At 29.9% G+C, this 47,848-nt stretch carries 48 protein-coding genes and 1 tRNA gene (1 of these 49 running past the window's edge); 30 read left to right on the top strand and 19 right to left on the bottom strand.

Annotated elements, in window-relative coordinates; genetic code table 11:
- Positions 1-267: 267 nt before the first annotated feature.
- Together AABJ49_RS10800 and AABJ49_RS10795 are read right to left on the bottom strand one after the other, a co-directional pair.
- On the bottom strand, positions 268-645 hold the full coding sequence (locus tag AABJ49_RS10800) for a YchJ family metal-binding protein (RefSeq protein ID WP_338378288.1): 378 nt from the start codon (positions 643-645) through the stop codon (positions 268-270).
- The gene (locus AABJ49_RS10795) at positions 646-1,200 is read right to left on the bottom strand and encodes a hypothetical protein (RefSeq protein WP_338378287.1); all 555 of its coding nucleotides are present in this window, start codon (positions 1,198-1,200) and stop codon (positions 646-648) included.
- 87 nt (positions 1,201-1,287) lie between these two features.
- Here AABJ49_RS10795 and AABJ49_RS10790 point away from each other — a divergent pair, with 87 nt between their 5' ends.
- The 5 genes from AABJ49_RS10790 to AABJ49_RS10770 all read left to right on the top strand — a co-directional run bounded on the left by AABJ49_RS10790 (position 1,288) and on the right by AABJ49_RS10770 (position 5,650).
- The gene (locus tag AABJ49_RS10790; protein ID WP_338378286.1) at positions 1,288-1,920 is read left to right on the top strand and encodes a Crp/Fnr family transcriptional regulator; all 633 of its coding nucleotides are present in this window, start codon (positions 1,288-1,290) and stop codon (positions 1,918-1,920) included.
- A complete protein-coding gene (locus AABJ49_RS10785; protein ID WP_338378285.1) occupies positions 1,917-2,711 on the top strand; it encodes a sulfite exporter TauE/SafE family protein in 795 nt (264 codons plus the stop codon). Before AABJ49_RS10790 ends, AABJ49_RS10785 begins: the two co-directional genes overlap by 4 nt.
- A 58-nt stretch (positions 2,712-2,769) precedes the next feature.
- Complete coding sequence (locus AABJ49_RS10780; RefSeq protein ID WP_338378284.1) at positions 2,770-4,182, top strand: MBL fold metallo-hydrolase; 1,413 nt, start codon at positions 2,770-2,772, stop codon at positions 4,180-4,182.
- An 88-nt stretch (positions 4,183-4,270) separates the two neighbouring features.
- On the top strand, positions 4,271-5,395 hold the full coding sequence (locus AABJ49_RS10775) for a TlpA disulfide reductase family protein (RefSeq protein WP_338378283.1): 1,125 nt from the start codon (positions 4,271-4,273) through the stop codon (positions 5,393-5,395).
- Between the two features lie 174 nt (positions 5,396-5,569).
- Positions 5,570-5,650, top strand: a tRNA-Tyr gene (locus tag AABJ49_RS10770).
- A 56-nt stretch (positions 5,651-5,706) separates the two neighbouring features.
- On the opposite strand, the gene AABJ49_RS10765 is transcribed toward AABJ49_RS10770, so the two are convergent.
- Both AABJ49_RS10765 and AABJ49_RS10760 read right to left on the bottom strand, forming a co-directional pair.
- The gene (locus AABJ49_RS10765) at positions 5,707-6,399 is read right to left on the bottom strand and encodes an SIMPL domain-containing protein (RefSeq protein WP_338378282.1); all 693 of its coding nucleotides are present in this window, start codon (positions 6,397-6,399) and stop codon (positions 5,707-5,709) included.
- 45 nt (positions 6,400-6,444) lie between these two features.
- Complete coding sequence (locus tag AABJ49_RS10760; protein ID WP_338378281.1) at positions 6,445-7,086, bottom strand: rhomboid family intramembrane serine protease; 642 nt, start codon at positions 7,084-7,086, stop codon at positions 6,445-6,447.
- A gap of 82 nt (positions 7,087-7,168) precedes the next feature.
- Here AABJ49_RS10760 and AABJ49_RS10755 point away from each other — a divergent pair, with 82 nt between their 5' ends.
- Positions 7,169-8,038, top strand: coding sequence for a lysophospholipid acyltransferase family protein (locus AABJ49_RS10755; protein WP_338378280.1), 870 nt, complete (start codon positions 7,169-7,171; stop codon positions 8,036-8,038).
- A 3-nt stretch (positions 8,039-8,041) separates the two neighbouring features.
- On the top strand, positions 8,042-8,470 hold the full coding sequence (locus AABJ49_RS10750; RefSeq protein ID WP_338378279.1) for a hypothetical protein: 429 nt from the start codon (positions 8,042-8,044) through the stop codon (positions 8,468-8,470).
- On the opposite strand, the gene AABJ49_RS10745 is transcribed toward AABJ49_RS10750, so the two are convergent.
- The 3 genes from AABJ49_RS10745 to AABJ49_RS10735 all read right to left on the bottom strand — a co-directional run bounded on the left by AABJ49_RS10745 (position 8,467) and on the right by AABJ49_RS10735 (position 13,244).
- Positions 8,467-9,954 (bottom strand): aminotransferase class V-fold PLP-dependent enzyme, encoded by a 1,488-nt coding sequence (locus tag AABJ49_RS10745; RefSeq protein ID WP_338378278.1) that lies wholly within the window; start codon positions 9,952-9,954, stop codon positions 8,467-8,469. The genes AABJ49_RS10750 and AABJ49_RS10745 overlap by 4 nt on opposite strands.
- A 107-nt stretch (positions 9,955-10,061) precedes the next feature.
- The gene (locus tag AABJ49_RS10740) at positions 10,062-11,102 is read right to left on the bottom strand and encodes a cysteine synthase family protein (protein WP_338378277.1); all 1,041 of its coding nucleotides are present in this window, start codon (positions 11,100-11,102) and stop codon (positions 10,062-10,064) included.
- Between the two features lie 81 nt (positions 11,103-11,183).
- Positions 11,184-13,244, bottom strand: a complete 2,061-nt coding sequence (locus AABJ49_RS10735) for a S9 family peptidase (protein WP_338378276.1) — start codon at positions 13,242-13,244, stop codon at positions 11,184-11,186.
- Between the two features lie 144 nt (positions 13,245-13,388).
- Here AABJ49_RS10735 and AABJ49_RS10730 point away from each other — a divergent pair, with 144 nt between their 5' ends.
- Entirely contained in the window at positions 13,389-13,712 is a 324-nt protein-coding gene (locus AABJ49_RS10730) for a YbaB/EbfC family nucleoid-associated protein (protein ID WP_338378275.1), read from the top strand.
- 64 nt (positions 13,713-13,776) lie between these two features.
- Here AABJ49_RS10730 and AABJ49_RS10725 read toward each other — a convergent pair whose 3' ends face one another.
- The gene (locus AABJ49_RS10725; RefSeq protein WP_338378274.1) at positions 13,777-14,802 is read right to left on the bottom strand and encodes a GntG family PLP-dependent aldolase; all 1,026 of its coding nucleotides are present in this window, start codon (positions 14,800-14,802) and stop codon (positions 13,777-13,779) included.
- Between the two features lie 47 nt (positions 14,803-14,849).
- Between AABJ49_RS10725 and prfB the strand changes: the two genes are divergently transcribed.
- A protein-coding gene (gene prfB / locus AABJ49_RS10720) for a peptide chain release factor 2 (protein ID WP_338378273.1) occupies positions 14,850-15,948 on the top strand; the annotation gives its coding sequence in 2 pieces (ribosomal slippage) (positions 14,850-14,912 and positions 14,914-15,948; 1,098 coding nt in all).
- 131 nt (positions 15,949-16,079) lie between these two features.
- A complete protein-coding gene (locus AABJ49_RS10715) occupies positions 16,080-17,003 on the top strand; it encodes an AraC family transcriptional regulator (RefSeq protein ID WP_338378272.1) in 924 nt (307 codons plus the stop codon).
- On the opposite strand, the gene AABJ49_RS10710 is transcribed toward AABJ49_RS10715, so the two are convergent.
- Together AABJ49_RS10710 and AABJ49_RS10705 are read right to left on the bottom strand one after the other, a co-directional pair.
- Positions 17,000-17,374: a DUF779 domain-containing protein gene (locus tag AABJ49_RS10710; RefSeq protein WP_338378271.1), complete on the bottom strand. Its 375-nt coding sequence runs from the start codon at positions 17,372-17,374 to the stop codon at positions 17,000-17,002. The two genes, AABJ49_RS10715 and AABJ49_RS10710, sit on opposite strands and share 4 nt — an antisense overlap.
- Positions 17,375-17,440: 66 nt before the next feature.
- Positions 17,441-18,946: an aldehyde dehydrogenase family protein gene (locus AABJ49_RS10705; RefSeq protein WP_338378270.1), complete on the bottom strand. Its 1,506-nt coding sequence runs from the start codon at positions 18,944-18,946 to the stop codon at positions 17,441-17,443.
- A gap of 216 nt (positions 18,947-19,162) precedes the next feature.
- On the opposite strand from AABJ49_RS10705, the gene AABJ49_RS10700 reads away from it, so the two are divergent.
- From AABJ49_RS10700 to AABJ49_RS10680, 5 genes are all read left to right on the top strand, one after another.
- On the top strand, positions 19,163-20,806 hold the full coding sequence (locus AABJ49_RS10700) for a carboxyl transferase domain-containing protein (RefSeq protein WP_338378269.1): 1,644 nt from the start codon (positions 19,163-19,165) through the stop codon (positions 20,804-20,806).
- Positions 20,807-20,808: 2 nt separating this feature from the next.
- Positions 20,809-21,252 (top strand): lipocalin family protein, encoded by a 444-nt coding sequence (locus tag AABJ49_RS10695; protein WP_338378268.1) that lies wholly within the window; start codon positions 20,809-20,811, stop codon positions 21,250-21,252.
- Positions 21,253-21,293: 41 nt separating this feature from the next.
- Complete coding sequence (locus AABJ49_RS10690; RefSeq protein ID WP_338378267.1) at positions 21,294-22,934, top strand: pseudouridine synthase; 1,641 nt, start codon at positions 21,294-21,296, stop codon at positions 22,932-22,934.
- Between the two features lie 132 nt (positions 22,935-23,066).
- Positions 23,067-24,683 carry a M1 family metallopeptidase gene (locus tag AABJ49_RS10685; RefSeq protein WP_338378266.1) on the top strand — a complete coding sequence of 539 codons (1,617 nt, stop codon included), beginning with the start codon at positions 23,067-23,069 and terminating at the stop codon, positions 24,681-24,683.
- Between the two features lie 55 nt (positions 24,684-24,738).
- Positions 24,739-25,254: a TrmH family RNA methyltransferase gene (locus AABJ49_RS10680; RefSeq protein WP_338378265.1), complete on the top strand. Its 516-nt coding sequence runs from the start codon at positions 24,739-24,741 to the stop codon at positions 25,252-25,254.
- Positions 25,255-25,293: 39 nt separating this feature from the next.
- Here the strand turns inward: AABJ49_RS10680 and AABJ49_RS10675 are convergent, their stop codons facing one another.
- Entirely contained in the window at positions 25,294-26,337 is a 1,044-nt protein-coding gene (locus AABJ49_RS10675; RefSeq protein WP_338378264.1) for an AMP-binding protein, read from the bottom strand.
- Positions 26,338-26,349: 12 nt separating this feature from the next.
- Positions 26,350-27,285 carry a CPBP family intramembrane glutamic endopeptidase gene (locus AABJ49_RS10670; RefSeq protein WP_338378263.1) on the bottom strand — a complete coding sequence of 312 codons (936 nt, stop codon included), beginning with the start codon at positions 27,283-27,285 and terminating at the stop codon, positions 26,350-26,352.
- A gap of 68 nt (positions 27,286-27,353) precedes the next feature.
- Between AABJ49_RS10670 and arsC the strand changes: the two genes are divergently transcribed.
- Complete coding sequence (arsC, locus tag AABJ49_RS10665; RefSeq protein ID WP_338378262.1) at positions 27,354-27,695, top strand: arsenate reductase (glutaredoxin); 342 nt, start codon at positions 27,354-27,356, stop codon at positions 27,693-27,695.
- Between the two features lie 83 nt (positions 27,696-27,778).
- On the top strand, positions 27,779-30,223 hold the full coding sequence (locus tag AABJ49_RS10660) for a TonB-dependent receptor (RefSeq protein ID WP_338378261.1): 2,445 nt from the start codon (positions 27,779-27,781) through the stop codon (positions 30,221-30,223).
- 60 nt (positions 30,224-30,283) lie between these two features.
- On the opposite strand, the gene AABJ49_RS10655 is transcribed toward AABJ49_RS10660, so the two are convergent.
- Positions 30,284-30,457 (bottom strand): hypothetical protein, encoded by a 174-nt coding sequence (locus AABJ49_RS10655; protein ID WP_338378260.1) that lies wholly within the window; start codon positions 30,455-30,457, stop codon positions 30,284-30,286.
- Positions 30,458-30,630: 173 nt separating this feature from the next.
- Between AABJ49_RS10655 and fumC the strand changes: the two genes are divergently transcribed.
- From fumC to AABJ49_RS10630, 5 genes are all read left to right on the top strand, one after another.
- Positions 30,631-32,028, top strand: coding sequence for a class II fumarate hydratase (gene fumC, locus AABJ49_RS10650; protein ID WP_338378259.1), 1,398 nt, complete (start codon positions 30,631-30,633; stop codon positions 32,026-32,028).
- A gap of 155 nt (positions 32,029-32,183) precedes the next feature.
- Positions 32,184-33,422, top strand: a complete 1,239-nt coding sequence (gene pepT / locus AABJ49_RS10645; protein WP_338378258.1) for a peptidase T — start codon at positions 32,184-32,186, stop codon at positions 33,420-33,422.
- A gap of 47 nt (positions 33,423-33,469) precedes the next feature.
- Positions 33,470-34,126, top strand: a complete 657-nt coding sequence (locus AABJ49_RS10640) for a hypothetical protein (protein ID WP_338378257.1) — start codon at positions 33,470-33,472, stop codon at positions 34,124-34,126.
- Between the two features lies 1 nt (position 34,127).
- Entirely contained in the window at positions 34,128-34,337 is a 210-nt protein-coding gene (locus tag AABJ49_RS10635) for a VF530 family protein (RefSeq protein WP_338378256.1), read from the top strand.
- Complete coding sequence (locus AABJ49_RS10630) at positions 34,334-35,284, top strand: DUF1801 domain-containing protein (RefSeq protein ID WP_338378255.1); 951 nt, start codon at positions 34,334-34,336, stop codon at positions 35,282-35,284. The genes AABJ49_RS10635 and AABJ49_RS10630 overlap by 4 nt, the downstream gene beginning before the upstream one ends.
- Before the next feature lie 2 nt (positions 35,285-35,286).
- Here the strand turns inward: AABJ49_RS10630 and yajC are convergent, their stop codons facing one another.
- From yajC to AABJ49_RS10610, 4 genes are all read right to left on the bottom strand, one after another.
- Positions 35,287-35,559 (bottom strand): preprotein translocase subunit YajC, encoded by a 273-nt coding sequence (gene yajC, locus AABJ49_RS10625; protein ID WP_338378254.1) that lies wholly within the window; start codon positions 35,557-35,559, stop codon positions 35,287-35,289.
- 9 nt (positions 35,560-35,568) lie between these two features.
- On the bottom strand, positions 35,569-36,039 hold the full coding sequence (locus AABJ49_RS10620; protein WP_338378253.1) for a DUF1573 domain-containing protein: 471 nt from the start codon (positions 36,037-36,039) through the stop codon (positions 35,569-35,571).
- Between the two features lie 20 nt (positions 36,040-36,059).
- On the bottom strand, positions 36,060-37,001 hold the full coding sequence (gene nusB / locus AABJ49_RS10615; protein WP_338378252.1) for a transcription antitermination factor NusB: 942 nt from the start codon (positions 36,999-37,001) through the stop codon (positions 36,060-36,062).
- Between the two features lie 76 nt (positions 37,002-37,077).
- A complete protein-coding gene (locus tag AABJ49_RS10610) occupies positions 37,078-38,181 on the bottom strand; it encodes a Glu/Leu/Phe/Val dehydrogenase dimerization domain-containing protein (RefSeq protein WP_338378251.1) in 1,104 nt (367 codons plus the stop codon).
- A gap of 191 nt (positions 38,182-38,372) precedes the next feature.
- On the opposite strand from AABJ49_RS10610, the gene AABJ49_RS10605 reads away from it, so the two are divergent.
- Positions 38,373-40,124, top strand: a complete 1,752-nt coding sequence (locus tag AABJ49_RS10605; protein WP_338378250.1) for an ABC transporter ATP-binding protein — start codon at positions 38,373-38,375, stop codon at positions 40,122-40,124.
- A 72-nt stretch (positions 40,125-40,196) separates the two neighbouring features.
- Positions 40,197-40,574 carry a PUR family DNA/RNA-binding protein gene (locus tag AABJ49_RS10600; protein WP_338378249.1) on the top strand — a complete coding sequence of 126 codons (378 nt, stop codon included), beginning with the start codon at positions 40,197-40,199 and terminating at the stop codon, positions 40,572-40,574.
- Between the two features lie 55 nt (positions 40,575-40,629).
- Here the strand turns inward: AABJ49_RS10600 and AABJ49_RS10595 are convergent, their stop codons facing one another.
- Positions 40,630-42,246 (bottom strand): S41 family peptidase, encoded by a 1,617-nt coding sequence (locus AABJ49_RS10595; protein WP_338378248.1) that lies wholly within the window; start codon positions 42,244-42,246, stop codon positions 40,630-40,632.
- 93 nt (positions 42,247-42,339) lie between these two features.
- On the opposite strand from AABJ49_RS10595, the gene AABJ49_RS10590 reads away from it, so the two are divergent.
- The 6 genes from AABJ49_RS10590 to msrB are packed head-to-tail and all read left to right on the top strand — an operon-like array spanning position 42,340 to position 47,470.
- Positions 42,340-43,905, top strand: a complete 1,566-nt coding sequence (locus AABJ49_RS10590; protein WP_338378247.1) for a YdiU family protein — start codon at positions 42,340-42,342, stop codon at positions 43,903-43,905.
- Positions 43,906-43,956: 51 nt separating this feature from the next.
- Positions 43,957-44,238 carry a DUF427 domain-containing protein gene (locus AABJ49_RS10585; protein ID WP_338378246.1) on the top strand — a complete coding sequence of 94 codons (282 nt, stop codon included), beginning with the start codon at positions 43,957-43,959 and terminating at the stop codon, positions 44,236-44,238.
- Positions 44,239-44,242: 4 nt separating this feature from the next.
- A complete protein-coding gene (egtB, locus tag AABJ49_RS10580) occupies positions 44,243-45,400 on the top strand; it encodes an ergothioneine biosynthesis protein EgtB (RefSeq protein WP_338378245.1) in 1,158 nt (385 codons plus the stop codon).
- 7 nt (positions 45,401-45,407) lie between these two features.
- Positions 45,408-46,334 carry an L-histidine N(alpha)-methyltransferase gene (locus tag AABJ49_RS10575; RefSeq protein ID WP_338378244.1) on the top strand — a complete coding sequence of 309 codons (927 nt, stop codon included), beginning with the start codon at positions 45,408-45,410 and terminating at the stop codon, positions 46,332-46,334.
- 4 nt (positions 46,335-46,338) lie between these two features.
- Positions 46,339-47,022 carry an aspartate/glutamate racemase family protein gene (locus tag AABJ49_RS10570; protein ID WP_338378243.1) on the top strand — a complete coding sequence of 228 codons (684 nt, stop codon included), beginning with the start codon at positions 46,339-46,341 and terminating at the stop codon, positions 47,020-47,022.
- 4 nt (positions 47,023-47,026) lie between these two features.
- On the top strand, positions 47,027-47,470 hold the full coding sequence (gene msrB / locus AABJ49_RS10565; protein ID WP_338378242.1) for a peptide-methionine (R)-S-oxide reductase MsrB: 444 nt from the start codon (positions 47,027-47,029) through the stop codon (positions 47,468-47,470).
- A gap of 65 nt (positions 47,471-47,535) precedes the next feature.
- Here msrB and AABJ49_RS10560 read toward each other — a convergent pair whose 3' ends face one another.
- Positions 47,536-47,848, bottom strand: partial view of a hypothetical protein gene (locus AABJ49_RS10560; protein ID WP_338378241.1) — the 3' portion only. It continues 41 nt past the right edge of the window; only the last 313 of its 354 coding nucleotides appear in the window; its start codon lies beyond the right edge, outside the window — the gene reads right to left on this strand; its stop codon occupies positions 47,536-47,538.

Here is a 47,848-nt window from a genome sequence, read left to right as displayed (position 1 = left end):
ATCTGTGAATCTTTGGCTAAGTTTTAGCACAAAGTTCCGCATAGTTTAACACAGCATTACACAATTTTTTTTTTAAAGAACACAGGTGCATAATATCCTTAGGATTAAAAATTATTCTTATATAACTATAATAGGATTTATTTATCTATATAGTTAAGGACGGGTCAGGTCACTTTATTAGATATAGTTAAGGTATAGATAAAGTATAGATAGTGTATGGATAGTGTATGGATAAAGCATGGATAGTGTATTAAAAGTGAAAGAATCTTAGAACTCAAAAACACCATCAAAGTAATACCACTTAGCACCAACTTTTTTAAAAGTTGACTTTTCATGATGAACTTTAGGAGATAAACTTTCATCCAAATAATAAGCTTTGAATTCAACAGTATCATGAGCGGCTATAATAACCTCCAGTTTTATCCAACTGTTTTGTTTGGACCATTGTAAAATCTCAGATTTAGCATAGAATTTTCTCTCAGAGACATAAGTAGTCTCCATCAAATAATCGGCATCATGAAGGACATAAGCAGTATATCTGGAACGCATTAATTGTTCAGGAGTTGTTGGATATGAAACTCTTTTTAAGAAAGGCTCGCAACATTTTTCAAACGGTTCATTGGAATGGCAATGACAGTGTTTCATTTATTTTAAATAATTTTGTTTAATGGTTATAAAAGTAGTATTTGTATATATCAACTCGTGAATTACTTCTTTTTTTAATTTATTTAAATCATCATATACCAAGTAATTGCACCATTTATCTTCAAGTAATACTTCTTTACAAACTTTAATTCGTTTAGCGGTTTCAGAAGCATTTCTACAAACAGATTTTCCATCATATTTGGGATTGTCTTTATGTAAAAAATCAACGGTTTTAGTTGCAAAGTCAACTTGAATATAAAACAGATTCTCTTGTTCGTTATTGGGATAAAAATCACTCCAATTGGCATAACCGATTTTGGAGCTATTGTTTTTTGAACTTGTAGTTTTCATTGTACTTGAATCTAGCTTCCAACGGCAATTAGCAGCTCTACCCCAATGATTAGAAACTCTATACAAACCTTCTTCTACAAAATAATATTGGCTACCAGATTTGCTCGAATAATTAGGTATTAAATTATTTATGGTTTCCAATTCCACTTCTTTAAACACGCAAAAAGTATGTTTATGAAAATTATTTTTATGGTATAGCTTCATTTTCAAGGCAAGAATTTTATTTGTAACAAAAGTAACTTTTCAAATATAAAGATATGATGTATCTTTACAAAAATTAGACTTTTTACTATGAAACAAGAACTATTTGATTCTTACAACTATATTTTTGAAGAAGAACTCTTGGAAGAAATTTCAAGAATTGGTATCCATAAGCAGTTTAAAGCCAATGATTATCTAATTGAAATTGGAGATTACATCAAATCTATGCCGTTGCTTCTAAAGGGAGCTATTAAAATTCTTAGAGAGGATGAAGATGGCGATGAATTTCTATTGTATTTTTTAGAAAAAGGAGATACTTGTGCCATGACCTTAACTTGTTGCATGGGAGAATCTAAAAGTAAAATTAGAGCTGTGGCAGAAACTGATGGATCTTTAATTATGATTCCCGTTGAAAAAATGGAATACTGGTTAACTAAATATAAATCTTGGCGCAATTTTGTTTTTGATAGTTATTCTGTTCGTTTAAACGAAATGCTTGAAGCTATTGATACACTAGCGTTTATGAATTTAGATGAACGTTTGTATAAGTATTTAACAGACAAAGCAAAGGTATTAGGCAAAACAGAAATTCAAACAACGCATCAAGAAATTGCTTATGAAATGCATACTTCTAGAGTTGTAATTTCTAGATTATTGAAAGCTTTAGAATTGCGTGGTAAAATTAAACTAAATAGAAATAACATAGAAATTTTAGAATTTTGAGTGAAATATTTGGATACATTGGTGCGTTATTAATAGGTTTAATTCTTGGTTTAACCGGTGGTGGTGGATCTATTTTGACGGTACCCATTTTAGTATATGTATTGTTAATAAATCCCGTTATTGCAACAGCCTATTCTTTGTTTATTGTGGGTACTACTTCAGCTTTTGGAGCTACACAAAATTATTTAAAAGGTCGAGTTGATATCAAGATTGGAATTATGTTTGCTATTCCATCTTTTATTGCGGTGTTTTTAACACGTCGCTATTTGTTGCCCCTTATTCCTGATGAAATCATAGAAATAGACGGAAGTGTTTTAACAAAAGATGGTTTTTTAATGTTGCTTTTTGCTCTGGTGATGTTATTTGCTGCCTATTCAATGTTGAAAAAACCTAAACTAAATTTAAAAGAAATTACGCAAAAGAAATTCGTTAGTAAACTTGTTTTTCAAAACACTTTGATTGGTGTTGTAATAGGTCTAATTGGTGCTGGTGGTGGTTTTTTAATTATTCCTTCATTAGTTTTATTTGCCAAGTTGCCTATGAAAAAAGCAGTGGGTACTTCATTATTCATCATTACAATGAATTCCCTAATCGGTTTTTTAGGAGATATTCACAATCCTGAATTAGACTGGAACTTTCTATTGGCTTTCACGTCATTTTCTGTAATAGGTATCTTCATAGGAATTTATCTTAACAAATTCATAAATGAAAAGCAATTGAAAAAAGGTTTTGGTTACTTTGTACTAGCAATGTCGCTATTTATATTATTGAAAGAATTTTATTTTGTGTAACAAAACTTACACGCAAAACTTTTAAAAATTATTATTTTTACAAAAAACATATTATACAATGAAAATAGAACAAATTTATACTGGTTGCATCGCTCAGGCAGCCTATTACATAGAAAACAATGGTGAAGTTGCTATTTTTGATCCATTAAGAGAAGTGCAACCTTATATTGATAGAGCTAAAAAAGATAATGCCAAAATAAAGTACATCTTTGAAACACATTTTCATGCTGATTTCGTTTCTGGACATATTGATTTAGCGAATAAAACAGGGGCACAAATTGTATTTGGACCAACAGCAAAATGTGGTTATGACTGCTACACTGCAACAGATAATGAAGAATTTAAAGTTGGAAATTATACTGTAAAGGTAATTCACACACCTGGTCATACCATGGAGAGTACTTGCTTTTTGGTTTCTGATGAAAACGGAAAAGAACATGGAATAATTACAGGTGATACTTTATTCATAGGTGATGTAGGTCGTCCTGATTTAGCACAAAAAGTTGCAGCGGAATTAACTCAAGACAAATTAGCCGGATTACTGTATGATTCTTTACGCAATAAAATCATGCCTCTATCTGATGATTTAATAGTATATCCAAGTCATGGTGCAGGAAGTGCTTGTGGAAAAAACATGAGTAAAGAAACTACAGATACTTTGGGTAACCAAAAGAAGACAAATTACGCATTACGTGCCGATATGACTAAAGAAGAATTTAAATCTGAATTATTAGATGGACTAGCTCCTCCTCCAGCCTACTTTCCTCAGAACGTAATGATGAATATTAATGGTTATGAGAGTTTAGACAATATCATGACAAAAGCACATAAGCCTTTAACTCCAAAAGAGTTTGAAGCTATTGCCAATCAAACAGATGCTTTGGTACTTGATGTAAGGCATGAAAATGATTTTGTAAAAGAACATGTACCAAGTTCAATATTCATAGGACTTCATGGTGGATTTGCTCCTTGGGTAGGTGCTTTGATTGGTGATGTGAAGCAGCCCATTTTATTAATAACTCCAGAAGGCAAAGAAGAAGAAGCAATAACAAGACTTTCTCGAGTAGGTTTTGATAATACATTAGGTTATTTAAAAGGAGGTATTGAAGCTTGGAAAGCTGCAGGTTTTGAAACTGATAGTATAAATTCGGTATCACCAGAAGAATTTGAAAAAAACTATAAAGAAAACATAATTGTAGATTCGAGAAAACCTTCAGAATATAATGCTGAACATGTTGAAAATGCTTTAAATATTCCATTAGACTTTGTTAATGAGCAATTAGCCGAAGTGCCAAAAGAAGAATCTTTTTATATTCATTGTGCTGGTGGTTATCGTTCCGTAATTATGGCATCGATATTAAAATCTAGAGGGTATCACAATATGATTAATGTTGAAAAAGGAATGTCAGGTATCAGAGATACAAATGTTCCGTTAACAGATTTTGTTTGCCCTACTACTTTAAAAAAATAAATCCATGGTCTCTCTTATTTTATGATAAGATTATTAATTATATATATAATTTTAAATACATTTGCCAAAAATTAATTAAATATAAAAAATGAAAAAAATTGCAATCTTATTAGTTGCTGCACTTTCAGTAATTGCTTGTAAAAAAGAAGGATATGAAATTTCAGGTGTAGCAAAAGGTGTAGAAAATGGTAAACAAGTTTTTTTAGAAATTCAAAATGAAAAAGGACCTGTTACGCTTGACACAGCGGTTGTTGAAAGTGAAAAATTTAAATTCGATGGTAAACTAACTGAAGGAATTGAATTAGCTTTTGTTAGAATTGAATCATTAAATAATAGTATGCCAATAATTTTAGAAAACGGTGATATTAATTTAGAAATAAATAAAGATACCATTCAAAAATCTATCATTGGTGGTACTCCAAATAATGAAAAATTTTATGAATACAATAAGTCTTCGCAAGAGATAATTAATAGAATGCTTAAATTTCAAGAAGAAAATCAAGCAAAATTAGTTGCATCACAACAAAAGAATGACACTATAGTATACAAACAATTAATGGATCAGTATGGTAAGTTTCAAGATGAAATGAATTTACATTCAAAAGATTTTGTTACTAAAAACCCAAAAGCATTTATTTCTGTTTTGTTACTAGAAAACTTCTTATTAAGAAATTATTTGACTCCTGTAGAAATCAAAGAAATGTATGACAAACTGGATGTATCAATAAGAGAAACTAAAAGTGGAAAAAACATTAAAACGATGTTAGAGGCAATGTCTTCTGTTGAAATTGGAAGTGTTGCACCAGATTTCTCTGCTCCTTCACCAGATGGAAAGGTGATTTCGTTGAAAGAATCAATGGGTAAAGTTACTTTAATTGATTTTTGGGCATCATGGTGTGGTCCTTGTCGTCAAGAAAACCCAAATGTTGTAGCAATGTATAAGGAATTACATGATAAAGGTCTAAATATCATTGGTGTTTCTTTAGATAAAGAAGGAGACATGCAAAAATGGAAAGATGCTATTGCAAAAGATGGTTTAACTTGGAATCAAATTTCAAACTTAAAACACTGGAAAGAACCAATAGCTGAACAATATAATGTAAAGTCAATTCCTGCAACTTTCTTATTAGATGCTTCAGGGAAAATTGTAGCCAAAGATTTAAGAGGTGAAGAATTAAAAGCAAAAGTTAAAGAACTTTTAGGCGTTCAATAGTTCATTTCTTTCCCCGATAACATAAAAAATCCCATTACAAATAAGTAATGGGATTTTTTATTTATTTCATTTTCAAATGCTTATAAAATAAGTGTAAAGTTGTTGTAAAAAATGTTTGTTTACATCAAAAACTATCCTATATTTGCAGCCGTTAAAGCACTAAAGCTTGGGATTGGGGAGATACTCAAGCGGCCAACGAGGACGGACTGTAAATCCGTTGGGAAACCTTCGCAGGTTCGAATCCTGCTCTCCCCACAAAAAAAGCAACTCAATTGAGTTGCTTTTATATTTTATATCTTTTTTATAAATTTTTATTCCAGTTCAAAAGTAACAGAAACTGATGCGTTTATTTCAATTTCTCCAATCGCTAAAGTTTCTCTAGAAAACGAATCGCTTTCCATTGCCATAGCTTTCATTACACCTCTATAAACCGGTTGAGGATAGTTTGTTTGAGAATTATCATTAATCAACAATACTTTACCTAATTTTTGACCGTTTAAAACTGAAACATAATCTTCCGCTTTTGATTTGGCATCTAATAAAGCATTTTTACGAGCTTGTTTTTCTAGTTCTTTTATTTTTGATGATTTAAATTCAACACCCTGAATTCCATTAATACCTGTTTCAACCAACTCCATCATTAAATCGTCATATTTCGATAAATCCTTTAAATAAATAGAGATTGTTTGATTGGCTACATAATTTTTCTTCTTTGTATTGTAATCATAGTTTTGATATAAATTCATACGTTGGGTTTGAAAATCTTTGGAATCAATTCCTCTACTTTTTATCAGTTTTAAAACTTTATCTGCTATAATATCATTTGCTTTTTTAGCTTCTACTGCTTCTTTTGATGTATTTTCAATGGAAACTGATATCACTGCTTCATCAGGAACGACTTTTATCTTTCCTTCTCCTGAAACTGAAATTTGAGGAACTTGTTTTACTTCTTGCGCAAAAATTGTGCTTGTTGCCATAACTAAGAGTACTATAATTTTTTTCATAATAATTGTTTTTCTATTGAAATTCAAATTGCATGCCAAATTATCTTATAACTTATTTGTTTTATGCAAATAGAACAAAATTATAATCGGAATAGCTAATAAAACAACCATTTGAGTATTATCATAAATCATATGAGGCTCTTTGGCCAAAGTAATAATATAACCTCCAATTGCCCCTCCAAAATGAGCTGTGTGACCTATATTATCTCTCTTAGCTTTCATTCCATAAATTGAATACAGTAAATAACCAATTCCGAAAACATATCCTGGAATACCTATTGGAATAAAAAACAGATACAAATCCATTTCAGGATAAAGTAAAATTGCACTATAAATAATTCCTGTAACTGCTCCAGAAGCTCCAACAGCTCTATAATGGTATTCATCTTTATGAAAATAATACGTCAATAAACTTCCACAGACTAAACTTCCAAAATAGATGTACAAAAACCATAAATCTGTAAATTGATTTAGTAAAATTGGAGCAAAAAAATACAAAGTCAACATATTAAAAGCTAAATGAGCCATGTCAACATGCAAAAAACCAGAAGTTAACATTCTAATTTGTTCACCAGCTCTAATACTCCCAATATGGAACTCGTATTTTCTAAAAAATAATTGATCATTAAACCCTTTGTAGCTTATAATTACATTTATAGCGATAATTGAAATAAGTAATATATCCATTAATTTCGTTTTTTGTAAATGTAAAAAAATTGAAGTAATGCTATACTATAATTTATAAGTATATTTGTAAAAATTTTTAATAATGCAGTTTTTAATTTTTATCATTTTATACCCAATTTTGTGGTTGATTTCAATCTTACCTTTTAGGTTACTGTACCTATTATCAGACTTTGTTTATTTTATAGTTTATAGAATTATTAAATATAGAAAGCGAATTGTAAGAGAGAATTTAGCAATGGCTTTGCCTCATTTAACCAAGGCTGAACGAGATGTAATTGAAAAAAAGTTCTACAAACACATGTGTGATTTGTTTTTAGAAATGATAAAAACATTAACCATATCTAAAAAAGAAATGGAAAAAAGATATAAGTTCACAAACATTGAAGTCTATCATGATTTAGAAAAAAGAGGTAAGAGTATAGCTTTACTTTGTGCGCATTACGCTAGTTATGAATGGTTAGTTTCTATGAATCGCTACATTACATTCAAAGGCTATGGGATCTATAAAAAGATAGCCAATAAATATTTTGATAAATTAGTACATGACATTCGTTCTAAATTCAAGGCTACTTTGATTTCAACAAAAGAAACTGCCGATACAATTGCTGAAAATTATGAAAAAGGAATTTTAAGCTTATATGGTTTTGCTAGTGACCAATCTCCAAAAGTAGACAAAGCGTTACTTTGGCATTCTTTCATGGGAATTGTTACTCCAGTTCATACTGGAGCTGAATTTTTAGCTAAAAGATATGACATGAATTTGATTTTCTTAAGAGCTAAAAAGGTCAAAAGAGGTTACTATGAAGCAACTTTTGAATTAATGGCAGAAAACCCAAGCGAAACCAAACGTTTTGAAATAACAAAAGATTACATTGAACGTGTTGAAGCACAAATTTATGAAGCTCCAGAGTTTTATTTATGGACACACAAACGTTGGAAACATAGAAAGTAAATTATGAAAAAAATTGTTTTATTAGCTGTAGTATTAATCTTTTATTCATGTACTACATATACAATTCCAGTGGAAAGTTTTAAAGCTCAATTTTCAAAATTTGATACTATTCAAAAAAGAGAAAGAGTTATAAGCAACCCTTTAACGTATGGAAATTTAAAATATATGACTAATAATATTTTAATGATAAATGTTATTGATAAAAACAACAATCCTTTAACGATAAGAAATTCTCCTTCATTAGAAATGAGAATCACGAAAAAAAATGGAAAAAAAAATGTTTTTTATTTTGATACTGTTACGCTAGAAAATGATACTTTGAAAGGAAGCCAATCTAGATTTTTGCCTAATCTCAAAAAAGAAATTCCTTTTGATCATATTTTTAAAATTGAAATACAGGAAGGTGGTAAAAAGTATAGTTATGAAAATTAAAACTTAAACAATTCTTCCACTAAATCATAATCATTAGCAACATTTCCTTTATAATCAAACTCATTGGTTTTTGAATTATATTGATAATCCTTTGACCATTCCTGGTGATTTTGAGCTAATTCTTTAATACTATCACAAACAAATTGAATTTCTTCTGTAGTAGTTGTTGGATGAATTGACATTCTAATCCATCCTGGTTTTTGAATTAAATCACCCGAAGTTATTTGGCAAACCAAATTATGAGAAGTTTCTTGGTCTACGTGGAGTAAATAATGACCATAAGTTCCTGCACAACTACATCCACCACGTGATTGAATTCCGAATCTGTCATTTAATAATTTTACACCTAAATTAAAGTGCAAATCATCAATGTAAAACGAAATTACCCCTAAACGTTCTTTTTGATTTTTAGCTAAAATATTGATGTTTTCAACATTTCCTAAGGTTTCAAAAATATAGTCAACAATTTCGTGTTCTCTTTCTAAAATATTTTGAACACCCATTTGCTCTTTCAACTGAATGGCCAAAGCTGTTTTAATCACTTGAAGAAAACCTGGAGTTCCACCATCTTCTCTATCTTCAATGTTGTCAATGTATTTGTGTTCTCCCCAAGGATTTGTCCAAGAAACAGTTCCTCCACCAGGGCAATCAGGCACATTATTTTTATATAAGTTTTTATTAAAAAGCATTACTCCAGAAGTTCCTGGTCCTCCTAAAAATTTATGTGGAGAAAAGAAAATAGCATCTAAATAAGCTTCTTTATCTGCTGGATGCATGTTTATTTCCACATAAGGTCCAGAACACGCAAAATCTACAAAACATACTCCATTATTTTGGTGCATAATTTTGGCTACTTCGTAATAAGGAGTAATAATTCCTGTTACGTTAGAACATGATGTGATAGAAGCAATTTTAAAACTTCTATCTTTATATTGATCTACTAATTTTTTAAACTCATTAAGACAAAACAATCCATCGTTATCAGCAGGAATTATAACAACATCTGCAATAGTTTCCAACCAAGAAGTCTGATTAGAATGATGTTCCATATGTGAAATGAAAACTACTGGTTTTATAGCACCTGGAATTGTAGTATATTCTTTTAAATTTTCTGGAATTCTTAAGCCTAAAATACGTTGCAGTTTATTGACAACACCTGTCATTCCAGTTCCAAAATTAATTAGAACATCATCTTCATTGGCATTAACGTGTTTTTTAATGATGTTCTTTGCTTTGTGATACGCAATAGTCATCGTTTTTCCTGTAACAGAAGTTTCAGTATGTGTATTGGCTACGAATGGTCCGAAATCATTACAAATTTTTTCTTCAATTGGACGATATAATCTTCCACTTGCTGTCCAATCTGTATAAATAATCGGTTTTTTTCCAAAAGGAGTTTCAAATTGTTGGTCTATTCCAATAATATTATTTCTAAATTTTTGGAAATATTCTTCTAATTGAGTTTTATTTTGAATTGTATTCATAGTCGATTGTTTGTGCAAAAATAAGTTATATTTAAGAAAAAGTCAGTTAATTAAATAAAAAAAACCTTCATATAGAAGGTTTTTTTGTTATATTTTCAACTTTAAATTTATTTAATAAATTCAATTTTTTGTGTTTCTTCAATGTTTATACTGTCAAAAAAACCTTGTTCGTTCATCCAATCGTCACTAAATATTTTACTCATATAACGTGAACCATGATCAGGAAAAACAACAACAACATTACTGTTCTCATTAAATTCATTTTCTTGAGCAAACTGTTTAACTGCTTGAAAAGCTGCTCCTGAAGTATATCCTACAAAAAGTCCTTCTGTTTTGGCTAATTCTCTAGCTGTGTGAGCACTTTCTTCGTCTGTAACTTTCATAAATTGATCAATTACATCAAAATCTGTTGCAGTTGGAATCAAGTTCTTTCCTAAACCTTCTATTCTGTATGGATAAATCTCATTGTTGTCAAATTCTTTTGTTTCGTGGTATTTTTTCAACACTGAACCAAAAGCATCAACTCCTAAAATTCTAATATTTGGATTTTGTTCTTTTAAAAATTTTGCAGCACCAGAGATTGTTCCTCCTGTTCCACTACAAGCAACTAAATGTGTAATTTGTCCTTTAGTTTGCTCCCAAATTTCTGGACCGGTAGTTTTGTAATGCGCATCAATATTTAATTGGTTAAAATATTGATTGATATACACTGAACCTTTAGTTTCTTCATGCAAACGTTTTGCCACATTATAGTAAGAACGCTCATCATCTGCTGAAACATGAGCTGGACAAACATAAACCTTAGCACCCATTGTACGCAGCATATCAATTTTATCCTTAGATGATTTTGAGCTAACTGCTAAAATACAATTGTATCCTTTAATGATACTTACCATCGCAATACTAAAACCGGTATTTCCAGAAGTAGTTTCAATAATGGTATCACCTGGTGTTAAAATTCCCTGCCTTTCAGCCTCTTCAATAATATATAGTGCAATTCTATCTTTTGTGGAGTGACCTGGATTAAAGGCTTCTACTTTAGCGTAAAAATTTCCTTTTAAATTTTCAGTAACTTTATTAAGCTTAATTAGAGGAGTATTTCCTATAAGTTCTAAAACGTTATTATAAGCGTTTATTTGTTCTTTCATAAATAATATGTTAGTCAAGGTAAACTTTTATAGATTTTTTTTGATAACCTTAAAACCTTGCAAATTTATAAAAATTTTTTATTATTTCTCAATTCCTTCCAAATCTAATAGAAAACTGAATTCTTTAGCCGTTTCTTTTAATGCTTCAAAACGTCCTGAAGCTCCACCATGACCTGCATCCATGTTAGTATTTAAAAGTAGAATATTTTTATCAGTTTTTTTTGTTCGTAACTTTGCAACCCATTTAGCTGGTTCCCAATATTGCACTTGAGAATCATGTAAACCTGTAGTTACTAACATATTAGGATAGTCTTGTGTTTTTATGTTATCATATGGTGAATAAGACTTCATATAATCATAATACACTTTATCGTTAGGATTTCCCCATTCATCATATTCTCCAGTAGTTAATGGAATTGTATCATCTAACATGGTTGTTACAACATCCACAAAAGGGACTTGTGCAATGACTCCATTATATAATTCAGGTGCGATATTTACTACAACACCCATCAATAAACCACCAGCTGAACCACCTTCAGCATATAAATGTTTGGGTGAAGTATATTTTTGACCAATTAGATATTTTGAACAATCCACAAAGTCTGTAAAAGTGTTCATCTTCTTTAATAATTTTCCGTTTTCATACCATTCTCTTCCTAAATCTTCTCCACCTCTAATATGAGCAATTGCGTAAATAAAACCTCTATCTAAAAGACTTAATCTAGTAGTAGAAAAGTAGGCATCCATTGAGTAACCATAAGAACCATAAGCATATTGAAGAACCGGATTAATTCCGTTTTTTTTCATGCCTTTTCTGTATACTAATGAAATAGGAATCTTAGTTCCATCTTTGGCTGTAGCCCATACTCTTTCTTCAACATAATTGTTTTTATCAAACTTTCCACCTAAAACCTCTTGTTCTTTTAAAACTTTCTTCTCTTTTGTTTTCATGTTGAAATCAATAACAGAAGAAGGTGTTGTTAATGATTGATAACCATATCGAAGAATATCAGTATCAAAATCAGGATTAGTAGTTGTATAAGCAGTATAGGTTTCACTTTCAAAAGGTAAATAATAAGCACCTACTCCACTCCAAGGTCTAATTTGAATTTTATGCAATCCATTTGTTCTTTCTTCAACAACTAAATAATCTTTAAAAATATCAATGCCTTCTAATAGCGTTTCTTTTCTGTGTGGAATAACTTCCGTCCAATTTTCTTGCAAAGTAGTTTTTTCATTCGTTTTCATCAACTTAAAGTTCGTGGCATTATCTTTATTAGTTACAATATAAAAGCTATCACCAAAATGAGAAATACTGTATTCTAAACCTCTAATACGTTTTTGAAAATATCTAAATTTCCCTGTTGGATTATCTGATTCTAAAATTTGATATTCATTGGTTAAAGTACTTGAAGAACCAATAACTAAATATTTTTTTGACTTTTCTTTGTAAACAAACGTATTAAAAGTATCATCTTTTTCTTCATAAATCAAAACATCAGCAGTAGAAGGTGTATTGATAGTATGTCTATATATTTTATCTGAACGCAAGGTTTTGGGATCATTCTTTACATAAAAAATAGTTTTATTATCGCTTGCCCAAGTTGCACCACCGCTTGTATTTAATATCTTTTCTGGAAGGATTTCATTGGTTTCTAAATTCTTAATTTGAATAGTGTATTGTCTTCTTGAAACTAAATCCACTCCAAAAGAAACCCATTTGTTATCTTCACTAACACTTAAGCCATTTAAACTGAAGTAAGAATGTCCTTTCGCCATTTCATTACAGTTGAAAATAATTTCTTCTTTTGCATCTAAACTTCCTTTTTTTCTTGAATAAATTGGATAATCTTGACCTTTTTCAAATCGAGTCATGTAGTAATACCCATTGTAAAAATAAGGAACAGACTCATCATCTTCCTTAATTCTTGACTTCATTTCTTCAAATAAATCTTTTTGAAATGCTTTGGTATGAGCTGTAATTTTGTCGTAATATTCGTTTTCTTTAGTCAAATAGTCAATAACTTCTGGATTTTCTCTATCATTTAACCAATAATAAGGATCATTTCTTTTATCACCATGTTTTTCTAAAATTGTATCTTTAACTTTTGCCATAGGAGGCACAATATTCTGACTCATTTTTGATTCTTTATTTTTTTTACAAGAAGATGCAAAAATAAGGCATATTGCCATAATAAAAAGGTTGTTTTTCATATTTTTTAAGTTGATTATCTATTGCAATTTAGTAATTTTGTTTTCTAATCAATAAATAAATTATCAACAATGTTTGGAGATATGATGAATATGATGGGTAAACTTAAAGAAACCCAACAAAAAGTAGAAGAAACTAAAAAAAGGCTAGATCACGTTTTAGTAGATGAACAAAGTAATGATGGTCTTTTAAAAGTTACTTTAACTGCAAACAGAACAGTTAAAAATGTTTCAGTAAGTGAAGAGTTACTAGCTGATAAAGAAATGCTTGAAGATTATTTGGTTACAGTTTTCAACAAAGCGATTGAAAAAGCAACGAACGTAAATGAAACAGAATTAGCTGCTGTAGCTAAAGAAGGTATGCCAAATATTCCTGGAATGGATATGTTTGGATAAAATTAAAAAATCCCAAAAATCACTTTTTTAAATGACTTTTGGGATTTTTTTATAGTTTGAAATCTTAAAAATGAAACTTACTCAATGTTTCTTTTACATAAGTATGCATCACTTCTTTATAGTCTAAATGAGTTACAATTCTCAATTTTCCATGACCCATTGAACTTATGTGAATATTTTTAAGTTTTAATTTCTCTAAAAATGATTTCTCATCAATGGCAGGATTCAATTTGAAAATAATAATATTAGTTTCAACAGGTTCTACTTTTTCAACCCATGAAAAAGAAGTTAACAACTCTCCTAGTTCCATTGCTTTTTTATGGTCTTCTTCTAATCTAGTAACGTTATTTTCCAAAGCATATAATCCAGCTGCAGCTAAGTAGCCTGATTGACGCATATTTCCTCCAAATACTTTTCGGATTCTCAAAGCACGTTTCATGTCTTCTTTAGAACCTAATAAAATAGAACCAACTGGAGCACCTAACCCTTTTGAAAAACAAACTGAAATAGTATCAAATAATTTTCCAAATTCTCTTGGATGTTGTTTTTTGGCTACAATTGCATTCCACAAGCGAGCACCATCTAAATGGTATTTTAAGTTGTTATCATCGCAAACTTGTTTGATTTTTTTCAATTCATTCAACTCATAACAAGCACCACCACCTTTGTTGGTTGTATTTTCAATACTTACTAACGAAGTTAAAGGAGCATGGTAAAATTCAGGATCATTAATTCCTTCTTTCACTAAATCAGCAGTTATTAAACCTCTACTCCCATCAACCAAATTACAAGAAATTCCGCTGTTAAAAGAAGCTCCACCAGCTTCATAATGATAAATATGAGAATACTTATCACAAATAACTTGTTCACCAGGATTGGTATGCAATTTTAAAGCCGTTTGGTTTGCCATTGTTCCTGAAGGAAAAAAAAGAGCCGCTTCCATTCCAAATAAATCGGCTACTGTTTCTTCAAAAAGATTGACAGTAGGATCAGATTTATAAACATCATCTCCCACTTTTGCATTAAACATTTTTTGTAACATGGCAACACTTGGTTTTGTAACCGTATCGCTAATTAAATTTATTTCCATAGAATCAAAAGGAATCACTATTTTTGTGGGGTAAAATTACATAAATTATGATAAACACAGAACAAATTAAGGATATTATTAATCGCCTCGGTGCGTTAAGGAGGTATCTTTGACGTCGATAGAAAATTAATTGAAATTGCTAACGAAGAAGAGAAAACTTTTGCCCCTGACTTTTGGAATAACGCAAAAGAAGCGGAAATTGTTGTAAGAGACTTGCGTTCCAAGAAAAAATGGGTAGAAGATTACACCAAAGCTGTTGAAATGAATGAAGAACTTCAGATTATGATGGATTTTCATAAAGAAGGAGAAATGTCAGATGAAGAAGTAGAGGCTTATTACAATGAGCTAATTATACATATTGAAGATATTGAGTTTAGAAATATGCTTTCCGATGAAGGTGATAGTCTAAGTGCTGTACTTCAAATTACGGCTGGTGCTGGTGGAACAGAAAGTTGTGATTGGGCTTCCATGTTAATGCGAATGTACATGATGTGGGCCGAAAAGCAAAAATTCAAAATCAAAGAATTAAACTACCAAGAAGGTGATGTTGCAGGAATTAAAACTGTAACCTTAGAAATTGAAGGAGAGTATGCCTTTGGTTATCTAAAAGGTGAAAATGGAGTTCATCGATTAGTTCGAATTTCTCCTTTTGATAGTAATGCCAAACGTCATACCTCTTTTGCTTCGGTTTATGTTTATCCTTTGGTGGACGATACTATTGAAATTGAAATCAATCCAGCTGATATTGAGATTACTACAGCTCGTTCAAGCGGTGCTGGTGGTCAAAATGTGAATAAGGTTGAGACAAAAGTGCAATTATACCATAAACCATCAGGTATCCAAATTCAATGTTCTGAAACGCGTTCTCAACACGACAACCGTAATAGAGCTATGCAAATGCTAAAGTCACAATTGTACGAAATTGAATTAAAAAAACAATTGGAACAACGAAATGACATTGAAGCTGGTAAAATGAAAATTGAATGGGGTTCACAAATCAGAAATTACGTAATGCAGCCTTATAAATTGGTTAAAGACGTAAGAACTGGAGCTGAAACTAGTGATGTTGATGCAGTTATGAATGGTGACATTGACAAATTCTTAAAAGCCTATTTGATGTTGATGGGACAGAAAGATGAAGAATAAATTTTCAAATAAATAAAATCATAAACCTTTCTTAATTGAAGGGTTTATTTTTTTACATAAACTGTTAAATATCCTAAAAATTCATTTCAATTTAAATACTTTTTATATATTTAACTAAGAATTATTTATTTATGGGAAGTCTTAAACAATTATTACATCAACCTTCACTTACAAAAGAAAAATCACTAAAAACTTTAGTCGAAAATAGAACTGTCTATTCGCTAAACAATTGCGAATTGAATTTATTTGAAACGTATGAAACTTCTCAAAAGGTTCCTTTAAAATTCAATGATTTAGTGGTTACAAGTATGCTTCGTGGTAAAAAAGTAATGCACTTGTTTGACGATCCCGAGTTTGATTATTTACCAGGAGAAACTGTTTTAATTCCGTCTAATGTAGAAATGAAAATCGATTTTCCTGAAGCTACAAAAAACAATCCTACACAATGCTTAGCTTTAGCCATTGACCAAATGAAAATTCAAGAAACCTTGAGTTTTTTAAATGAAAGGTATCCTAAAGAAGGAAAAGGAAATTTTTGGAAGCTAGATTATGAAAATTATTTCTTTTACAACAATTTAGAACTAAGCACAACTATCAATAAGTTGATAAAAGAATGCATGAGTACTTCAATTACAAAAGACGCTTTAGCGGATTTGACTTTACAAGAACTTTTAGTAAGAATTATTCAGTCGCAAAATATTAGAGCTATTGAAACTAATAATTTATTAGACCTTAATAACCCTATTGTTCCTGTAATGGAATACATTAGAAGTAATATTCGCGAAAATTTTAATTTAAAAGATTTAAGTGAGAAAGCATGTATGAGTACGACTTCATTCTACCGTTTTTTCAAAAGAGAACTAGGTATGAGTCCCATTGAATTCATCCTAAATGAAAAAATAAAATATGCCAAATCCTTATTAAAAAACCCAAAACTACAAATAAATGAAGTTTGTTTTGAATCGGGTTTTGATGATTGCAATTATTTCATTCGTTTATTCAAAAAGCATGAAGGTATTACTCCAAAACAATACCAACTTTTGTACATTAATTAATCTTCTAAATAAGTTAAAGGCTCTAAATTAGTTGCTTCATCTTCAGTAAATAGTCTCGAATGAATGATAAATCTTTTCCCATAAGGAATTTCTAAAGAAAAGCTTGCACCTCTTCCATCCACAACATCTAAAGTTAAATGCGTGTGTTTCCAATATTCAAATTGATCTTTACTCATCCAAAATTTGCAATTTTCAATTGTTCCTAAACAAACGTCACTCTGTCCTATTTTAAAATCTCCCAAAGCAAAACACATAGGTTGAGAACCATCACAACAACCACCACTTTGATGAAATAGTAAGTCGCCATTTCGTTCTTTCAATTGGGCGATTAACTCGTTGGCTTTTGCTGTACTTTCTATTCGTTTAAACATATTTTATTAAATTAAAAAACCTAACAGCTTTTAGACTGCTAGGTTTGTTATAAAAATCTTTAACTACTAAAAGAAACCTAGTTTATTTTTATCATAAGAAATAAGCATGTTTTTAGTATTTCTGTAGTGCTCTAACATCATCTTATGATTTTCTCTACCAAATCCTGATTTTTTATACCCACCAAAAGGTGCATGAGCTGGATAAGCATGATAATTATTCACCCAAACTCTTCCTGCTTCAATGGCTCTTGGCACTTGATATAATTCGTGTGCATCTCTTGTCCAAACACCAGCTCCTAATCCGTATAAAGTGTCGTTTGCAATTTCAATAGCTTCTTCTACCGTTTTGAAAGTTGTTACACAAACTACAGGTCCAAAAATCTCTTCTTGAAAAATTCTCATCTTGTTCGTTCCTTTAAAAACTGTTGGTTGAATGTAATAACCTGTACTTAATTCTCCATCCAAATGATTGGCTTCTCCACCGACTAAAACTTCTGCACCTTCTTCTTTACCAATTTTTAAGTACGATTGTATTTTTTCATATTGATCGTTGGAAGCTTGAGCACCCATCATTACTGTTGCATCTAACGGATGTCCAATTTTTATAGCTTTTACTCGTTCAATTACTCTAGACATAAACTTGTCATAAATATCTTCTTGCACTAAAATTCTTGATGGACAAGTACAAATTTCTCCTTGATTTAAAGCAAACATTACTGCTCCTTCTACTGCTTTATCAAAGAAGGCATCATCTGCAGCAGCTACTGAACTAAAGAAAATATTAGGTGACTTTCCACCCAATTCCATAGTGGAAGGAATAATATTTTCCGATGCATATTGTAAAATTAAACGACCAGTTGTAGTTTCACCTGTAAAAGAGACTTTTTTAATTCTAGGTGAAGAAGCTAAAGGTTTTCCAGCTTCAATTCCAAATCCATTCACTATATTAATAACACCTGCTGGTAAAACATCTTTAATTAAATCCATAAATACTAAAATGGATGTTGGAGTCTGTTCTGCAGCTTTAACTACGGTACAATTTCCAGCAGCAATGGCTGGTGCAATTTTCCATGTTGCCATTAGTAGAGGAAAATTCCACGGAATAATTTGTCCAACAACTCCCAAAGGTTCGTGCAAGCAAATACTTACAGTATGTTCATCATGTTCAGATATGGTTCCTTCTTCTGCACGAATTACACCTGCAAAATACCTAAAATGATCAATACACAAAGGCAAATCGGCTGCCATGGTTTCTCGTAATGCTTTTCCATTATCTATGGTTTCTACAGTTGCTAAATATTCTAAATTAGCTTCCATGATGTCGGCAATTTGATTTAACACCTTACTTCTATAAGCTGGTGACGATTTTCCCCATGTTTTAAATGCCTCTTCCGCAGCATCAATAGCTAGTTCAATATCTTCTTTTGAAGAACGAGCTACTTTTGTAAAAGGTTTACCGTCTATGGGAGATATGTTGTCAAAATATTCTCCTTTCACTGGAGGAACAAATTTTCCACCAATAAAATTATCATACTTTTCTTGAAACTTTGGTCTTTCTTTTATTTTACTCATAATTTATGATTTTTTAGTTTTTTCAAAGCTACTCGTATCATTTCATAAAAAATAGCACAAATCATTCAATAAATAGCATTAATTTATCATTATGATAATTTTAACAACTTTTTATTGAATTATAAATATTTAAAATCGCTAAAAATTGTTATTTATTAATTGAAAGAATTAAATCAATTTGATTAATTTAGCAATCCTTAAAAACAATAGTACTAAATGGATTTAAATTTCAATAAAAACGAAGATCACAATAAACTCTTAGTTTCCGACATGAAACAAAAACTAGCTCAAGTTAAATTGGGTGGTGGACAAAAACGTATTGATAAATTACACGCAGAAGGCAAAATGACGGCTCGTGAGCGTATTGATTATCTTTTGGATGAAAAATCAAAAAGTATTGAAATCGGAGCTTTTGTTGGTGAAGGAATGTATGAAGAACACGGTGGTTGTCCTTCTGGTGGTGTTGTGGTTAAAATTGGTTATGTTTCCGGAAAACAATGTATTGTTGTAGCCAATGATGCTACCGTAAAAGCTGGTGCCTGGTTTCCAATTACAGGAAAAAAGAATCTTCGTGCGCAAGAAATTGCTATGGAAAACAGATTGCCAATCATCTATTTAGTGGATTCAGCTGGAGTTTATTTACCCATGCAAGACGAAATTTTTCCAGATAAAGAACATTTTGGAAGAATTTTTAGAAATAATGCCATTATGAGCAGCATGGGAATTACACAAATTGCTGCTGTTATGGGAAGTTGTGTAGCTGGTGGAGCGTACTTACCAATCATGAGTGATGAAGCTTTAATAGTAGATAAAACTGGAAGTATTTTCTTGGCAGGAAGTTATTTGGTAAAAGCGGCTATTGGAGAATCTATTGATAATGAAACCCTTGGTGGAGCAACAACCCATTGTGAAATTTCTGGTGTTACAGATTTCAAAGCCAAAGATGACAAAGATGCTTTAGACCGAATAAAAAATATTGTTGGAAAAATTGGAGATTATGACAAAGCAGGTTTCAACCGTGAAAAACCTAAAAAACCAGCTTTAGAACCAAAAGACATTTACGGAATATTACCAAAAGCTCGTAACGAACAATACGATATGATGGAAATCATCAAAAGATTGGTTGATAATTCAGAATTTGATGAATACAAAGAAGGATATGGACAAACTATAATTACTGGTTATGCTCGTATTGACGGTTGGGCTGTTGGAATTGTTGCCAATCAAAGGAAAATTGTAAAAACTACAGCTGCAAAAACCAAACCCAGTGAAATGCAATTTGGTGGTGTAATCTATTCGGATTCAGCCGATAAAGCCACTCGATTTATTGCGAATTGCAACCAAAAGAAAATTCCGTTAGTCTTTTTACAAGACGTGACTGGTTTCATGGTGGGAAGCAAATCTGAACATGGAGGAATCATTAAAGATGGCGCTAAAATGGTAAATGCAGTTTCGAATTCAGTGGTACCAAAATTTACTGTTGTAGTTGGAAATTCTTATGGAGCAGGAAATTATGCCATGTGTGGAAAAGCCTATGATCCAAGATTAATTTTTGCATGGCCAAGTGCAGAGTTAGCCGTAATGGGTGGAGCTCAAGCTGCAAAAGTATTAATGCAAATTGAAGCTTCAACACTTAAAAAACAAGGGAAAGTTGTAGATGAAAAAGTAGAACAAGAATTATTCGATAAAATCAAAGCGCGTTATGACGAACAAGTTTCACCATATTATGCAGCTTCTCGCTTATGGACAGATGGAATTATTGACCCTTTAGACACAAGAACTTGGATTTCTATGGGAATTGAAGCGGCAAACCACTCTCCTATTGAGAAAAAATTTAATTTGGGTGTAATTCAGGTTTAAGTATGAAAAAAGTATTAACTATTTTAATTTGTATGTTGTTTATTAATTGTTCTAGTGATGATAGTAAGATCAATTCAGAAAAATTAGTTGGCAAATGGGTAAATTCAGCATATTTTATTGATAATGTAGAGTATAATAATCTTGACTGTCAAAAAAAAGAATTAGAATTTTATTCTAATAACAATACATTTCAAACTAATTATTATGCTGATGCAAATTTGGATTGTAAAGCGAATAGAATTAAAACAGTCAATTGGTCAAAAATTGATGAGAATATGTATTCTTTTGAGTATATTACGTATTATACAATAGAAGACCCTTATTATCATTCAGCTTATTTTGAAAATGCTTCGATACAAAATAATACTTTAACAGTTAATTTAGTTAGAATTATTAATAGTGGTAATGACTTAATTAAAATAAAATATGTCTTTAAAAGAAAATAAAAAATAACATATTTTTAACAATATATGCTATTTAAAACTTAATGAGTACATTTTTTCAACCTTTCAATACTTCTATTTCAGGAATAGCTTTACCTGATAAATTTACATTTCCATTTTATTATGAACCTAATGAGTTAAGCTTAATTGCTTCCAATGAATTGCAAAATTATTTAGAAAACCAAACCGATTTTGGCCATAATTTTGGATTAGATGAAACGCAAAAAGGTTTAGTAATTGGAAAAATGTTTGGAGTTTTAATTTGTCAAAATGAAGCTGGTGAAATCGGACAATTATGGGCTTTTTCTGGAAAATTGGCTGATTCAAATCATCATGATAAGTTTGTTCCAACGGTTTACGATATGTTGGATGAAAAAGCTTTTTATAAAATAGGTGAAAACGAATTAAATCAAATCACCAAACAAATTGAAACCCTAAAAAATTCAGATGAATTTAAAAATGCTTTCAAAAATTTAGAAAATACTAAAAAAGAAGCTTTTAACGATATTCAAAAGCAAAAAAATAATATAAAAGTTCAGAAAAAGTTACGTGATGACATTCGAAAAACTGATTCATATAACGAAGAAGAACTAAAAGAAACTAGTAAACAAGAAGGAATTCTGTTAAAAAAAATGACACAATTCTGGAATTACAAAATAGAAGCTGCTCAAAAAGAATTCGACTTAATAAATTCAAAGATTGAAGCTTTAAAAATAGATAGAAAACAAAAATCTGCTCATTTACAACAAAGGCTTTTTGCTGAATATGCATTTCAAAATCAATATGGAAAACTAAAAAGTATTGGAGAAATTTTTGAAGAAAACCCACCAGCTGGTGCAGGAGAATGTGCTGCACCAAAGTTATTGCATTATGCTTTTGCCAATAAACTTAAACCTATTGCCATGGCTGAATTTTGGTGGGGAAAATCTCCAAATTCCGAAATCAGAAAACACAAACAATTTTATCCAGCTTGTAAAAGTAAATGTGAACCTATTTTAATGCAACACATGTTGGATGGTTTAGAAATGGAAGAAAATCCTTTTGAAAATAATCCTGCAAAAGGAAAAGATATTTCAATTGTTTATGATGATGAACATTTAGTTCTTATCAACAAACCTGCAGAGTTCTTGTCTGTTCCAGGAAAACAAATAAAAGACTCTGTTTACCAAAGAGTTGCAACTTTATATCCAAATGCAACTGGACCCTTAATTGTACATCGATTAGACATGTCAACTTCTGGAATCATGATTTTGGCTAAAAGCGAAGAAATATATAAAGCATTACAAAGTCAATTCATTAAAAGAACTATTAAGAAAAGATATGTAGCATTATTAGATGGAATTATTCAAGAAAATAAAGGTTTTATAGATTTTCCATTAAGAGTTGATTTAGACGATAGACCAAGACAATTAGTTTGCTACGAACACGGAAAAACAGCTCAAACGCATTGGGAAAAAATTGAAGTTAAAGACAATAAAACCAAAGTCTATTTTTATCCCATTACAGGTAGAACACATCAATTGCGAGTACATGCTTCACATGAATTAGGGTTAAAAACCCCAATTGTAGGTGATGATTTGTATGGAAAAAAAGCCAACAGACTTCATCTTCATGCAGAACAATTGACTTATGTGCATCCTATTTTAAAAAAAGAAATGACTTTTACAGTAGAAGCTGAATTTTGATAGTTAGGTTACACAAAGTCACTCAAAGTTTACACTGAGTTTCACAAAGCTTTTTAAAATAACATCTTTGTGGCTTTGCGACTTTGCGAGAATTTCAATTTAATGCTTATATTTGATTTTTAAATTTCTATCATGAAAAAGATATTCTTACTTACTATATTATTTAGCGTTTTTCAAACTAATGCACAGAATTTCACTAGAAGAGATTCACTTCAAGGAGGAATGCGTTTTGAACGTTCTTGCTATGATGTGCAACGTTATGATTTAAATATAAAAATCAATCCTGAAGAAAAAAATATTGTGGGTTATAACGAAGTAACCTTTGATGTTTTACAAAACACTAAGAAAATTCAATTGGATTTATTTGAAAACATGAATATTGATTCCATAGTATTCAACAAAAAGAAATTGACATATAAAAGAGATAATGATGCTGTTTTTATCAATTTTACAACTGAATTACCTCAAAACACATCACAAAAATTGCGATTCTACTATTCTGGAAAACCTTTAATAGCCAAAAATGCTCCATGGGATGGTGGTTTTGTTTTCAAAAAAGATAGCAATGGGAAAGATTTTATTGGAGTTGCTGTACAAGGAACTGGTGCGAGTTTATGGTATCCTGTTAAAGATTCTCAAACAGATGAACCAGACAAAGGAGCAACGATAAAAGTAGCAGTTCCAAATGGATTAATGAATGTTTCCAATGGAAGATTTAAAGGTTCTGAAGATTTAAAAAATGGCTATACTCGTTGGGATTGGGAAATTGTAAATCCAATAAACACCTACTCTATCACTGTAAACATAGCAGATTATGTTCATATTCATGATAATTTAAATGGATTAGATTTAGATTATTATGTCCTTCGTGAAAATGAAGAAAAAGCTAAAGTTCATTTTGAAGCTGATGTGAAACCCATGATGAATTGTTTTCAGCAAAAATTTGGACAATATCCTTTTTATGAAGATGGTTACAAATTGGTAGAAACTCCTTATTTAGGCATGGAACACCAAAGTGCTGTTGCTTATGGAAATAGATACAAAAAAGGATATATGGGTGCTGATTTATCTGGAACTGGTGTAGGTTTTCTTTTTGATTTCATTACGATTCACGAAACTGGTCACGAGTGGTTTGGTAACAGTATTACGAGTAAAGATATCGCTGATATGTGGATTCATGAAGGATTTACAACCTATTCTGAAACTGTTTATATTGAATGTATTAAGGATTATGACCAAGCTATGAAATACATAAACGGTCAAGCTAGAAATGTTCAAAATGACAAACCTGTACTTGGATTTTATGGTGTAAATAAAGAAGGTTCTGGAGATATGTACTACAAAGGAGCTCTGATGTTAAATACTTTGCGACACATTACCAATAATGATTCAAAATGGTGGGCAATGTTGCTTAAATATTCTACTACTTACAAAAAACAAATTATTGTTACCAAAACAGTTATTGATTTTTTTAGTCAAGAATTAGGTCATGATATGACACCTTTTTTTAATCAATATTTAAAACATACTTCCATTCCGGTTTTGGTTTTAAAGAAGCACAAGAACACTTTCAAATACAAATGGCAAACCGATGAACCTAATTTTGAAATGCCTGTTGAACTGGAAATTAATGGTAAGAGAAAGAGAATATTAGTAACCAATGAATTTCAGATTTCTCCAATTCAAGTTGTTTCTATTCCAGATGAAATTAAGGTTAGAACGGATAAATATTACATTAAGGTTTATTGAAAGATTTAATGATTGAAAGATTCAACAATTTTACAATTTAACGATTAAACAACTAATGCAATTAACTCACGACACTACAATTTTCAAAAAACAAAAATTTCCTATAATTGTTTTATGTGAAAATGTAACTAATGCCCCAAATATTGGTTCCTTATTTAGAATTTGTGATGCTTTTGGAATTCAAGAAATTGTTTTTAATGGAGATGAATCATCCTTTATTTCTCGTAAGATGAAGAAAACTTCTAGAGCTACTGAAAAATATGTTTCTTCTAAATTTATAACCAATGTAGAAGATTATCTTTTAGAAATAAAAAAGGAATATCAATTAATTGGCTTAGAAATCACAAATAATAGTACTTCACTTCAAAAATATACTTTTGATTTTAGTAAACCCATTGTTTTGATTATTGGTGATGAGAATTTTGGTATTTCAGATACAACTCTAAAACTTTGTAATGAAGTTATTCATATTGATATGTTTGGAGAAAATTCGAGTATGAATGTAGTTCAAGCAGCAAACATTGCGATTTATGAGATTACTAAACAATATCAAATATCTTTAAAATATTGATATTATTTAGTTTTATAATATTAAACTTCTAATATCAATCTAAACCAAACTCTCTTTTCGAATAATTTTACCAGTTGCGGTTTCTTTAAATTTATTTATAAAAATAACTTCTTTTGGTATTTCATATTTATCTAAACTTTCAATTTGACTCAAATTAATAGCTTGTTCTTCACCTTCAACGACTAAAACTAAATGTTCCCCTAATTCTTTATCAGGTTTACCTGTTACAAAAAAGCGATTCTTTATAAAAGGTAACATTTTAGCTTCTATTTGTTCAGGAATAAGTTTAATTCCACCACTATTTATAACATTATCAAAACGTCCTAAAAACACAAATTGATTTTCAGAAACTAATTCTACAATATCATTAGTGTGAATAATTTCATCGGAAATTGCCGTTGCATGAATCAACAAACAATTATTTTCATCTTGTGATAAAACAACATTTGGTAAGGTAGTAAATACTTTTTTACCCAACTTTCTCGCTGCAATATGGGTAATTGTTTCAGTCATTCCATATGTTTCATAGATATTAGATTTTATAGGTTTTAACTTTTTCTCTAATTCTTTTGAAACAGCTGCTCCACCAATTATTATGGTTTTAAAATTGTGTAGAAATTCTATGGAATTCATAGCTTGTAAAGGTACTAAGGCCGTAAAATCGTATTGTTTATCAATTAATTCTAATGGATGCGAACTTGGTGCTACAAAATCCATTTCTAGACCTAAAATAAATGCACGAATAAACATCATTTTTCCAGCTACAAATTTTACTGGCAAACAATTTAAAATGGTATTTCCGGGTTCTAATTTAAAAAAGTCTCCTGTTGCCAAAGCAGAATTAATCATGGCTTGTTTATTGACTTGTATGTTTTTTGGTTTACCTGTAGAGCCAGAAGTTTGCATCACAATAAATTCATTATCATCAAACCAATCTAAAATAAAATTGCCAACAGGTTTTTCAAAATCATCACCTTCTTTAATAAAGCTATAAGCTACTCTACATAAATCATCAGCAGTCAAATGAAAACCATTCAACTTAAACTTATTGTGCACATTTTTGTAATTAGGACTATGTAACATAATTGATAAAAATTAAATAATTGGTTCTTGATATTCTTCTAAATGATTTCCAAAAAGTTTTTCTTTCCAATTCTTCCATTTGTAAATTTTAGCAAAAACTATGAGTAGAAAAACATAAAAAATAATGGGTACGAAAATTTCGAAATTCACTTCCGGTTTTGATAAATCTTTGAAAATAGCGTTAGTTCTTAAAACACTATAATCAGCTGTAATTAAAAGAGCTGAAATTAAATTATTAGAAGCATGAAACCCTAAAGCTAACTCTGTTCCTTCATCCATTAATGTCAGAATTCCAAGAAACAAACCAGTTCCAATATAATAAATCATAATAATTGGACCCATTTCTTCTACTTCTGGATTAAACCAATGCATTGTTCCAAAAATAACTGAAGTCATTAGCAACGGAAACCATTTGTTTTTCGATAAATTATAGAAACCTTGCATCAAATAACCTCTAAAAACCAATTCTTCTGTACTAGTTTGTATTGGAATTAAAACTATAGCAACAACTGATAAAATAAGAAAAGGTATTAAGTCAAATTGCAAAACTATTTCAGAATCACCCGAAAAATAAGAAACTAATATTAATGAAACAGAAATAATTGCCCATATAAAAAACGCAACAAAAAATCGTTTCCAATCCATCTCTTTTCTTGAAGTGACTATTTCTCTAAAATCCTGATTATGAAATTTTTTTACAATTAAGTACAATGCAAAAATGGCAAAAACAAAGGAAATCAACATCAAAAACAAAAACAGATTTGAATCAAACAATGCGTATAAATCTTCTTCATTAGTTGGAATTGATTTTCCGTCCATATAAGCTTTCATAAAAGCTGCAATTGTAAGTGGAATTTGTCCAACAAACGACGCTATTATTACCAGTAATGAACCTATAATGTATTTCCAAAAATCATTGCCTTTTTTATAACCTTGTGCTATAAACATATTATTTATTTTATTTTTGTCTAAAATACTACTTTTTACTCAAATCAATAACTCAAAAATAATAAATCATGATAAAAATTTACCATAATCCAAGATGTTCAAAATCACGTGAAGGCATTAGCGTTTTAGAAGAAATCAATCAACCGTATGAAATTATAAAATATCTAGAAAACCCGATAACTAAAGAAGAGTTAATGGACATTCTTAAAAAACTAAATTACAAACCTTTAGAGTTAGTTAGAACAAAAGAAGCTATATGGATTGAAAATTTTAAAGGGAAGAATCTATCTGATGATGAAATTATTGAAGCAATGGTTCAAAATCCAAAATTAATTGAAAGACCAATTATAATTAATGGAGATAAAGCTGTTGTAGCCAGACCCAAAGAGAAAATTAAGGAAATTCTATAATTTATTTAACAAACTTTTGTGATTTGTAGCTTAAACCAATAGGTATTTTTGCAGTCTTATCTACAATTAAAAAAAACAAATTAATGAGACTAAGCAAATTATTATCAGCCTTAACTTTACTTCTGATTTCATATTCAGGAATAGCTCAAATGGCTAAAGTAACCGTAACCGGAAAAATTTACGAAAAAAGTAGTAATACTCCTTTAGAATATGCAACAATAGTTCTAAAAAATGTAGATAAACCTGAGATAGTAACTGGTGGAGTTACAGATGAAAATGGTAACTTCAGTGTTGATGTTGTAAAAGGAACCTATAATATTAGTTACGAATTTATATCACTTAAAACAATTATAGTTAACAACAAAGATATCAACTCTGATACAAATTTAGGAACTGTATTTCTTGAACCAGATGTTTCTCAACTAAAAGAAGTTGTTTTAGTTTCAGAAGTGTCTTCAGTTGAGTTCAAATTAGACAAACGTGTTTATAATGTTGGGCAAGACATGATTGTTAAAGGTGGAACAATAAGTGATGTTCTTGATAACGTACCATCTGTAACAGTAGACCCTGATGGAACAATTGCTCTTCGTGGAAATGAAAATGTAAAAATTCTTATCGATGGAAGACCTTCTGGTTTAGCTGGAATTAATATTGCAGATGCTCTTAAATTGTTACCAGCAGATTCTGTAGAAAAAGTTGAAGTAATTACAAATCCATCTGCAAGATATGACGCTGAAGGAGGCGGAGGAATTATAAATATTGTTTTAAGAAAAGGAAAAGCACAAGGAATTAATGGATCTTTTATTGCTACTATTGGTGATCCTGAAACTTATGGAATATCATCTAATTTAAATTTTAGAGGTGAAAATTTTAATGTATTTTCTAATATAGGCTATAATTATAGAAATTCGCTTGGTAACTCATCTACTGATGCAGAATATTTTGATAAAACTACAGGAGAAACGTCAAGTTTTGTAAATGAAAGAAGAAATAATGAGCGACTAAATAAAGGATACAATGCCAATTTTGGTATTGATTTATTTTTAGATAAAACGACAAATTGGACTCATAGTTTGTCTTTCAATCAAAGTAGAGGTGAAAATCCTGATAACGTATTTTTAAATTATTTTGATGCAACCAACACACCTACTTTTGTAAGAAATCGTTTCAATGATCAATTCAGTAAAGATTTTAATATTGAATATGCTACAAACTTTACCAAGAACTTTGAAAAAGAAGATCATAAATTAACGTTTGATATTGCTATTTCTCAAAACAAAGACAAAGATAACTCTATAATTTACGATCAAATTTTAGGAGATGCCTCTACACTATTTAGAGAATCAACTTTAAATGATCAAAAACGACAAAGAAATCTCTTTCAAGCTGATTATGTTTTGCCGATTGGAGAAAATGGTCGTTTTGAGGCTGGTTATAGAGGAAGCTTTGAAAAAAACTTAACTGATTTTGAAATTACTCCAAACACTATATATTCAAACCTGTTAGAATATAATGAAAATATAAACGCCTTCTATACTCAGTATGGAAATAAATTTAATAAATTTTCATACTTTTTAGGATTACGTTTTGAAGATAGTGATATTGATGTAAATTCAATTACTGCTAATAATTATAACAATAAGAAATATAATAACTTCTTTCCTACTGCAACATTAAATTATGATATTACTGATGACAGTAACGTTAGTATTAGTTACAGTAAAAGAATTAACAGACCAAGAGGAAGATTCCTAAATCCTTTTTCATCTTATTCAAGTAACATTAATGTATTTCAAGGAAATCCTGATTTAGATCCAACATATACTAATGCTTTTGAAATTGGTTATTTAAAAAGATGGAGAAAACTAACTTTAAATTCTTCTGCTTATGTTAATTTAACAGATGATTCATTTCAATTCATTAGAAAAGAATCAGGATTATTTGTAGAAGATATCCCAGTGATTGTTAGTACTCCAATTAACTTATCGCAAGAGTCTAGAATGGGGTTTGAGTTTAATGTAACTTATAATCCATATAAATGGTGGAGATTAAATGGAAATTTCAACTTATTTAGAAATGAAACAAAAGGAGATTATAGTTATGTAGATTATTTAGGAGATGAAGTTATACAAAATTTTGATAACGTAGCTACTACATGGTTTACACGAATTAGCTCTAAAATTTCTCTACCTTATAAAATTGATTGGCAAACAAATATGACATACAATGCCCCACAATCATCAGCACAAGGAAAACGTCTTGATATGACTTCTGTTAATTTGGCTTTTAGTAAAGATGTCTTAAAGGATAAAGGTACGATTGCATTAAATGTGAGCGATTTATTTAATACAAGAAAAAGAAGAAACTATACAGATATTCCAAATTTGGTTTATTCTTATTCAGAATTTCAATGGAGAGAAAGACAAATTAATCTGTCATTTACTTATAGATTTAATAAGAAAAAAGAAAAAGAAAATGGCCAAAGAAAAGATGATGGGGGTGGTGAAGAAATGATGGGAACACCATAAAATAAAACATAAAAAAAGCACTTGAATATTCAAGTGCTTTTTTTTTAAACGAATAAAAAATTAAATTTTGTCTTCGTCGTCTTTGTTTTTATTTTTCTTTTCTTTGATTAATTCCATAATAGCACCACCAATCCAGTAAGGAACAAATGATACCAAAAAGAACATTAACCAAAAGCCAATCGTTAAAATGGTTAAGAAAAGTAAAAAACCTAAATACTGACTAAATTCAAACATGTTTTCCGGAATTTTAATGAATTCTCTTCAAAGATAGAGCAATTATTTTTTTTAGCAATAAATACTTTAATTTATTTTTAAAAAGGTTTTATAATGATTAATTTTGGGAAGTTGATTTCAAAAATAAAAACTAATAACATATACTAGTAAGAAACAAAATAATAAACATAAAAATGGAATACAGAATAGAGAAAGACACCATGGGTGAAGTTAAAGTTCCTGCAGATAAATATTGGGGAGCTCAAACAGAACGTTCAAGAAACAATTTCAAAATCGGACCTTCTGCATCAATGCCAAGAGAAGTAATTATGGGATTTGCTTATCTTAAAAAAGCAGCAGCTTACGCAAATTGTGATTTGGGTGTGCTTACAACAGACAAAAGAGATGCCATTTCAGCTGTATGTGATGAAATTCTAGCTGGAAAATTAGACGATCAATTTCCATTAGTAATTTGGCAAACAGGTTCTGGCACGCAAAGTAATATGAACGTAAATGAAGTTGTTGCTAATCGTGCACAAGTTTTAGCTGGATTTAAAATTGGTGAAGGTGAGCCTGTTGTTAAAGCGAATGATGATGTTAATAAATCACAATCTTCTAACGACACATATCCAACAGGAATGCACATTGCGGCTTATAAAGCAGTTGTTGAAGTAACTATTCCTGGAGTTGAAAAATTAAGAGATACATTGGCTGCAAAGTCAAAAGAATTTATGAATGTAGTGAAAATTGGACGTACACATTTAATGGACGCTACACCACTTACATTAGGACAAGAACTTTCTGGTTACGTTGCCCAACTAAATTACGGATTAAAAGCTCTAAAAAACACTTTAACACATTTATCAGAAGTCGCATTAGGTGGAACTGCTGTTGGAACCGGTTTAAATACTCCTGAAGGATATGATGTAAAAGTAGCAGAATATATTGCAAAATTTACAGGAATGCCTTTTGTAACTGCAGAAAATAAATTTGAAGCATTAGCGGCTCACGATGCCATTGTTGAATCGCATGGAGCATTAAAACAATTAGCTGTTTCTTTAAATAAAATTGCAAATGATATAAGAATGATGGCTTCTGGACCACGCTCGGGAATTGGAGAAATTCTTATTCCAGAAAACGAACCAGGTTCTTCAATTATGCCAGGTAAAGTAAATCCAACACAGTGTGAAGCGTTAACTATGGTTTGTGCCCAAGTAATGGGTAACGATGTTGCCATCACAATAGGAGGAACACAAGGTCATTATGAATTAAATGTTTTCAAACCAATGATGGCTGCCAATTTCTTACAATCAGCTCGATTACTTGGTGATGCATGTATCTCATTTGAAGAGCATTGTGCTTCAGGAATCGAACCAAACTACACAAGAATTAAAGAATTAGTAGATAATTCATTAATGCTAGTTACTGCTTTAAATACTAAAATAGGATATTATAAAGCTGCTGAAATCGCTCAAACAGCTCACAAAAACGGAACAACACTTAAGCAGGAAGCAGTTCGTTTAGGATATGTCACTGAAGAAGATTTTGATGCTTGGGTTAAACCAGAAGATATGGTTGGCTCTTTAAAATAGTTGACAGTGTTCAGTAAAAAGTACTCAGCTACATTTTTTAGTAAAATTAATTAGTAAAATTTAAAACTAAATAATCTATGACAATTAGTGCTAATCTGTGTAAATATATTAACTTAATGAACCTTAATTTCTTAATGGTTTAAAATAAATAAAAAATGCAAAAAATAATAGATAGATTCATTAGTTACGTGACAATAGATACAGAATCTGATCCAAATTCAGATACAACACCAAGTACAGCTAAACAATGGGATTTGGCAAACAAATTGGTAGACGAATTAAAAGCAATGGGAATGCAAGACGTAACCATTGACGAAAATGCATACATCATGGCAACTTTACCAAGTAATGTTGAACACGAAGTTCCTACAATTGGTTTTGTTTCTCATTTTGATACTACTCCAGATTTTACAGGAAAGGATGTAAAACCTCAAATCATTGAAAATTATGATGGAAAAGACATTGTATTAAATGCAGAACAAAATATCATTTTATCTCCAAATTATTTTGAAGATTTGTTACTTTATAAAGGACAAACCCTTATCACAACTGATGGCACTACTCTATTAGGTGCTGATGACAAAGCTGGAATTACAGAAATTATGACAGCCATGGAACATTTAATCAATCATCCTGAAATTAAACATGGAAAAATTCGTGTTGGATTTACTCCTGATGAAGAAATTGGTCGTGGTGCTCATAAATTTGATGTAGAAAAATTCGGTGCTGATTGGGCTTACACTATGGATGGAAGTCAGATTGGTGAATTGGAATACGAAAATTTCAATGCTGCTGGAGCAAAAGTAACTTTCAAAGGAAAAAGCGTGCATCCTGGTTATGCTATAGGAAAAATGATTAATTCAATGCTTTTGGCAAGTCAGTTCATTTCTCGTTTACCAGAAAATGAAGTGCCTGAAAGAACTACAGGTTATGAAGGTTTTTTCCATGTGCATCATTTAAATGGTTCAATTGAAGAATCTACTGTTGAATTAATTATTCGCGACCATGATAAAGATAAATTTGAAGCTCGTAAAAAATTAATTTACGAAATAGTTGATGAGTTTAATAAGGAATATGATGCTCAATTTGGAGAAAATATTTGCGAAGCTGTCGTAAAGGACCAGTATTATAATATGAAAGAAAAGGTGGAACCTGTTTTTCATATTGTTGAAATTGCTGAAAAAGCTATGAAAGAATTAGGCATTGAGCCATTAATCAAACCTATTCGTGGTGGAACTGATGGTTCACAATTATCCTATAAAGGATTACCTTGTCCAAATATCTTTGCTGGTGGACATAATTTTCATGGAAAATATGAATATGTTCCTGTAGAAAGTATGGTAAAAGCTAGTGAAGTAATAGTTAAGATTGCTGAATTGACTGCGAAAAAATAATTTAAAAAGGGAAATTTAGATTTCCCTTTTTTTATACTCATATTCACATGAAAATACCTTTATTTATTATTATTTCTTTAATATTTATAAATTGTAGAGGTCAAAAAAGTATCTCAAAAAGCAATTGCAAATGTTATGTAGGAATTGGAAGTGATGAAAAGTCTATTCCTATTTATAAATTTTCATTTAATAATGGTCAAAAAATTAGCATTTGTGGTTATAATAAAGATGATATTCTCAGTGAATTTAATGTTTTTGATTGTTCAAATGGAAATTTATTGACTGAGTATGGAGCAACTCAAAATTGCAAAATAGAATTTTATACTAATCAATTAGATATATTTGAACTTGATACTTTTCCTAGTGGAAAAAACTGGGAATGGGAAGTACAAAAAATTGCATTACAAAGAATTAATCAAATTAATAACCATTTAGTTGTACACCTTCAAGTTCCTTTAAATTTAACTCATCACATTTCTATTGAAGAACAAATATTATTTTTAGATTCTTTTAAAACAATGGATTATACTAAATTTGATACAGAAGAGTTAATAGGAAGATTAGAAACTTTAGCATTGACTCATAATATTGAAGCAGAAAAAATACTTTACAATCTAAAAAATGATTCAAATATTATTTTAGATGGAGCAATAAAAGAGCAATACAATAACGCTATTGCAAAAATTAATTGGATGAAAATATAATATGCAAAATAACAATCCATTACACGGAATAAAATTAGTTGATATTTTAGAAAAACTCGTTGCTGAATATGGTTTTGAAATTTTGGGAGAAAAAATAAACATTCGTTGCTTTACGCATAATCCAACAATAAAATCGAGTTTAACTTTCTTAAGAAAAACTCCTTGGGCTAGAGAAAAGGTAGAACAATTATACCTAAAATCTATAAAATGAAAACTTTAAACGAAATAGATTTATACATTGAAAGATTTCCAAAAGATGTTCAAGTTTTGTTGCAACAATTGAGAACAATTATAAAAAAAGCTGCTCCAAAAACAGAAGAAATAATGAGTTATCAAATGCCTGCATACAAACAAAACAATCGTTTAGTCTATTTTGCTGGTTATAAAAAACATATTGGGTTTTATCCACACACTTCACCAATTAGCCATTTTAAAGATGAGTTAAAAGAATATAAAACTTCAAAAGGTGCCATTCAATTTCCCTTAGACAAACCTTTACCAAATGAATTAATTACAAGAATTGTTGAATTTAGAGTTCAAGAAGATTTAGAAAATAAAAAAATGAAAAAGGCAATTTCTAAAAAGGAGGCAAAAGTTTGGAACAAAACCAATCAATGGACAGTAGAATTAGAGTTATTGAAAACAATAATTAATAAAACTCAACTTGTTGAAACTGTAAAATGGGGTGTCCCTATTTATATGCATAATGACAAAAATGTTATCGGAATTGCTGGTTTTAAATCTTATTTTGGCATTTGGTTTTATAATGGTGTTTTTCTAAAAGACGAGAAAAATTTATTGATAAATGCTAATGAAGAAAATACTAAAGGTTTACGGCAAATGCGATTTAATTCAATTAATGAAGTAAATGAAAAAACAATTCTACAATATATTAAAGAAGCTATTGCCAACGAAGAAAAAGGGTTGAAAATAAAACCAGAAAAAAAAGCCAAAATTTCATGTGAGCTTCTTGAAAATGAATTCAAATCTAATATTAATTTAAAAAACGCTTTCAATTTGTTTACACCTTATAAACAAAGAGAGTTTATGGAATATATTAATGATGCCAAACAAGAAAAAACAAAAATAACACGTTTAGAAAAAATAAAACCGATGATTCTTTCGAACATCGGTTTACATGATAAATATAGAAGTTAATCTTATTTTTGTGTATTGATTTTAGTACTCATTTCCATTGAAATAGCACTTCTTTCCATTTTAATTTTTCCTGCCATCGTTTCAATTACTACAGTATCAGCAGTCATTTCAGCAATTTTGCCGTGAATTCCGGCTTTAGTCACTACTTTGTCTCCGACTTTTAATCCTTGTTCGAAAGCTTTTTCTTTTTTCGCTCTTTTTTGCTGTGGCATTATTAATAGAAAATAAAAAACAGCAATCATTAAAACGATTTGTATTATTAAACTTGAATCCATATATATATTTTAGTGCTGTTGAACAGCTGGTTTATTTGGGTTTGGTGTAACATTTGCCATAATCTTGCAAGTTTCTTTACCATTAGCTGTATTTGAAGTAATAGTAACCGTTTTTTCTTGTTGACCTGGTTTTCCTGTAGAATCAAAAGTAACTTTAATTGGAGCAGATTCTCCTGGTTTAATTTTCTCTTTTGGTGGCTCAGGAACTGTACATCCACAACTTCCAACTGCACTTACAATAACTAAGTCAGCATCACCAGTATTTTTAAGGATGAATTCTGTAGTTACAACTTCACCTTCATTAATAATTCCAAAATCATGAACTGTTTTGTCAAATTCTAAAATAGGTAATTTTCCTGAAGTAGCTGAAACCTCATTAGCAACTTTCATGTCTTCTTCTGTAATTTTTGACGAAGCATCTTCTTTACAAGATGCTACTAAAAACAACGTGGAAATAGCAATAACTGGTATTAATTTCATTTTCATAATATTATATAATTTTACATTAAACCTCTTCCTGATTTATTCAGTTTATTTTCTTCTTTATAATCTTTTATCAAATTATCTAAAATTCCGTTGATAAAAATACTACTTTTTGGAGTTGAATATTCTTTTGCTATTTCAAGATACTCATTTATAGTAACTTTAACCGGAATTGAAGGGAATTTTAACAATTCACAAATAGCCATTTTTAATAAAATAGTATCGATTTCTGCAATTCGCTCAGAATCCCAATTTGGAGTTTTATTTACATACTCTTTTGCCAATTCACTTTCGTTTAAAAGCGTTTTAATAAAGAGTTGCTTTGCAAAAATTTTATCATCCTCATCTTTGTAAACCTTAGGAATTTCAATTGTACTAGAAGGATTTTTTAATTGCTTTAATTGTTTACTAATAAAAGTATTTACTAAAGCATAATCATCAATCCATGTCAATTTATTATCTTCTAGATAATCATAAAGTCTTTCATTTGGAGCTAAAACCTTCATAAAAAGGTCAACTACAAATTTAGAATCTTCTTCAAAAGTTGAAGTTTTTGATGACATATAAATTATGTAAACATCTGATTTTTTAATATCTTCTAATAATTGTAAAATCAAATCATCATTTAATTTCCAATGATTTATTTTTTTGGTTTCCAATGCTACAGATAATGTAGATTGATTTTCTAATAAAGTTAAAACTTCATTTTGAACAAACTTTCTATTAGGCGTTTTCTCTTCTAGAGTTGCTAAGTGCTTTTTTGAAGCTAAATTTAAGTAATTTTCTTCTTTAATCCTCAACTCTATTAAAGCGGAAAAAATCAATAGATATAAATCTTGAATTGCTTCAATACTATAAAACAAAAATTTCTCCTCTCTGTTTAAATCAGATGATTTATGCTGATGAACCGCATAAATACTTTGCATTACCTTAACTCGAATATGTCTTCTATTCAACATTGTATAAGAACTTATTTAATTAACAAAGCGAAAGAATTACCTTTCGCTCTGCAAAAATACACTTTTTATAATTTATTTATTGTGCTTTTTCATTTTTTCTATCATCAATTCTTTTTTGAGCAATTGATAACGCTGCCTGATGTGTCGTAATGTTGTTAACTTCAGCATGTTTGAAAATTTCCAATGAAGTATTATAAATATTTTCTGTTTTTTCCATCACTTCAGCTTTAGTTAATTTAGCTAATTCTGAATAAACATTTATTACACCACCAGCATTGATTAAGAAATCAGGAGCATATAAAATTCCTTTTTCTTTTAAAATTTGACCGTGAATTACTTCATTTGCTAATTGATTATTTGCAGCACCAGCAATAACTTTAGCCTTTATTTTTTTAATGGTATCATCATTTATTGTTGCACCCAAAGCACATGGAGCATAAATATCAACATCTGAACCATATAAATCATTACCACTAAAAATTTTAGCACCATATTTAGCACCAACTTGGTGTAATCTATCTTCATTTATATCAGAAATAGTAACAATAGCACCTTCTTGAGTTAAATGATCTACTAAAACTTCACCTACGTGACCAATTCCTTGTACTAATATCTTTTTACCTTCTAAATTTTCAGTTCCAAATTGATATTTTGCAGCCGCTTTCATTCCCATATATACACCATACGCAGTAATTGGAGAAGGATTTCCTGAACCACCTCTTGCTTCTGAAATTCCAGTTACATAAGGAGTCACGTCTCTTACTGTGTCCATGTCTTTAGTTTCCATTCCTACATCTTCAGCCGTAATATATTTTCCTGATAATGAGTGTACAAATTCACCAAATTTTCTCATCAATTCAGGTGTTTTTTGTGTTTTTGCATCACCAATGATAACTGCTTTTCCACCACCTAAATTTAATCCTGAAATTGAAGATTTGAAAGACATCCCACGAGATAAACGTAAAACATCGTTAAGAGCTTCCCACTCGTTAGTGTAATTCCACATTCTTGTTCCTCCAAGAGCTGGTCCTAAAATTGTGTTATGAATACCAATTATTGCTTTTAAACCAGTATCTTTGTCATGGCAAAAAACAACTTGTTCATGTCCGTCAAATGAAAGTTGACCAAAAACTGGGTCAACTTTATGAATTTCATTTACAGGTAAAATATTTGAAGTCATAGTTATATTGTTAAAATGTTTTTTTTATAATTTTGAAGAGCAAAATTAGATATAAATTTGAAATATTTCAAAAATCTTCAATTATTTTAATAAATTATTAATATATCAAACATTTGCTAACAATTCAATAATTACATTATTTTGCTATTTTTTATTAAATTAATATAAAAAAAACAATTTTTTTTACAAAAATGAAAGAATTAAAGTATCTAAATAAATATTTTGTAAAATATAAGTACAGATTTATTTTAGGATTAATATTTACAATTTTAGCACAGATTTTCTCTTTATATACTCCAGAATATATTGGAAAGTCTATAAATTCCATTCAAGAATATGCTAAAACTAACCCCGAATTAGCAAGAGAAGAATTACTCCATAACATTTTAATTATATTGGCAACCACTATAATTGCTGGTTTATTGACTTTTTTGATGCGACAAACTTTAATTGTAATGTCAAGACACATTGAGTTTGACCTAAAAAATGAAGTCTTCAAACATTATGAAAAATTATCACAGAGTTTCTATAAAAGAAACAGAACAGGTGATTTAATGAACCGAATAAGTGAAGATGTTAGTAAAGTAAGAATGTATGTTGGTCCTGCTGTAATGTATTCTTCAAATACCATCATTCGCTTTGGAGTAGTCATTATATATATGTATAATATTTCTCCAAAACTTACGCTTTATTCATTATTACCATTGCCATTATTATCGTATAGTGTTTTTAAAATTAGCTCTCAAATTCACAAAAAAAGTAGTTTATACCAACAAAACTTATCAACCTTATCTTCATTTGCACAAGAATTTTTCTCTGGAATTAGAGTCATAAAAGCTTATGCTTTAGAAAATAATAAATCGGAAGAGTTCAGAAAACTTACTCAAGATAGTAAAGACAAAAATTTATCATTAGCAAAAACCAATTCGCTTTTTGGACCTTTGATGATATTGTTAATCGGATTATCAAATCTAGTTGTTATTTATGTAGGTGGAATGATGTATATTGATGGAAGTATTGAAAATATCGGTACAATTGCACAATTTATTCTTTACATAAATATGTTGACTTGGCCAGTTGCTTCATTAGGTTGGGTTTCATCAATGATTCAAGAAGCAGAAGCATCACAAAAAAGATTGAATGAATTTTTAAACACAGAACCAGAAATTCAAAATTTAGTGGCTGAAAAATCAATTATTGAAGGAAAAATCAGTTTTAAAAATGTATCTTTTACTTATGAAGATACTAATATTCAAGGTTTAAAAAATGTTTCTTTTGAACTTGAAAAAGGAAAAACATTAGCTATTTTAGGAAAAACAGGTTCAGGAAAATCAACTATATTGACATTGATCAGCAGATTATATGATCCCACAAAAGGAGAAGTTTTAATAGACGATACTTCATTAAAAAATATTAATCTTAGTGATTTAAGAGACAGCATTGCTGTTGTACCTCAAGATGCTTTTTTGTTTTCAGATTCTATAAAAAATAATATCAAGTTTGGAAAAGAAGATGCTACTGATGAAGAAATAATAGATGTTGCTAAAAAAGCAGCTGTTCATCAAAATATCATCAACTTTTCTCAAGGTTATGATACTATTTTAGGAGAAAGAGGAATTACGCTTTCTGGTGGACAAAAGCAACGAGTATCTATTGCAAGAGCTTTTATCAAAGAATCCCCTATCCTACTTTTAGATGATTGTTTAAGTGCTGTTGATACAGAAACAGAAGAACAAATTTTGAATAATTTATTACAATTGACACAACAGAAAACAACTATAATTGTTAGTCATAGAGTTTCATCTGCCAAAAATGCTGATAAAATTATAATTTTAGAGGAAGGTCAAATTATTCAGCAAGGTTCTCATAATCAATTAATAGAAATTGAGGGTTATTATAAGGAGCTTTACAATAAACAACTTTTAGAAAAAGAAATTTACTAAACTATTGTTTTATAATATTTTTTTTTAGAATTTTGGTTTAAGTTTAAACTTAAAAAAACATACCGAAGGATTATGAGCGACAAAGACATGTATGAAAAGGAAGATATCTTTTCTAAAGTATTAAGAGCAGGAAGAAGAACTTATTTCTTTGATGTTAGATCAACAAAAGCTGACGATTATTATATTACAATCACAGAAAGTAAAAAGTTCACGGAAGAAGATGGTTCTTACCATTTTAAAAAACACAAAATTTACTTATACAAAGAAGATTTTGCAGCTTTTAAAGAGATATTAGACGAAATGACAGATTTTGTTTTAGAAAACAAAGGAGAAGAAGTAATTTCTGAAAGACATCAAAAAGATTTCAAAAAAGAAAGTTATGACTCTCCAGTTGAAACCACTGAAGAATCAACTAAAAGTTTTACAGATATCAGCTTTGATGATATTTAATTCAACCAAACTAAATTTAAAAAAACCATTCCGAATAAGAATGGTTTTTTTTATTCTATTTTTTATTTTGAATATCCTTTTTAATCCATTCTAATTCAGGATCAATGCCTGATAAAATATCATCAATTGTTGGAACAATCTCTACATCAGGAAAAATTCCTCTACCTTTTTCTTCCGTTTTATTTGTAGCAGCAATATCCATAATCCACAATCGTGTTCTCAGTTTTGAATTAGGTAATTCATAGGAAGAAGTTCTTCCAGCTACTGTTCCGTTAAAGGCTCCTCCAGTTTCTTCACCTACAAATGTAATCTCAGTGTTTTCTTTTAATTTAGACGAAATAATACAAGCAGCAGAGAAACTTCCACCGTTGATTAAAACATAAATTTTTCCTTTAAAATAATTAGCCTTATGAGGTTTTTCTTTACTGCTTTTCATTCTAAAACGATATTCACCATTTTCATCTTTTCTTGTTTTTAACATCAAAACACTTGCGTAAAATGGATATGTTGGTATAGCTAAAACATACAATGATTTGGGCATAGAACTCAAATAATCAGCTTGTAACAAACTTGTTTTAGAAGTAACTTTTGCTTCTTCAATCAATTGAAAAGTTGAATCTGCAGTTAAATAAGAATACAATTCATGTATTTCATTCAATCTTCCACCAGGATTTCCTCGCAAATCTAAAACCAAATTCTTAGTATCTGTATTTCGTAATAATTCAAAAACTTCTTTATAAGCTGTTTTATAACCACCTTTTGAAAAATTTCTTATTTTAAAAATGGCTGTACAACTATCAATATCAGTGAAAGTTAACGTTTTAGTATATTTTTTTTTGGTTTTATCATAACCATAATTATAGTTGTATTCGTCTTGTTCTCTTTTCTTTTTCTTGGCTAACTTTTTTTCTTCTTTAGTCAACTTTTTAACGACTTCTTCTTTTGTTTTGGCTGTAGAAATTGAATCTTTCTTTTCTTCTTTTTTTTCTGTTTTCTTATCAGGAAAACGCTTAATTAATTTGGTATAAACAGAATCATAACATTTTAAATTAAAATTTAAACTATCTCTTAAACCCAATTCATAGAACAAATAATTACCAAAACGCATGGTAAAAGCATAAGGAATAAACGTTTCATTAAAACCATCCGAAGAAAATGTTTTTCTGTATTTAGAGAATAAATCTTGAGGTGTAATATCTTCTATTGAAACAACTTCTGTTCCTGCTTGAATAGTTGAATCTTTTGATTTATTCTTCATAATGAAGAGTTTGTTATCAATAAATTTATAGTCAAATTGAGAAACTGGTCCCAATCCTTTTTTCTTCATTTCCTTTGACTCTTTTCTAGAGTATTCTGCAATTATTGGATTCATGGAAGCGTGACCTTGACGAACTGCAGCTAAAAGTGGACTAACTTTAAAGTAAAATTCATTGGGTTTTAAAGGGATATTGATAGTACTTCTAACACTATCAAACTTTCTTCTTAAATCTTCTTCAGAAATGAATTGATGCAAACTTGGCTGAATTTTCTCAATCTTTCGCTCTAAATAATTAACATCTTCAATTTGTTCTTTCACTGATAAATTACTTTCAAGCAAAGCATTATGCTTTTGGACAGAAGAACAATTACTTAAAAATAAAATAACAAGTGCTGCAGAAAAATATTTTTTCATAAATTAAAATTGATAAGATGACAAATTAACCATTTTTTATGAAATGAAAAAGTTAATTAAAATGTAATTTTTGTAAATTTACCTATGTTAAAATTGAAAAAGAAAATAAATAATACTTTCACTGAAGAATTACCTGCAGATTTAATTACATCCAATGAAACCAGACAAGTAGTTGAAGCTGCATTTTCATATGTAAATCCAGTGAAACCAAAAAATCCAAAATTAATTCATGTTTCAAATGAAGTAGCTGAAAGTGTTGGTATTTCTAAAGAAGAAACTCAATCTGAAGAATTTTTAAATATTTTTTCAGGAAATACTATTTTAGAAAACACCAAACCTTATGCCATGGCTTATGCGGGACATCAATTTGGAAATTGGGCAGGACAATTAGGTGATGGAAGAGCCATAACTCTTTTTGAAGCAACACACAATGAAGAAAGTACAATGTTCCAATTAAAAGGTGCTGGAAAAACACCTTATTCTCGTCGAGGTGATGGTTTAGCCGTTTTGCGTTCGTCTATTCGTGAGCATTTGTGTAGTGAAGCTATGTACAATTTAGGAGTTCCAACAACTCGCTCGTTGGCATTATTTACAAGTGGTGACTTGGTTTTGCGTGATATTTTATACAACGGAAATGCTGATTATGAAAAAGGAGCTATTGTTTGTAGAACGGCTCCAAGTTTTATTCGTTTTGGAAACTTTGAATTATTTGCTTCACGCGAAGACACTAAAAACCTTCAATTATTAGCTGATTATACCATAAAACATTATTATCCAGAAATCAAATCCGAAGGAAAAGAAAAATACCTTGAATTTTTTAAAACTGTTGCTGATAAAACGCGAGAAATGATTGTACATTGGCAACGTGTTGGTTTTGTTCATGGTGTGATGAACACTGATAATATGTCTATTCACGGAATTACAATCGATTATGGTCCTTATGGTTGGTTAGAAGATTATAACCCAAATTGGACTCCAAACACTACTGATAATGAACATAAACGCTATAGTTTTGGCAATCAACCACAAGTTGCTCAATGGAATTTATTGCAATTAGCCAACGCTTTATTTCCATTAATTGAAGAAGTAAAACCTTTGGAAAAGATTTTAAATGATTTTCCTATAAAATACGAATCTGATTATATTGACATGATGCACAAGAAGTTAGGTTTTAAAAATTCCAACGAAGTAACCAAAAATTGCATCTATCTTTTAACTGAAAATTTGCAATTAACAGAATCAGATATGACGATTTTCTTTCGTAGTTTAAGCCAAGTTTCCAAAGAAGATACTGTTGAAATTGCATTTGAAAAAATAAAAGATGCCTTTTATACTTTAGAAGAAACCAAAGAAGCCATTTACGACACTTGGATGTATTGGTTTACAATGTATATCAATCAGTTACAAAAAGAAAAGCAATCTGATTTGGACAGAAAAAAAGCAATGGATTTGGTTAACCCAAAATACGTTTTACGAAATTACATGTCACAATTAGCAATTGATGATGCTGACAAAGAAGATTATAATTTGCTAAATGAACTTTACGAAATGCTTTTAAATCCTTATGAAGAACAAGAGCAATATCAAAAATGGTTTGCCAAAAGACCTGATTGGGCTAAAAATAAAGTAGGTTGCTCTGCTTTGTCGTGTAGTTCATAATATTAAGTTAAAAACAAAATCTGATACAAGTTAGATTAAAAAAATAAAACTATGAAAGCTATTTGGAACAATCAAGTTATCGCAGAAAGTGACAAAACTCAAGTTGTTGAGGGAAATCATTATTTTCCTGCTGAAAGTATTAAAAAAGAATTCTTTTCAGCATCTCAAACACATACAACATGCCCTTACAAAGGGGTTGCGAGTTATTACAATGTCAATGTGGAAGGAAAAGAAAACAAAGATGCCGCTTGGTTTTATCCAGAAGTTAAAGCTGGATTCACTCCAATTAAAGGATATGTTGCTTTTTGGAAAGGTGTTACCGTTGAAAAATAAAATTATGACTATTGAAACTATAATTCAAAAATTTAAAGTAACTCGAACGAATACAGAAAATCTCTGTAAACCATTGGCTATTGAAGATTATTCGGTTCAACCCAATGAAAATGTTTCTCCTCCAAAATGGCATTTAGCGCATTCAACTTGGTTTTTTGAACAGTTCATTTTAATTGAATTTGATAAAGATTATCAAGTTTTTCATGAAGATTTTGGCTTCTTGTTCAACAGTTATTACAACAATGCTGGAAAAAGAGTTTTGCGACCAAACAGAGGTTTAATGACGAGACCTGTTGTGGCTGAAGTTTTGGAATATCGAAACTATGTAACCCAAAAAATCATTGATTTAGTTGAAAAAAATCCTTCAAATAAAATTCTAAAACTCCTTGAAATTGGAATAAATCACGAAGAACAACATCAAGAATTATTGGCTTATGATATTAAATTTATTTTAGGAAATCAACCGACTTTTCCATCTTTTGAAACTAAAATGCATTTAAAAGAAGAAACACAAAAACCTGAATTTATCAAAATTGAAGAAGGTGTTTATGAAATTGGACACAATGATTCGAGTTTTTGTTTTGATAACGAATTAGGTTTCCACAAAACATATATTCAAAATACAGAAATTGCAAATAAGTTAGTCACAAATGGTGAATTTATCGAATTTATGAAGGCTGGTGGCTACGAAGATTTTAATTTATGGCACGCTGAAGGTTGGGATTTTATCAATCAAAACAACATTAAAGCTCCTTTGTATTGGTATAAGATTGAGGACGAATGGCACTATTATAATTTCAATGGATTGGAAAAAGTAAATCCAAATTTACCTGTAATACATTGCAGTTACTACGAAGCTTATGCTTTTGCAGAATGGAAAGGAATGCGTTTACCAACCGAATTTGAATGGGAAATTGCATCTGAAAAACTAAATTATGGTCAACTTTGGGAGTGGACTTCAAGTGCTTATTTGCCTTATCCCAATTTTGAAAAAGCAGCAGGAGCCTTAGGAGAATATAACGGAAAATTTATGGTGAACCAACACGTTTTAAGAGGTTCATCAATTGCAACACCAAAAAATCACAGTCGAAAAACCTATAGAAATTTTTTCCATACTAGTTCACGTTGGATATTTTCTGGAATTAGACTTGCAAAAAAATAAAAAATTAATGAATCAAACTTTTTACAAAGATGTAATTGAAGGGCTTTCAAAGCATCAAAAAACACTTTCTTCAAAATATTTTTATGATGATGCTGGTGATAAAATTTTTCAAGAAATAATGCAAATGGAAGAATATTATCTTCCACAATGCGAATTAGAAATATTAAACAATCAAACAGAAAAAATTGTAAAAAGTTTTGGCTATGACAGTTTTGATATAGTAGGCTTGGGAGCTGGTGATGGTTCAAAAACAAAGCATTTTTTAAAGAGAATTACCGATTTAAATAAGAAAGTAGTGTATTATCCTTTGGATATTTCTGCTGATGTTTTGGAGACTAATAAAAAAAATGTGCAACAGCATATTCCAAACCTTGAAGTTTATCCAATTGCAGGAGATTATTTTGAAACGTTAGATAATTTAGTGCATGATAATCCTAAAATTATTTTGTTTTTAGGAAGTACCATTGGAAATTATGATAAAGAAAGTGCAGAACTGTTCATGAAAAAGATATATGATATGATGGACGAACGCGATATTTTGATGGTAAGCTTTGATTTGAAAAAAAATCCACATAAAGTTTTGGCTGCTTATAATGATGAAAAAGGAATTACCAAAAGGTTCAATTTAAACCTGTTAAAAAGAATAAACCGTGAATTAAACGGAAATTTTGACATCGAGCAATTTGATCATTATCCTTATTACAATCCAATTTCTGGCACAACATATAGCTATATTTTTAGCAAAATTGATCAAACGGTAACCATTGAAAATCAAGAAATTAATTTTAAAGCTAACGAAATGATTCACACAGAAATTTCTCAAAAATATAGTTTAAATACCATTGAAATCTTCAAAAATAATATTGGTTTTAAAAGTTTGGAACATTTTTTAGATGAAGGAAAAAATTATACAATAAGTTTATTTAAAAAGTAAAAAAATGAGTTCCATTGGAATAATTGGTGGCATTGGCTATAAAGCAACTTCCTATTTTTATGATAAGATAAATGCTTTATATGAACAGCAAAATGGAAGAGGAAATTCTTGTCCTATCCTACTCGTTTCTTTAAATTTTAAAGAAATAAATGCTTTGTTGCCTTATGAAATCGAAAAAGTAGCTGAATTAATCACTCCAAACATAAAATATTTAGACCAACAAGAAATTACTTGTGCCGTTTTGGTAAATAATACAATGCACAAAGCTTTGGATATAGTTTTGGACAAAAACGAACTATTGAAACCTTATTGTCATGTTGGAAATTTGGTAAACCAAAAATTAAATGAAATTGAAGAAGTTTCCAATATTATAATTTTAGGAACAGCTTTTACGATGCAAGATGAGTATTTGAAATCATTTGTTCCAAAAAAACACAATTTGATTACACCAAACAAAGAAATCATTGAACAAGTTGATGAATTGAGAAAAATATATTTTCAAAGTTCTGATGAAGAAAAGACAATCAAATGTTATCAATTATTAACTAAAACTTATACAGAAAATGTAATTTTTATTGTAGCTTGTACGGAGTTATCAATTGCATTTTCAAACATAAAACATAAAACAAATTGGGTTGACACCATTGATTTACAATGCGAAGCAGCTCTAAAAACTTTAAAAGATTAATACTATGCTAAACTGGAATAACTTAATACAATTTGCAAGAACTGGAAATCCTGAACCTGATAAAAAAGTAGTAAAAACAGAAGCAGAATGGAAAGCTCAACTTACGGAAGAACAATACAGAATCACCCGTTTAAAAGGAACAGAACGACCACATAGTTCAGAATTATGTTCGCTTTTTGAACCTGGAATTTATGCTTGTGTTTGTTGCGATACATTATTATTTGATGGAAGCGAAAAATTTGAAAGTGGCACAGGTTGGCCATCATTTACCCAACCTATAAAAGAAAATGCAGTTGGTTATATAAAAGATATTTCTTTTGGAATGATTCGAATTGAAGCGGTTTGCAATACTTGTGATGCACATTTAGGTCACGTTTTCCCTGATGGACCAGAACCAAGTGGTTTGCGTTATTGTATGAATGCTGTTTCTTTGAAGAAGGTGAAGTAGGTTTTAAACCATTAAGGTATTTAGAAAATTTAAGAGTACTCAATGAAACTTAATTTCTTAATGGTTTAATTTTTAATAAATTCTGAATCTAAATCTCTAAAAATTACTATTCGTGGCTTACTGAAGAAAAATCTTCTATAAAAATAGGTGTTAAAACTTTCATCTTCAAATTCAAAGTGAATCCTAGTACCATTAATTCCATGTTCTAATTTCCAAGTTCCTTCACCCCAACTATCACTTTTAAAGGTTCCATCATTAAGAATTTCTAAAACTTCGTCATTATTAATTCCTTCTGATGCAAATGAATCTTCAATGTTACTTATGTAAGAACCTGTAATTAAATAAGTAGGGAAAAATGTGTTATAAATAAATATAAAT

The sequence above is a fragment of the uncultured Flavobacterium sp. genome (assembly GCF_963922255.1).
GTDB lineage: Bacteria > Bacteroidota > Bacteroidia > Flavobacteriales > Flavobacteriaceae > Flavobacterium.
This window is presented reverse-complemented; position numbering and strand designations above follow the sequence as displayed.

Excerpts from the sequence above, each read along its gene's own strand:
- AABJ49_RS10800 (WP_338378288.1), bottom strand. The coding sequence starts at position 645 with ATGAAACACTGTCATTGCCATTCCAATGAACCGTTTGAAAAATGTTGC.
- AABJ49_RS10795 (WP_338378287.1), bottom strand. The coding sequence starts at position 1,200 with ATGAAGCTATACCATAAAAATAATTTTCATAAACATACTTTTTGCGTG.
- AABJ49_RS10790 (WP_338378286.1), top strand. The coding sequence starts at position 1,288 with ATGAAACAAGAACTATTTGATTCTTACAACTATATTTTTGAAGAAGAA.
- AABJ49_RS10780 (WP_338378284.1), top strand. The coding sequence starts at position 2,770 with ATGAAAATAGAACAAATTTATACTGGTTGCATCGCTCAGGCAGCCTAT.
- AABJ49_RS10775 (WP_338378283.1), top strand. The coding sequence starts at position 4,271 with ATGAAAAAAATTGCAATCTTATTAGTTGCTGCACTTTCAGTAATTGCT.
- AABJ49_RS10765 (WP_338378282.1), bottom strand. The coding sequence starts at position 6,399 with ATGAAAAAAATTATAGTACTCTTAGTTATGGCAACAAGCACAATTTTT.
- AABJ49_RS10760 (WP_338378281.1), bottom strand. The coding sequence starts at position 7,086 with ATGGATATATTACTTATTTCAATTATCGCTATAAATGTAATTATAAGC.
- AABJ49_RS10755 (WP_338378280.1), top strand. The coding sequence starts at position 7,169 with ATGCAGTTTTTAATTTTTATCATTTTATACCCAATTTTGTGGTTGATT.
- AABJ49_RS10750 (WP_338378279.1), top strand. The coding sequence starts at position 8,042 with ATGAAAAAAATTGTTTTATTAGCTGTAGTATTAATCTTTTATTCATGT.
- AABJ49_RS10745 (WP_338378278.1), bottom strand. The coding sequence starts at position 9,954 with ATGAATACAATTCAAAATAAAACTCAATTAGAAGAATATTTCCAAAAA.
- AABJ49_RS10740 (WP_338378277.1), bottom strand. The coding sequence starts at position 11,102 with ATGAAAGAACAAATAAACGCTTATAATAACGTTTTAGAACTTATAGGA.
- AABJ49_RS10735 (WP_338378276.1), bottom strand. The coding sequence starts at position 13,244 with ATGAGTCAGAATATTGTGCCTCCTATGGCAAAAGTTAAAGATACAATT.
- AABJ49_RS10730 (WP_338378275.1), top strand. The coding sequence starts at position 13,389 with ATGTTTGGAGATATGATGAATATGATGGGTAAACTTAAAGAAACCCAA.
- AABJ49_RS10725 (WP_338378274.1), bottom strand. The coding sequence starts at position 14,802 with ATGGAAATAAATTTAATTAGCGATACGGTTACAAAACCAAGTGTTGCC.
- AABJ49_RS10715 (WP_338378272.1), top strand. The coding sequence starts at position 16,080 with ATGGGAAGTCTTAAACAATTATTACATCAACCTTCACTTACAAAAGAA.
- AABJ49_RS10710 (WP_338378271.1), bottom strand. The coding sequence starts at position 17,374 with ATGTTTAAACGAATAGAAAGTACAGCAAAAGCCAACGAGTTAATCGCC.
- AABJ49_RS10705 (WP_338378270.1), bottom strand. The coding sequence starts at position 18,946 with ATGAGTAAAATAAAAGAAAGACCAAAGTTTCAAGAAAAGTATGATAAT.
- AABJ49_RS10700 (WP_338378269.1), top strand. The coding sequence starts at position 19,163 with ATGGATTTAAATTTCAATAAAAACGAAGATCACAATAAACTCTTAGTT.
- AABJ49_RS10695 (WP_338378268.1), top strand. The coding sequence starts at position 20,809 with ATGAAAAAAGTATTAACTATTTTAATTTGTATGTTGTTTATTAATTGT.
- AABJ49_RS10690 (WP_338378267.1), top strand. The coding sequence starts at position 21,294 with ATGAGTACATTTTTTCAACCTTTCAATACTTCTATTTCAGGAATAGCT.
- AABJ49_RS10685 (WP_338378266.1), top strand. The coding sequence starts at position 23,067 with ATGAAAAAGATATTCTTACTTACTATATTATTTAGCGTTTTTCAAACT.
- AABJ49_RS10680 (WP_338378265.1), top strand. The coding sequence starts at position 24,739 with ATGCAATTAACTCACGACACTACAATTTTCAAAAAACAAAAATTTCCT.
- AABJ49_RS10675 (WP_338378264.1), bottom strand. The coding sequence starts at position 26,337 with ATGTTACATAGTCCTAATTACAAAAATGTGCACAATAAGTTTAAGTTG.
- AABJ49_RS10670 (WP_338378263.1), bottom strand. The coding sequence starts at position 27,285 with ATGTTTATAGCACAAGGTTATAAAAAAGGCAATGATTTTTGGAAATAC.
- arsC (WP_338378262.1), top strand. The coding sequence starts at position 27,354 with ATGATAAAAATTTACCATAATCCAAGATGTTCAAAATCACGTGAAGGC.
- AABJ49_RS10660 (WP_338378261.1), top strand. The coding sequence starts at position 27,779 with ATGAGACTAAGCAAATTATTATCAGCCTTAACTTTACTTCTGATTTCA.
- AABJ49_RS10655 (WP_338378260.1), bottom strand. The coding sequence starts at position 30,457 with ATGTTTGAATTTAGTCAGTATTTAGGTTTTTTACTTTTCTTAACCATT.
- fumC (WP_338378259.1), top strand. The coding sequence starts at position 30,631 with ATGGAATACAGAATAGAGAAAGACACCATGGGTGAAGTTAAAGTTCCT.
- pepT (WP_338378258.1), top strand. The coding sequence starts at position 32,184 with ATGCAAAAAATAATAGATAGATTCATTAGTTACGTGACAATAGATACA.
- AABJ49_RS10640 (WP_338378257.1), top strand. The coding sequence starts at position 33,470 with ATGAAAATACCTTTATTTATTATTATTTCTTTAATATTTATAAATTGT.
- AABJ49_RS10635 (WP_338378256.1), top strand. The coding sequence starts at position 34,128 with ATGCAAAATAACAATCCATTACACGGAATAAAATTAGTTGATATTTTA.
- AABJ49_RS10630 (WP_338378255.1), top strand. The coding sequence starts at position 34,334 with ATGAAAACTTTAAACGAAATAGATTTATACATTGAAAGATTTCCAAAA.
- yajC (WP_338378254.1), bottom strand. The coding sequence starts at position 35,559 with ATGGATTCAAGTTTAATAATACAAATCGTTTTAATGATTGCTGTTTTT.
- AABJ49_RS10620 (WP_338378253.1), bottom strand. The coding sequence starts at position 36,039 with ATGAAATTAATACCAGTTATTGCTATTTCCACGTTGTTTTTAGTAGCA.
- nusB (WP_338378252.1), bottom strand. The coding sequence starts at position 37,001 with ATGTTGAATAGAAGACATATTCGAGTTAAGGTAATGCAAAGTATTTAT.
- AABJ49_RS10610 (WP_338378251.1), bottom strand. The coding sequence starts at position 38,181 with ATGACTTCAAATATTTTACCTGTAAATGAAATTCATAAAGTTGACCCA.
- AABJ49_RS10605 (WP_338378250.1), top strand. The coding sequence starts at position 38,373 with ATGAAAGAATTAAAGTATCTAAATAAATATTTTGTAAAATATAAGTAC.
- AABJ49_RS10600 (WP_338378249.1), top strand. The coding sequence starts at position 40,197 with ATGAGCGACAAAGACATGTATGAAAAGGAAGATATCTTTTCTAAAGTA.
- AABJ49_RS10595 (WP_338378248.1), bottom strand. The coding sequence starts at position 42,246 with ATGAAAAAATATTTTTCTGCAGCACTTGTTATTTTATTTTTAAGTAAT.
- AABJ49_RS10585 (WP_338378246.1), top strand. The coding sequence starts at position 43,957 with ATGAAAGCTATTTGGAACAATCAAGTTATCGCAGAAAGTGACAAAACT.
- egtB (WP_338378245.1), top strand. The coding sequence starts at position 44,243 with ATGACTATTGAAACTATAATTCAAAAATTTAAAGTAACTCGAACGAAT.
- AABJ49_RS10575 (WP_338378244.1), top strand. The coding sequence starts at position 45,408 with ATGAATCAAACTTTTTACAAAGATGTAATTGAAGGGCTTTCAAAGCAT.
- AABJ49_RS10570 (WP_338378243.1), top strand. The coding sequence starts at position 46,339 with ATGAGTTCCATTGGAATAATTGGTGGCATTGGCTATAAAGCAACTTCC.
- msrB (WP_338378242.1), top strand. The coding sequence starts at position 47,027 with ATGCTAAACTGGAATAACTTAATACAATTTGCAAGAACTGGAAATCCT.